We start from the raw sequence: 57,671 nt of genomic DNA, 5'->3' as shown, positions 1-57,671 counted from the left end.
GCAGATGGAGACGGACGGCGTCGCGTCGGGCGAACCGTCGGTGTCGGTGGCGGGCTGACGCGACGGGCGGGACCGGCGGGACGGCAGAGCGCCTTCGACGCCGGTCGGCTGCGTCCAGCCCGTCCGGCGTTTGAGGACGAGGCCCCTTCAGGGCCGACAGCGGGGGTCTGGGGGCGGCAGCCCCCGGGGGCACGGCATCCCAGGGCCACTTTTGAGCGAGCGGCAACCAGAACACCCGGCGACGCTGCCCAGCTTCCGCAGGTACAGTGCGGAGATCAGCAGAACCCCAGTGTGAGGCCCCGCCCGTGTTGACCCAGACGACCTCCCGGGTCCTCGAACCGAGCGACCTGGACGCCGCGCTCGCCGTCCTGGACCGCGAGCCGGTCGCGAACGCCTTCGTGACCTCCCGGGTCCAGGTGGCCGGCCTCGACCCATGGCGGCTCGGCGGCGAGATGTGGGGCTGGTACGAGGACGGCATGCTGACGTCCCTGTGCTACGCGGGCGCCAACCTGGTCCCGATCTGCGCCACCCCGCGTGCCGTCCGCGCCTTCGCCGACCGGGCGAGAAGGGCCGGCCGCCGCTGCTCCTCCATCGTCGGCCCCGCCGAACCCACCACCCAGCTCTGGCGGTTGCTGGAACCCAGCTGGGGTCCCGCCCGCGAGGTCCGCGCCCGCCAGCCCCTCATGGTCACCGACCGGATGCCGACCGACATCGCCCCGGATCCGCACGTCCGCCGCACACGCAAGGACGAGATGGAGACGATCATGCCGGCGTGCGTGGCCATGTTCACCGAGGAGGTCGGCGTCTCCCCGATGGCCGGCGACGGCGGCCTCCTCTACCAGGCCCGGGTCGCCGAACTCGTCGGCGCCGGCCGCTCCTTCTCCCGCCTCGACGAGAACGGCAAGGTCGCCTTCAAGGCGGAGATCGGCGCCGCGACGGACCGAGCGTGCCAGATCCAGGGCGTCTGGGTGGCCCCGGAGTACCGGGGGAGGGGCCTGGCGGCGCCCGGCATGGCCGCGGTCCTGCGCTACGCCCTGGCGGACGTGGCCCCGGTGGCGAGCCTGTACGTCAACGACTTCAACACGGCGGCGAGAAGGACGTACAGAAGGGTGGGATTCCAGGAGATCGGCGCGTTCACGAGCGTTCTCTTCTGACGGAGTCCGTCCTCTTCCGGCGGACCTCCACAGGTCACCCGCACTCGGCAGCCGACCGAAACCCCCCTGTAGGCTCCCCGCCATGGACCTCGTCATCGGCCCCCTGGACCTGTCCGCCCACGTCGATGAGGCCCTAGCCGTCCAAGCCATCGCTTTCGGCCTGGGCCCCGACGAGGTGGCCGTACGCCGTCAGATCGTCCTGCGCCACATGACCTATCCCGGCGCCCGCGCTTTCGGCGCCACCCAGGCCGGACGCCTCGTGGGCTTCGTGTACGGCATGCCGAACGACCGCGGCCACTGGTGGTCCACCGTCGTCGAGCCGTACCTCCGAGCGCGCGGCCACGACGACTGGCTCGACGACTCGTTCGTCATCACCGAGCTGCACGTCCACCCGCGCCATCAGAACCGCGGCATCGGCCGGTCCCTGATCACCACGATCACGGACACCGCCGACGAACCCCGCTCGATCCTCTCCGCGATCGACACCGACAGCCCCGCCCGCGGCCTGTACCGCTCCCTCGGCTACCAGGACCTGGCCCGCCAGGTCCTGTTCCCCAGCGCCCCGAAGCCGTACGCCGTGATGGGCGCCCCGCTCCCGCTCCGCCGCCGTTAACCGATTACCGCCGGGATGGACCCCCCGGTTAACCTCCTGCCATCACCCTTACGTTGCAGGAGTACGAGAACCATGGCGAACGCACCGGTCCAGCGCATGTCCCAGTTGATGGCGAAGACGCTGCGCGACGACCCGGCGGACGCCGAGGTCCTCAGCCACAAGCTGCTCGTCCGGGCCGGCTACGTCCGCCGCACCGCCGCGGGTCTGTGGAGCTGGCTGCCGCTCGGCAAGAAGGTCCTCGGCAACATCGAGCGCATCGTCCGCGAGGAGATGGACGCGATCGGCGCCCAGGAGGTGCTGCTCCCCGCGCTGCTCCCGCGTGAGCCCTACGACGCCACCGGCCGCTGGGACGAGTACGGCCCCGAACTGTTCCGCCTCCAGGACCGCAAGGGCGGCGACTACCTCCTCGGCCCCACCCACGAGGAGATCTTCACCCTGCTGGTGAAGGACCAGGCGTCCTCCTACAAGGACCTGCCGGTGATCCTCTACCAGATCCAGCACAAGTACCGTGACGAGGCCCGCCCCCGTGCCGGCATCCTGCGCGGCCGCGAGTTCCTGATGAAGGACTCCTACTCCTTCGACCTGGAGGACGAGGGCCTCGCCCACTCGTACGCCCTGCACCGCGAGGCCTACCAGAAGATCTTCGCGCGCCTCGGCCTCGACTACCGCATCTGCGCCGCCACGGCTGGTGCCATGGGCGGCTCCAAGTCGGAGGAGTTCCTCGCCCCGGCCGAGGCCGGCGAGGACACCTTCGCCGACTGCCCGAACTGCGACTTCGCGGCCAACACCGAGGCGATCACGTACGAGTTGAAGCCGGTGGACGCGGCCGGCGTGCCAGCCGCCGAGGAGATCCCGACCCCCGACACCCCCACCATCGAGACCCTCGCCGCCTCCCTCGGCGTCCCGGCGTCGGCGACCCTGAAGAACCTCCTCGTGAAGGTGGACGGCGAGATCGTCGCCGTCGGTGTGCCCGGCGACCGTGAGGTCGACCTGGACAAGGTCGAGGCGCACTTCGCCCCGGCGGTCGTCGAGATGGTCACCGAGGCGGACTTCGCGGGCCGCCCCGACCTGGTCCGCGGGTACGTCGGCCCGCAGGGACTGGAGAAGGTGACGTACATCGCCGACCCGCGGGTGGCCCCCGGCACCGCGTGGATCACGGGCGCCAACAAGGAGCACACGCACGCGAAGAACGTCGTCGCGGGCCGTGACTTCGAGGTCGGCCAGTACGTCGACGTCGTGGTCGTCCAGGAGGGCGACCCCTGCCCGAAGTGCGGCACCGGCCTCACGCTGGACCGGGCCATCGAGATCGGCCACATCTTCCAGCTGGGCCGCAAGTACGCCGACGCCCTCAAGCTCGACGTCCTCGGACAGCAGGGCAAGCCGGTCCGCGTGACCATGGGCTCGTACGGCGTCGGCGTCTCCCGTGCGGTGGCGGCCCTCGCCGAGCAGACCGCCGACGACAAGGGACTGTGCTGGCCCAAGGAGGTCGCCCCGGCCGACGTGCACGTCGTCGCCGCGGGCAAGGCCCTGCAGACCGAGCTGGCTCTCGACGTCTCCGGCAAGCTGGCGGCGGCCGGTGTCCGCGTGCTGGTGGACGACCGGGCCGGCGTTTCCCCGGGCGTGAAGTTCACCGACTCGGAACTGATCGGCGTACCGCAGATCCTGGTGGCCGGCCGGCGTGCCGCCGAGGGCGTCCTGGAGCTGAAGGACCGCCGCACCGGTGAGCGTGAGGAGCTGACGGTCGAGGAGGCGATCGCCCGCCTGACCGCCTGACCGCCTGACGGCTGACGCCTGACCGCTTCCGGCAGAGGAGTCAGAGCCAGCCCGCGAACTCCAGCAGCAGTTCGGCATCCTGCGGACGCCCGACCCGGCGCGCCCGCACGCCGGACTCCACCGCTCGGAACAGCGTCCAGCCCCGCAGCCGTTCCTGGTCCACGTCCAGGGACTCCGCGAGCCGCTTGATCCGCCGCCGGGTGGTCGCCGCGCCCGACGGTGAGGCGATCAGGTCCTCCACCCGGTCCCGCACCAGCCGCGCCAGATCGAAGGCGCACTCGCCGGCCACCGGGTCGGGTCCCACGGCCAGCCACGGCATCCGCTCACCGGCGAGCACCTTGCTCTGCCGGAACGTCCCGTGCAGCAGCCGCTGTTCGGGCGGCGCGGCCAACAGCTCCTCGCGGGCCGCGAGCGCGGCGTCCACCAGGGGCGCCACCTCGGCGTCGGCGGCTGCACGTGCCCGCATCGCCTCGGCCTGCCGCCCGGTCCGCTCGGCCACCGTCTCGAAGGGATGGTCCCCGGGCTCCACCCACAGCCGCCGCAGTGTCCCCGCCGCCTCCAGCAGCGCCTTCGCCTCCGACAGCGACCTCACCGAGACATCCGGATGCAGCCGCTCCAGCAGCAGCACCCCTTCGGTGGTCAGGGGTTCGATCAGCTGTACGGCACCCAGACCGGCCCAGCGGACCAGCGCGGCCCGCTCACTCTCCGGGCGCGCCCGGGGCGGGGCCAGCTTGAGCACCGCGGGCGTCCCGTCCGGCCGCCGCACCAGCACGACCAGACTGCTGCGGCCACCGGGCACCTGCACCCGCTCGACGGTCAACTCGCGCAGCGCGACGGCCTGCCGGGCCGCCTCGGGCAGCTTCTCCAGCCAGCCGTCGGCGTCCGGTGCCGTCTCACCGAGAGCTCTCACCAGACGCGGCGGCGGTTCGAAAGCCATACCCGAGCCGTTCCCTTCCGTCTGTGTCCAGCCGTACAGCCGTACGTCCTATGCGGTGGGCGTCCCCGACGCCGGTGCCGAAGCGGCCCGGTCCCGCTCGGCGAGCCCAGGGAAGGCTACGCTCTCGCCGCGCCAGCGCACCGCCCGCACCGCCGCCTCACGCAGCGCCGCGGTCGCCGTGCCCCGCAGCTCGCCCTCGGCCGACCGCACCAGATCCGAGTACACCCCGGCCACCCGGTCCTCCAACTCGGCGGCCAGCCGAACCGCCGCCGCCGAGTCCGGCACCGGAAAGGGCAGCGCGTACGCCGGCGCCGCGGCCACCGGTGTCCCGCCCAGGTCCCGCACCTCACGGACCAGCGCGTCCCGCCGGGCGCGATGGGCGTCGTACGCCGCCTTCGCCTCCGTGCGGCGGTCCGGGCGGATCCGTCCGCCGACGACGCCGTAGCCGTAGACCGCCGCGTGCTCGGCGGCCAGCGCCGTCTGGAGGGCGGTCAGCTCGCGGTCCTTCACTTCGCACCCTCCGTCAGCAGATACGCGTGTGCCGCGCCGGCGGCCGACACCGAGGCCAGCAGTCGTGCCAGCTCGCCGGGCAGTCCGAGCAGCGCCTTCGCCCGCCGGTCCGCGAGGGCCCGTTCGGCGGCGGCGAGATCGGCGAGGGCGTCCTTCTCGTTCCCCGGTACGGCGGCCGGCGGGGAAACGGAGGGCGACGGAGCGGGGGAGGTTCCGGACGGCTCGGCAGAGGCGGCCGGGGTGCCGCCGAAGGCCTCCGTGTGCCGGGCGACCTCCGCGCGCAGCGGCCCCAGCCGGTCGGCCAGCGCGGGGTGGGCGGCGAGGACGAGGTCGTACCGCTCGGCCAGGCCCCGGCTGTCCCGGGCCGCACGCGCGCGTGCCCGCGCGGCCACCGACGGAGTGCCGCCCGCGCTCTCCTCGGACTCCTCGGTCCCGGACGAGCAGCCCGCGAGCAGGGCGGCCCCTGCGGCCGAGACGAGCAGCGCTCTTCTTCGCGGCCCCAGGGGGGTGCGCGACGGTGGGGGGTACGGCACGGCAGACGTCCTCGGGGGGCTCGTACGAACATACGGGCGGGCAGGTCCGGCCCCGCCGATGATCACGGTACCCGCGCGCCCGCCCGCCGCCACTCATCGGCACCGCGCGAGCCCGCACCGGCGCCCGCCGGCGCCCCGGTGGACGGCAACACCCCCCGCGACCCGATACCCTTTCACCAGACACGCGACCAACCCACAACAGCACACGCGGCCGAGGAGTCACCCGGATGAGCACCACCCAGAGCGAGAGGCTGCGAGAACTTCTGGAACCGCTCGTCGGCTCCCAGGGCCTCGATCTCGAGGAGATCGCGGTGGACTCCGTCGGACGCAAGCGGGTGCTGCGCGTCGTCGTCGACTCCGACACCGGTGCGGATCTGGACCAGATCGCCGATGTGAGCCGCGCGCTCTCGGCGAAGCTCGACGAGACGGACGCGATGGGGCAGGGCGAGTACACCCTGGAGGTCGGAACCCCCGGCGCCGAGCGCCTCCTCAAGGAGCACCGGCACTACGTACGCGCTGTCGACCGGCTGGTGAAGTTCCAGCTGCACGAGGGCGACGAACTGGTCGCCCGGATCCTCCAGGTCGACGACGAGGGCCTGGACGTGGAGATCCCCGGTGTGAAGGGCCGTAAGGCCACCACCCGCAGAATCGCCTTCGCGGACATCGACAGGGCACGTGTGCAGGTCGAGTTCAACCGCAAGGACAAGCACGACAAGCACGAACAGCACGACAAACAGGACGCGAACGACATGATGGAAGAGGAGGAGGCGTAGCCGTGGACATCGACATGAGTGCCCTGAGGGGCTTGGTGCGGGAGAAGGAGATCTCCTTCGACCTGCTGGTCGAGGCGATCGAGTCGGCCCTCCTCATCGCCTACCACCGCACCGAGGGAAGCCGCCGGCACGCGCGCGTGGAGCTCAACCGGGAGACCGGGCATGTGACCGTGTGGGCGAAGGAGGACCCCGACGACCTCGAGGAGGGCCAGGAGGCCCGCGAGTTCGACGACACCCCGTCCGGCTTCGGCCGTATCGCCGCCACCACCGCCAAGCAGGTCATCCTGCAGCGGCTGCGCGACGCCGAGGACGACGCGACGCTCGGCGAGTACGCGGGCCGTGAGGGCGACATCGTCACCGGTGTGGTCCAGCAGGGCCGCGACCCGAAGAACGTGCTGGTGGACATCGGCAAGCTGGAGGCCATCCTGCCGGTGCAGGAGCAGGTCCCCGGCGAGACGTACCAGCACGGGATGCGGCTTCGGTCGTATGTCGTCCGGGTGGCCAAGGGGGTGCGCGGTCCGTCCGTGACCCTGTCCCGTACACATCCCAATCTGGTGAAGAAACTCTTCGCGCTGGAGGTGCCGGAGATCGCCGACGGGTCCGTCGAGATCGCCGCCATCGCCCGCGAGGCGGGTCACCGTACGAAGATCGCCGTCCGGTCCACCCGTTCCGGGCTGAACGCCAAGGGCGCCTGCATCGGCCCGATGGGCGGGCGGGTGCGCAATGTCATGGGCGAGCTGAACGGTGAGAAGATCGACATCGTCGACTGGTCGGACGACCCGGCCGAGATGGTGGCGAACGCGCTGTCACCCGCCCGGGTGTCCAAGGTCGAGGTCGTTGACATGGCCGCCCGCTCCGCGCGGGTGACCGTCCCCGACTACCAGCTGTCGCTGGCAATCGGCAAGGAAGGGCAGAACGCCCGCCTCGCGGCCCGGCTGACCGGCTGGCGGATCGACATCCGTCCGGACACCGAACAGCCCGGCGAGTAGGGCGGGCGGGCGGCTGGGGGAATAGATCCAAGCCGCAGGTCGCTGAGATCACGACAACAACCGTTCGATTCCTGCCCCAAAGGGGTGAGGTCGTTACGGGGAGGTAGACTTAAGAGTGTCTGGCCGGACGCGGACCGGAGCATGCCCTGAACGCACCTGTGTGGGGTGCCGGGAGCGAGCGGCCAGGACCGAACTGCTGCGGACCGTGGCGATCAAGGACGCATGCGTCCCCGATCCACGCGGTACGCTGCCCGGCCGGGGTGCGTATGTACACCCCGTCTCGGTCTGTCTCGACCAGGCGGTACGCCGCCGGGCGTTCCCGAGGGCGCTGCGCGTCCCGGGCCCGCTCGACGTAATGGCGTTGCGCCGGTACGTCGAGCAGACAGAAGGTTGCTGAGCAGCTCTCGCTGTGCAGGCAACACCGCAAGGAGTGTCGTACGGAACCCCGTGCGGCCCTGGTACCCCGCGAGTTGGAAGTAGGTCGAGATTGCGATGAGCACTCGATGAGCACGCGATGAGTACGCCCATGAAGTAGCGACGGTCCGGACGCAACCCGGACCTAAAAGGAGCGAAGTGGCTAAGGTCCGGGTATACGAACTCGCCAAGGAGTTCGGGGTGGAGAGCAAGGTCGTCATGGCCAAGCTCCAGGAACTCGGTGAATTCGTCCGTTCGGCGTCCTCGACGATCGAGGCGCCCGTTGTACGCAAACTGACTGACGCCCTCCAGCAGGGCAACGGAGGCGGCAAGTCCGCCCCCGCACGCAAGGCTGCCCCGGCCAGGCCGGGTGCCCCCTCTCCCGCGCAGGCCGCCCGTCCGGCCGCCCCGCGCCCGCCGGCCCCCAAGCCGGCCGCCGCCGAGACGCCCGCGGCTCCCGCCGCGCCGGCTGCTCCCGGCCCCCGTCCCACCCCGGGCCCGAAGCCCGCGCCGCGGCCCGCCCCGGCGTCCCCGGCTCCGACCACGCCCGAGTTCACGGCACCGCCGGCGGCTCCCGCCGCACCGGCCGCCTCCTCCGGCTCCGGCGCTGGTACCGGCACCGGCTCCGGCCCCCGTCCGGGCGCTCCGCGTCCGGCAGGCCAGGCGCCGCGTCCGGGTGCCCGTCCGGGTGGTCCCGGTCAGGGCGGCCAGGGCCGCGGTGACCGTGGTGACCGTCCCGGCGCTCCGCGCCAGGGTGGCCAGGCGCCGCGTCCCGGTGCCCGTCCGGCCGGTCCGCGTCCGGGCAACAACCCCTTCACCTCTGGTGGCTCCACCGGCATGGCGCGTCCGCAGACGCCCCGTCCGGGCGGTGCCCCGCGGCCCGGCGGTCCTGGTGGCCCCGGTGCTCCCGGCGGCGCTCCGCGTCCGCAGGGCCAGGGCGGCGGTCCTCGTCCCCAGGGCGCTTCGGGCGGTCCCCGTCCGCAGTCTCCGGGCGGCGCGCGTCCCACCCCGGGCGGTATGCCCCGCCCGCAGGGCGGCGGTCCGCGTCCCGGCGGCGGCCCCGGCGGCCCCCGTCCCAACCCCGGCATGATGCCGCAGCGTCCGGCTGCCGGCCCCCGCCCCGGTGGCGGCGGTCCCGGCGGTCGCGGTCCCGGCGGCGGCGGTCGTCCGGGCGGTGGCGGCGGCGGTCGTCCCGGTGGCGGCGGCTTCGCCGGTCGTCCGGCCGGTCCCGGTGGCGGCGGCGGCTTCGCCGGTCGTCCCGGCGGTCCCGGTGGCGGTGGCGGCGGTTTCGCCGGTCGTCCGGGTGGTCCCGGTGGCGGTGGCGGCGGTCGTCCCGGCTTCGGCGGTCGTCCCGGTGGTCCGGGTGGCCGTGGTGGCACGCAGGGCGCCTTCGGCCGTCCCGGCGGTCCCGCGCGTCGCGGTCGTAAGTCGAAGCGGCAGAGGCGCCAGGAGTACGAGGCCATGCAGGCCCCGTCGGTCGGCGGCGTGATGCTGCCTCGCGGCAACGGCGAGTCCATTCGCCTGTCGCGCGGTGCCTCCCTCACCGACTTCGCGGAGAAGATCAACGCCAACCCGGCGTCGCTCGTCGCGGTCATGATGAACCTCGGCGAGATGGTCACGGCCACGCAGTCCGTCTCCGACGAGACGCTGCAGCTCCTCGCCGACGAGATGAACTACACGATTCAGATCGTCAGCCCGGAGGAGGAGGACCGCGAGCTTCTCGAGTCCTTCGACATCGAGTTCGGCGAGGACGAGGGCGACGAGGAGGACCTGGTGGTCCGCCCGCCGGTCGTCACCGTCATGGGTCACGTCGACCACGGAAAGACCCGGCTGCTCGACGCCATCCGCAAGACGAACGTCATCGCGGGCGAGGCCGGCGGCATCACCCAGCACATCGGTGCCTACCAGGTCGCGACCGAGGTCAACGAAGAAGAGCGCAAGATCACCTTCATCGACACCCCGGGTCACGAGGCGTTCACCGCCATGCGTGCCCGTGGTGCGCGGTCGACCGACATCGCGATCCTGGTCGTCGCGGCCAACGACGGCGTCATGCCGCAGACGGTCGAGGCGCTCAACCACGCGAAGGCGGCCGACGTGCCGATCGTCGTCGCGGTCAACAAGATCGACGTCGAGGGCGCGGACCCGACCAAGGTGCGCGGTCAGCTGACCGAGTACGGCCTCGTGGCCGAGGAGTACGGCGGCGACACCATGTTCGTCGACATCTCCGCCAAGCAGGGTCTGCACATCGACTCGCTGCTGGAGGCCGTGATCCTCACGGCCGACGCCTCGCTCGACCTGCGGGCCAACCCGAAGCAGGACGCGCAGGGCATCTCGATCGAGTCCCGTCTCGACCGCGGCCGTGGTGCCGTGTCGACGGTCCTCGTCCAGCGAGGCACGCTGCGGGTCGGCGACACGATGGTGGTGGGCGACGCCTACGGCCGTGTGCGCGCCATGCTCGACGACAACGGCAACAACGTCGCCGAGGCGGGTCCGTCGACTCCGGTCCAGGTGTTGGGTCTCACCAACGTCCCGGGCGCCGGCGACAACTTCCTGGTGGTCGACGAGGACCGTACGGCCCGTCAGATCGCCGAGAAGCGCGCCGCCCGCGAGCGCAACGCCGCGTTCGCCAAGCGCACGCGCCGCGTGTCGCTGGAGGACCTGGACAAGGTGCTCAAGGCCGGCGAGATCCAGCAGCTGAACCTGATCATCAAGGGTGACGCTTCTGGTTCCGTCGAGGCGCTCGAGTCCTCCCTGCTCCAGCTGGACGTCGGCGAAGAGGTCGACATCCGCGTCCTGCACCGCGGCGTCGGTGCGGTCACGGAGTCCGACATCGACCTGGCGATGGGCTCCGACGCCATCGTGATCGGCTTCAACGTGCGCGCCGCCGGGCGGGCACAGCAGATGGCCGAGCGCGAAGGCGTGGACGTCCGGTACTACTCGGTCATCTACCAGGCGATCGAGGAGATCGAGGCGGCCCTCAAGGGCATGCTCAAGCCGGAGTACGAAGAGGTCGAGCTCGGTACGGCGGAGATCCGCGAGGTCTTCCGCTCGTCCAAGCTGGGCAACATCGCGGGTGTGCTCATCCGCTCCGGCGAGGTCCGACGCAACACCAAGGCGCGCCTCATCCGCGACGGCAAGGTCATCGCGGAGAACCTCAACATCGAGGGTCTGCGTCGCTTCAAGGACGACGTCACCGAGATCCGCGAAGGCTTCGAGGGCGGTATCAACCTCGGAAACTTCAACGACATCAAGGTCGACGACGTCATCGCGACGTACGAGATGCGCGAGAAGCCGCGCGCGTAAGCGCTCGGGCTTCCGGGACGGTCCGGTCCGGGGCCGGTCGACGGAGAGTAATTTCCGTCGATCGGCCCCGGCCGTTCGTTGTACGGTTCTGATGTCCCTGCCACGTGGATGGCGGGGCCATCGATCCCGTACCGGCGGGTGAACCGGTTGCGCACATGTATGTGGGGACGCTGTCCTTCGACCTCCTCCTCGGCGACGTACGGTCGCTGAAGGAGAAGCGCTCCGTCGTCCGCCCCATCGTCGCCGAGCTCCAGCGCAAGTACGCGGTGAGCGCGGCCGAGGTGGATCACATGGACCTCCATCGCAGGACGGTCATCGGCCTGGCCATGGTGTCCGGCGACGCGGGGCACATCACCGACGTACTGGACCGGTGCGAGCGGCTGGTCGCCGGCCGCCCCGAGGTGGAACTGCTGTCCGTCAGACGGCGGTTCCACGGCGACGACGACTAGAGATCGGCGACCAGATGTCGGCGATGAGATTTCGTAGATCTCGGCGACGAGATTTTCTGAACGTGGAACAGGAAGAACGGGAGACGACCAGTGGCCGACAACGCGCGGGCTAAGAGGCTGGCGGACCTCATCCGAGAGGTGGTGGCCCAGAAGCTGCTGCGCGGGATCAAGGACCCGCGGCTCGGCTCGAACGTCACCATCACGGACACCCGGGTCACGGGTGACCTGCGGGAGGCGACCGTCTTCTACACGGTGTACGGGGACGACGAGGAGCGGGCGGCCGCGGCCGCCGGACTGGAGAGCGCCAAGGGCGTGCTCCGCAGCGCGGTCGGCGCGGCGGCGGGCGTGAAGTTCACGCCGACGCTGACCTTCGTGGCCGACGCGCTGCCCGACACCGCCAAGACCATCGACGACCTCCTCGACAAGGCACGCCAGTCCGACGAGAAGGTGCGCGAGGTCTCGGCCGGCGCCACCTACGCCGGCGACGCGGACCCGTACAGGAAGCCGGGCGAGGACGAGGACGACGCCGCCGAATGACCCAGAAGAACCGGACGCCCGACGGCCTTGTCATCGTCGACAAGCCGTCGGGCTTCACTTCGCACGACGTGGTCGCCAAGATGCGCGGAATCGCCCGGACCCGCCGCGTCGGCCACGCCGGAACCCTCGACCCCATGGCGACGGGCGTGCTCGTCCTCGGCGTCGAGAAGGCGACCAAGCTGCTCGGGCACCTCGCGCTGACCGAGAAGGAGTACCTGGGCACGATCCGCCTGGGCCAGACGACCCTGACCGACGACGCCGAGGGCGAGATCACGGGGTCGGCGGACGCCTCGAAGGTCACCCGCGACGCCATCGACGCGGGAGTCGCAGAGCTGTCCGGCGAGATCATGCAGGTGCCGTCCAAGGTGAGCGCCATCAAGATCGACGGCGTGCGCTCCTACAAGCGGGCACGGGAGGGCGAGGAGTTCGAGATCCCCGCCCGCCCGGTCACCGTCTCCTCCTTCGCGGTGTACGACATCCGGGACGCCGTCGCCGAGGACGGCACCCCGGTGCTCGACCTGGTGGTGTCGGTGACCTGCTCGTCCGGCACCTACATCCGCGCCCTGGCCCGCGACCTCGGCGCCGGCCTGGGCGTCGGCGGCCACCTCACGGCGCTGCGGCGCACCCGGGTCGGCCCCTACAAGCTGGACTCCGCGAGGACGCTGGACCAGCTCCAGCAGGACCTGACGGTGATGCCGATCGCCGAGGCGGCCGCGGCCGCGTTCCCCCGCTGGGACGTGGACGCCAGGCGCGCCCGGCTGCTGCTGAACGGCGTACGGCTCGACATGCCCGAGGAGTACACCGGCAAGGGCGCCGTGGCGGTCTTCGACCCCGACGGGGCTTTCCTGGCCCTCGTCGAGGAGCAGAAGGGCAAGGCGAAGAGCCTGGCAGTGTTCGGCTGAGGCCGGCACGAGCTCGTCAGGCATCCGCCCGTGGAGCGGCGTCACGGGGTCGTCACTGCCGCCGCTCCACGGTCCCCCCTCGGTTCCCCCACCCCTAGGGTGTATCCAACGTCCCCCGTCCATTCACCCGTCCGGGCAGGCGCTCGGAGTGAACCGGGGGAGCGGAAGGGGGCGCGTTCGCCGCGCGATCTTTCCCGCTGATCATCCCCCGCCTACCGTCGAGAACAGGCACGTGCGTGCGTAAGGGAGACGCGCACGTGCGTGCGGACGGGAGACGCGCACGTGCGTGCGGACGGGAGACGCGCACATGCATGCGGACGGCGGGGAGGTTCGACCATGGCGGGACAGGGCCGGCGGACCGGGGACGCCGATGAGGGCGCGGGGGCGGCGCGGGGAGGCGGCACCGCGTGGCCGCCTCGGCCGGGACAGAGCCCCGGGCGTGAGGAAGCCCTCGTCCGCATCCATGACCTCGCCGGCCGCCCCCGGGGCACCGGTTTCCTGGCCGACCACCACGGCACGCTCATCACCAGCCACGAGACCGTCGACGGCCTGCCGCGGCTCATCCTGTACGCAGCCGGGGGCCGCGGCTGCGTCGTGACCGCGGATGCGGTGACCCCGCTGCCCGGGCTGGACCTGGCCCTCGTACGCACGGAGGGTCTCGGTGTGGACCCGCTCCCCGTGACCGTGCGGGACCGCGTCGAGACCGGCACGTATGTCAGGATCCCGGCCGGATGCTGGCGTGAGGCACGGGTCCTGGGCTCGACCGGCGTGACGTACACCGCCACGACAGGCTTCCATCTCCTGGACGACGCGCTGGAGTTGGCGATCGGGACGGCGGGACGGGACGCGCTGCGGCTGGGCGGCGGGGCCGCCGGGGGACCGGTCCTCGACGCCGCGACCGGCGCGGTGATCGGCGTCCTCGGCACGGCACTGCACAACGGCCACCGAGACGTCGGCTTCGCCGTTCCCCTGCGCCCGGACCAGGACGGCTCCCTCGCCACCCTCCTCACCGAGAACGCGGCCACGGTCCCCGCCTATGGCGCCGACCTCAACCTGGCCGGCGTACTGGAACTGACGGCCACGTCGGTGGGGCAGGACGGGCCGGTGGCGGCCGCTGGTGTGGAGCCCGTCGAGCGTGGCGTCACCGCTGCCGAGTTCGGGGTGTTCGAGCGGGGGGCGGCTGCTGTGCTGGGGCTGGTCGGGGATCCGGGGAGCGGTCGTACGACCGAGCTCGCGGTGCTGGCCGGGCGGCGGCAGCGCAGAAGGGAACCGGCGCCCACGCTGTGGCTGCGAGGAGCCGATCTCGAGGACGGTGACCGCTCGGTCGCGGACGCGGCGCGCCGGGCGGTGGACCGGGCCGCGCGGATCGTCGCGGCCTCGCGGGGTGTGCCGCCGGCCGACCTCGGTGACCTCACCCCGGACCGGCTGGCCCGTGTCTCCCGCACTGCGGGCCGACCCCTCCTGCTCCTCCTGGACGGACCGGAGGAGATGCCTCCGGTCCTCGCCCACCGACTCACCGACTGGACCGACGGAACAGCGACGTGGCTGCGGGAAACCGGGGCCCGGCTGGTGGTGGCCTGCCGCGAGGAGTACTGGGAGGGAGCGGGGGCCCGTTTCCCGGCGGACCTGCTGCACGTCCCCGGAGAGCCGTTGAGCGAGGCTCCGGGGACGGCGGCCCTTGGGGACGGCGGGAGCGGCGGGGCCGGGACACCTTCGCCGTTCCCTCCCCGGGTGCACCTCGGCGACCTGGACGAGGACGAGGCTCGCCAGGCCCGCGCGCGCCACCGCATCCCGGAGCACACTCTCGCCGCCCCTGATGCCCGGCATCCCCTCACCCTCCGACTCCTCTCGGAGATCCGCGCCGCCTTCCCCGACGGCCCCCACGCCCGCGTCGAGGTCGGCAGAAACGTCGACAGAAGCGACGTCGACAGAGGCGACGTCGACAGAAACCAGGTCGACAGAAGGTTCGACAGGAACGACGTCTTCTCCGCGTACCTCGATCTGATCTGTCTCCGTATCGCCGTCCGCCTCGCCGCCGAACGCGGCCTGCGCGGCAGTGCCGTACGCCGCCTCGCCGCCAAGGTCTCCGGCCAGGTCCACGAGGCCGCCCGCCGCAGTCTCGGCCCCGGCCATGGAGAAGTGGACCGGGAGTCGTTCGAGGCGGTGTTCCCCTGGGGCACGGCCCCCGCGCGGCTCGGCGGCGGCACCGGCTGGGCGTCCGCGGTCCTCGCCGAGGGACTCCTCGTCCCGGCCGGTTCCGGCTACCGCTTCGCCCACGAGGAACTCGCCGACTGGATCCAGGGCATGCACCTCGACCTGGACGAGGCCCTGCGCACCCTGATCCACCGCCGCCGCGGTCACCCACCGGGCACCGCGCCCGCCGAGCCCCTCACACCCGTCCCCCAGCACCGCATCGGCCCTGTCCTCCAGGCCCTGCTGCTCCTGGCCCGCCAGCGCGGCACTCCTCAACTCGCCCTGAGACTGGAGGAGTTGGTGTACGCGCTCGATGCCGACCCGCACTCCTGGTGGGCCGCCCGCCTCCTCACCGGCGCCCTGAGACGCGTCCCCGACGCGACCCCGTACACCGCCGTCCTGTGCCTGCTCACCGACCGGATCGTGACCTGGCGGCAGCAGCGACGACCGGTGCCCGCGGAGCTCGGCCCCGACTTCTGGACGGCTCTGCCGCTCCCACAGGAGACCCGACTCGACCTCCTTCGGCGGCTCGTCCTCGCCGACGGCCCCCCGCACGAGGCCGGCCCACGGTTCCTGGACGCCGTGGGCCGGCTGTTCACGGCCGACCCCATCGCCGTACAACAGCAGCTCATCCGCTGGTTCGAGGACGAGCGGCCGTTGCCCGCGACCCCGGACGCGACCGTCGCGAAGGCCGCGCAGGCGCTGCTCCACACCCACCGGCACCGCGCCCCGGACGACCTCACGGAGGCGCTGGTGGCCGGTGCGCATCCGCGCGCGGACGAGTTGCTCGCCGTCCTCGCGGAGGACGAACCGCCGACGGTCTGCCGGGCCGTCGACCGGTGGGCGCACGACGAGCGGCCCGCGCGGCGGAGCGCGGCGGTCGCGTACGGGCTGCGTGCCGCCCCGCACGTACGCACCGAGGCCGACCGCGCACTGCTGCGCCACGCCGCCCTGGCCCTGCTCGCCCGCCCCGACGACGGCGCCCTGCACGGCGGCGCGCTCGCCCTGCTCGCCCGGGACCCGCACACCCGGGCCCGTCATCTCCCGCAGGCGCTCGGGCACTTCGTGGCCGGCGACCCGCAGCTCCCGCCGAGCGCGCTGGTCCCCGCCCTCACGACCCACCCCGAACAGGTCCTCGACGCCTTCCGTGCCCGGCTGTGCCGCTCGGAGCCCGGGGAGGCGCTGCGTACCCTCGCCGACGTCACCACGCCCGCCCTGGCCCGCCGGGTCGCCGCCCTGGTACGGGAGGCGGTGGAGCGCCGTCCGGAAGCCGCCGTGCACGTCGCCGCGTACGTCGACCGGCATCTGGAGCACGGCCCCACCACCCGCACGGTCCTCCTACCGCTGGTCAGCGGAGTGCTGGACGACGGCCCTGAGCAGGCGAGGGCGGCCCTCGCGGCCGTACTCGCCGCCCCCGGCACTGCCGCCTCCCGCCCGTTGCGCCACGAACTCCTCGAACTTCTCCTGGCCCGCGAACGAGACCCGTCCGTCCTGATCGCCGTACTGCACGCGGCGGCCTCCCGTGACGACGACCCCCTGGTCGCCCGCGGCCTGGTCCACCGCACCGGCCTCCTCCTCGTCCGCACCCCCGAGGGCGCGACCCTCTTCGACCGCGGCCTCGTCGACCTGGGACGACACATCCCCGGCTTCGCCGCGCGGGTGGCCGGGTGGCTGACCGAGACGCCTGAGGAGTGGGCGGCGGTGGTGGGGCCCAGCGCGCGGCGGACGATCGAGAACCTGGCGGGCGTCCGCGTGCCCGCCTGACGGGGCACGTGCGCCCCGCTCGTCCGACGGGGCACGTGCGCCCCGCCCGCGAGGCCGGGCACGTGCGCCGGGTCACAGCCCCCATGCCGATGCCGGGCCCGGGCACCCGGCATGGCACCCTTAGACCTGCGTAACAGGCAGAGCGACGGACACCGGTTCGGGTTCGGCGAGGATGCGACGAGGAGCGGTCACAGTGCAGCGCTGGCGTGGCTTGGAGGACATTCCCCAGGACTGGGGGCGCAGCGTCGTCACCATCGGGTCCTACGACGGAGTCCACCGCGGACACCAGCTGATCATCAGGCATGCCGTGGAACGGGCGCGTGAGCTGGGCGTTCCGTCCGTGGTCGTCACCTTCGACCCGCACCCCAGCGAGGTCGTCCGCCCAGGCAGCCACCCGCCGCTGCTGGCCCCGCACCACCGCCGCGCCGAGCTGATGGCTCAGCTGGGCGTGGACGCGGTCCTGATCCTCCCGTTCACCACCGAGTTCTCGAAGCTCTCGCCGGCCGACTTCGTCGTCAAGGTCCTCGTCGACAAGCTGCACGCCAAAGCGGTCGTCGAGGGCCCCAACTTCCGCTTCGGCCACAAGGCCGCGGGCAACGTGGGGTTCCTCGTCGAGCAGGGCCAGGTGTACGACTTCGAGGTGGAGGTCGTCGACCTGTACGTGCGCGGCGAGGCGGGCGGCGGCGAGCCGTTCTCCTCGACCCTGACCCGGCGCCTGGTCGCCGCGGGGGACGTCGAGGGCGCCGCCGAGATCCTGGGCCGCCCGCACCGGGTGGAGGGCGTGGTCGTCCGCGGCGCCCAGCGCGGGCGTGAACTCGGTTTCCCGACGGCCAACGTCGAGACCCTCCCGCACACCGCGATCCCCGCCGACGGCGTCTACGCGGGCTGGCTGCACGTGGAGGGCGAGGCGATGCCGGCGGCGATCTCCGTCGGCACGAACCCGCAGTTCGACGGCACCGAACGCACGGTGGAGGCGTACGCCATCGACCGGGTCGGCCTCGACCTGTACGGCCTGCATGTCGCCGTCGAATTCCTGGCCTTCGTGCGCGGACAGGCGAAGTTCGACACGTTGGACGCGCTGCTGGAGCAGATGGCTCAGGACGTGAAGCGGTGCCGGGAGCTCGTCGCGGGGGCAGCCGGGTAGTAGTCGGTCGCGGGGGTTGACGGGTAGTTCCCGGTCCCTTCGCCAAACGTCGAAGGGCGGCCGGTGCCAAGGGCACCGGCCGCCCTTCGTTCATGGCCGGGCAGTGCCGGGCGGCTACTGCGGCGGAGCCGGGGGCGGGGGCGGGTTCTGTCCGGGCTGCTGCGGATAGCCGTACGCCTGCCCCTGAGCGGGCTGGTCCGGCTGCGGCTGCTGCGGGTAGGGCTGGGGGGCGGCCTGCGGGTACGGCTGTCCCGGTCCGGGTTGCGCGGGCGGCTGTCCCGGGTGGCCCTGCTGGCCCGGGTGGCTGTGCTGACCCGGCTGTCCCGGCTGGGGGTAGGGCTGGCCGGGGGCGTACGGGCCCTGGCCGGACTGACCAGGCTGGCCGGGCTGCGGTTGCGGCTGCTGCGGCGGGTAGGGGCCAGGCCGGCCGGGGAACTGCCCTGGCACCGGCTGCTGCCCGGGAACGGGCTGCTCCGGGTAGGGCTGTCCCGGGTAGGGCTGTCCCTGCACCGGGTGGCCCGGCATGGGCGGGGCGGCCACCGGGGGCGGATTGCCGTCGCTCGTCCACAGGCCGTGCGCCTGCTGATGCCGTACCAAGTCCTCGGCGACCATCGCGGCGAGGTTGAAGTACGCCTCCCGCACCTTGGGCCGCATCATGTCGAGGTCGACTTCCGCACCGGCGGCCAGGTGCTCGTCGAACGGCACCACGATCACGCCGCGGCACCGCGTCTCGAAATGGCTGACGATGTCCTCGACCTTGATCATCTTGCCGGTCTCGCGGACACCGGAGATGACGGTGAGGGACCGGGAGACCAGGTCGGCGTAGCCGTGCGCGGAGAGCCAGTCCAGTGTCGTACTGGCGCTGCTCGCACCGTCCACCGACGGCGTCGAGATGATGATGAGCTGGTCGGCGAGGTCGAGCACGCCACGCATGGCGCTGTAGAGCAGACCGGTGCCGGAGTCGGTGAGGATGACCGGGTACTGGTTGCCCAATACCTCGATCGCGCGCCGGTAGTCCTCGTCGTTGAACGTGGTCGACACGGCCGGGTCCACGTCGTTGGCGATGATCTCCAGGCCGGAGGGAGCCTGGGAGGTGAACCGCCGGATGTCCATGTACGAGTTGAGGTACGGGATCGCCTGGACGAGGTCACGGATGGTGGCCCCGGTCTCCCGGCGCACCCGGCGGCCGAGCGTGCCGGCGTCCGGGTTGGCGTCGATCGCGAGGATCTTGTCCTGGCGCTCCGTGGCGAGGGTGGCGCCGAGGGCGGTGGTCGTCGTGGTCTTGCCGACACCGCCCTTGAGGCTGATCACGGCGATCCGGTAGCAGGACAGCACCGGCGTGCGGATCAGTTCCAACTTCCGCTGCCGCTCGGCCTCTTCCTTCTTCCCGCCCAGCTTGAACCGGCCTCCGCCGGCCGCCGGACGGCTGCTCTTCGCCTTCTGCTTCTTGCTGTTGAGCAGCCGGTCGGACGACAGCTCCACGGCCGCCGTGTACCCGAGGGGCGCGGCACCGGAATGGGTGGGCTGCCGCTGGTCGTGCTGGATGGGCTGCGGCCAGGCGGCACCGGTACGGGGGTCCACGGCCTGCGGGTGGGGCGACTGGGGCTGCGGCTGCGGCTGGGCCTGAGGCTGGGGCGATTGGGGGTGCTGGACTTGATGGGGCTGTTGGGGGAACGGTGGGTTCTGCGCGGTCTGCGGCGACTGAGGTGTCTGCGGACTGTGGGGAGCCTGGCCGTCGGGGTGCTGCGGCAGACCCGGGTTCCCCGGCCCGCCCTGCTGTGCCGGCGGCTGCGGGAAGCCGTAACCACCCGGCTGGGCGGGAACATTGGGGTCGCCGGGCTGGGCGTTCGGCGCCGGAGTGGCCGGGGTGGCCGGGGTGCCGGGCTGGGGGAAGCCGTATCCGCCCTGGGCGTTGGGTGCGGGAGGTTGCGGGAAGCCGTAACCGCCCTGGGCGTTGGGTGCGGGAGGTTGCGGGAAGCCGTAACCGCCCTGCGCGTTGGGCGCCGGAGGCTGGGGGAAGCCGTATCCGCCCGGTGCGGCGGGCGGCTGCTGGGACGGAGCGCCGGGGGGCGGGAAGCCGTAGCCGGGCTGGGACGGGGCCGGAGGGGAGTCCTGGCCAGGCGGCGTCGGCGGGGCGGGCGGGTTCCAGCCGGTCGGCGCGGGCTGCGGAGCCTGCGGCTGGAAGTGCGGCTGCTGGCCGGGCGCGGACGGCCGGCCCTGCGCGGGTTCCCTGGGGTCCGCCGGCTGCGGCTGCACGGGCCACTGCGGCGCGGCCGCCGGAGCGGCGGGCTGGTACGACGGCGGCAGCGGCGGCACCCCGCCCTGCGGCGCGGGCGGGGGAGTCCAGGCGGACGGGGCGCCCTGCGCAGTGGCAGCCGCATCGGCAGCCGCGGCGGAAGGCGCGGTCCCAGCCGTGTCGACGCGCGCAGCGCCGGGGGCGGACTCGGCGGCAGTGTCGCCGTCCTGTGCGGAGGCGTTCTCGGCTTCGCCGTCCGTGGTGCCCTCGGTGGACTCGCCGTCCTCGGACAGGGCAGCCGGAGCCTCTTCGTCGTCCCCGCTGTCCACGGCTTCGGGCAAGGCGCCGCCGGAGGCGGTCTCGCCGTCATCGGTACCGGCCGGGTCCACGGCCGTTCCCTCGGAGTCACCGTCACGGCCGCCGTCGCCGGACGGCACCGACGTGTCGCCGGCCGAAGCCTCTTCCACGGGACGACCGCCGGCCGTGGCCTCGCCCTCGCCTTCATGGGCAGGCTGTTGTGCTGCCCCCGCGTCAGGGGCGGACTGCGCCGCGGCGGTGCCGGCCAGCTCCGCGATCTCCCTCTTCAACGAGGCGGCGGAGAACCGCATGGTGGCGCCGCTCTCCCGGTGGCCGGTGCCGGACTCCTCCTCCTCACCGAACGCCGGGAAGGGAGAGGCGGTGGAGGAGGACGGGCCAGGCGGCGGGGGAGAGACGGGCTGAGCAGGCGGCGCCGGCGGCGCGACGGGAGCCTCGGGCGCGGCCTGCGCCCACTGCTGCCCCTGAGCCTGGACCTGACCGTGTCCCTCAGGGTGCCCGAGTCCCTGTCCCTGACCGTGCCCCTGCTGAGGCTCGAAGCCGCCGCTCGCGGCAGGCCCGGGCGGCGGAGGCGCGGCCGGAGGCGGAACCGGAGCCGTCGGCGGGGTCGGAGCCGGGGCCGGGGCCGCCGACGGAAACGCAGGATCCGGCGGCGGCACGGCCGCGGGCGCTCCCGAGGCACCGCTGCCCGAGTTCTGCGTGTACCAGGCAGGCGGCGCGTAGTCGATGGTGAACTCGCCCGTCATCTCAATGGCGGACTCCGCGTCGGTCTGGTCATCGCCGGGTGTGTCCCAGCCCCCGCGGATCCCGTCCCGATCGCTGCTCACAGTTCCTCCTGGTGTGGTCGAGCACCCTCATGCCGTGCCGGACATGCCGTGCCGGGGCGACCGTTACTTGTCGTCCTGAGTCGTTCGAGGTCGTCCGATCCACCGGCTCTCCCCCTGGGCCGGGACGCCCGGTCCACGGGTTCTGGCGTCGCGCCCGGTACCAGCCTAATCACCACGCACCCCACCTCGGCAGGCCCGTCCACTCCTCACGGCCTGCCCATGGCGTCACATCCGGCCCGAAAGCGTCGTCCATGACACCGCTCTTCGGTGAACAAACCGGCCGATAGCAGGCGCCAGAGTGGGGCGAAAACCGGAACAACCGCCCCTGAGTACCCTCTTGGTGACGCTGGACGTCCCCGGCCGCACCTTTCCCGTCAGGCGGCGGCTGATTCAGTCCATCCTTCGTGGCATACCCAACAATCCGATCTCGGCGTCCGTCGGATGGGTCATCACATACTGCCGGTCGCGGTCGCTGCACCACAGCGTGAGTCCGTCGGAGAGCCCTGGCAGAGCGTCCATCTCCGCCCGGGGCAGCGCCATCGTCCGGCCCAGTTCCGCGGCTTCGTCCGGCGAGACGCGCTGGACGCCGACGAGCCGGGCCTGTCTGACGAGGCGCGGCGCGACCGGGCTGAGGTACGGCAGCAGGGTCAGTACCGCCTGCCAGGGCCCGGAGGTGACCCGGCCGCGCGGCGGGCGCATGCCGCAGTCCCGCACCACCAGCACCGGCGTACCGGCCGAGGTGCCCTGCGGGGGGACCCGCCCGACGTCGTACACCGCCAGGCCGTTCTGGCCGCCGCCCATGGCGTGCACCATCTGCATCCAGGCCTGCGGACGTCCCGTCTCCACGGCGACCCGTGCCCCCGTGGCCGCCGCCCTGAGCGCGATGACCTGGACGGTCCACAGACCGCCGATGAGGACGACGTCATAGGGGGTGGGCCGGTTGAGCCCCAGCACTGCGGGACCGCCCTCCGCGTTCACCCCGATGACGACGCCGTCGTCCCCGATGGGCAGCGCGAGCCCGTCCAGTTGGTCGGCGGACACGGAGTGCCGGCTGTGCCGCGGGCCGATCAGCCCGAAGCCGTTGCGCAGCAGTTGCCGCGCCCGTGCGGGAGCGGAGGGCCCGCTCTCGCCGTGGCCGGCGGCCGGCTGTCCCGGGCGGGTGGTCATCGCTGTCACCGGGCACCTCCGAGGGGCAGGGTGGCGAGCATGCCGGGCACCTGTTCGCGGTCGAGGCGGGCCAGACCCGTGCCCGTGTGCCGGGCCGCTGACTGCACGGCGCGCCGGGCCGCGACGAGTTCGTCGTCGCTGCGCCCGGTCACCCGCAGATGTCCGCACACGGAGACCTCCTGCCGCTCCCCGCGCGTGAGCGTGAGGCTGAAGGTGGTGGCGAGGGCGGGGACGGCCGTGACCAGAGCCACGAGCTGGGGCAGTGACGGGGCCCTCTCGCCGCCCAGCGAGGGCCAGCGGCGGATCCAGTAGGTGGTGTGTCTGCGGTTGTCGCAGCGCCAGCTCCGGCCGGACTCCTCGGTACGCCGCTCCCGGGTGTCCGTCCGCCCCGCCTCCGCCGTCACGAGCGGGTTGGCGCAGGCCGAGGTGGCGACGGCGGTGGTCAGCTCCTCCTCGTCGAGGAGGGTCGCCCGGAATCCGGCACCGGTCAGCCGGCTGGCGAGCTGGTCGGCGGCCCGTACGACACACTTCTGGGCGCCGACGAGACCACCGCCGCGCACCGCCACGGCCTCCGGGCACAACTCCGGGTCGAGCTTCAGCGCGATCCAGGTGATGCGCACGGCCGGCGCACCCGTCTGCTCCTGCAGCGGCGCGTAGTTGGCGACGGCCACGGACTGCTGGGGCAGGTGGAGCGCGGGTGCGGGCTGGGTGTGCAGCACGACCTGCGCCGACTCCAGCCGGATCCCGTCCACCTCCAGGGCGTCGTACACCAGGGACAGCGGCAGGGGGTGCTGGTTGCGCTCGGCCCGCAGCGCGGTGGCGTCGGCCTCCACCTGCAGAACGGCGGTGACGAACGTGCCGTCCCCGATGATGCCGACCGGGCGCCGGTCGCGGCCGCTGTACGTGTACGTCCGCAGGCTCGGGTCGCACTCCACGGCCGGCGCGAGTCCCGGCTCGGTGCCCTCCGGTATCGGCGTGTTCGCGGCCTGCCGCTGTCGGGCCCGCAACGCCCTTGCGGTGGCGAGCCATTCGGGCAGGGAGCGGCCGCGGCGGCGAACGAAGGACAGCAGCACCAGGCCGACGGCGATCACGGCGGCCACCACGAGTGCCATGGGGCCGATCACCCAGCCGACCAGCAGGGCGGCCGCGGCCAGTTCCAGCAGGACGACGCGTTGCAACCGGGATGTCCCGGCCTGGCCGGAACGGGCTCTGAGATGGAGTGTGCCCGCCGCCGCGGGCCGCTGCCGCGACGGCTGTCGAGGCGCTGCGGCGCTCTGCGTCCGCGCTGGGCCGCGGGACCGCGCGCGCGTTCCGGTAGCCATCACACCATCCCCCCGTTTTGCTCACAACTCGCTGTATTCCAGCACCACACAGGCCCCTTGAGGGTCCGGGTACCCTACCCGCTCCGGCAGTGCCTCCGGATACCAGGCATAGTAGGGGGCCGGTCTGACATCGGCGGCGGGAACTGCGTCGCGCCCGCCCGAGCGGCCCAGGTGACACACGGGGAGAGACAGGCACAGATGGCATCTCGGCGGGACCAGCTCAATGCCTACACCTTCGCGAAGCGCCGTATGCTCGCGGCCTTCCTGCAGTCGTCCTCCGACGGCTCCGAGGAGGGGGCACCCCGGCCGCTTCGCGCGATCCTTCCCGGCACCATCGTGGGCGTGGTCATCCTGGCCGTGTTCGGTGCGATCGGCATGTTCAAGCCCACCGCGCCGAAAGGCTGGAACACGCCGAACGCGAAGGTGATCATCGCCAGCGACTCGACCACGCGTTACGTGGTCCTGAAGACCGACGGACAGGTCCAGTTGCACCCGGTGCTCAACATGGCGTCCGCGAAGCTGCTGCTCAACGCGAACCAGGGCGAGGTCGTGACCGTCGCCGAGTCCGTGCTGGACAGCGGCAAGATCCCGCACGGCGTCACCATCGGCATCCCGTACGCGCCCGACCGTCTCCCCTCGGCGTCGGAGGCGGGCAGTGCCAAGCGCTGGGCGGTGTGCGAACGTCCCAGCGCCGGCGGCGAGTCCATCCAGAAGGCCGCCCTGGTCCTGGCCTCCCGCGACATGGACGCGACCGAGGGCAAGGGACAGAAGCTGACCGGCGGTCAACTGCTCTACGTCCAGGGACCGGACGGGAAGCGCTATGTCGTGGACGCGACCGGCAGGGCGTACCCCGTCGACAAGAGCGACGAACTGCTGCTGCGCGCCGTGGTCGGCTCCGGCCGCGAGCCCCAGAAGGTGTCCAGGGAGTGGCTGGCGACCCTGCACGAGGGCGACCCGATCTCCTTCCCGCAGATTCCCGGCCAGGTCGGCGCCGCGGCCGGCGCCCCCGGTCAGCTGGACGAGGCGACCGACAAGGTCGGCATGGTGCTCAAGGCCTCCGACCTCAACTCGGACCAGTACTACGTGGTGCTGCCCGGCCGGGTCGCCCCCATCTCCGCGTTCGTCGCCCAACTCCTGATGTTCAGCGAGGACCTGGCCCCGCTCGGCCAGGCCGGTCGGGCCAAGGAGCTGAGCCCCGGCGCGATCGTCCCGGGCAAGCCGTTCGGCACCGAGCACCGCTGGCCCAGCGAGGATCCCGAGCCCGTCAACGAGACCTCCGGGGCGGCCGGCAGCCGCAGCACCGTCTGCAACGTCCTGCGTGGCGTGAACGGCGACTCGGGCGCCACGACCCTGAGCACCTGGGCGGGCACGGACTTCCCGGCCAAGCTCCCCACCGGCTCCTCCAGCGCCTACGTCACGCCCGGCTCCGGCCAGCTCTACCGCCAGTTCCAGGGCAAGGAGACCAAGGTCGGCCCCGTCTTCCTGGTCACCGACACGGGCCTGCGGTACGTCCTGCAGTCCAACGCCGACAGCGCCACCGATGACGCGGGCATCGGCACCACGGCCAAGGAACGCGAACAGGCCCAGCAGGAGGCTCAGCAGGCCCAGAGCCGCCTGGGCTACGCCGATGTGGACCCGACCCCGATCCCCGCCCCCTGGTCGGAGTTCCTGCCCACGGGTCCCCGCCTGTCCACGACCGCGGCCCGCCAGCCGCAGGGCTCCTGAGGAGAGTCGGACATGGCATCGACGTCCTTCCCCCGCCTGCGCCTGCGCCGTATCACGACGGCGGCGGCGACCCTGCTCGTGACGGTGACGGCCCCGGCCGCCCTCGCACCGCCCGCGGCGGCGGCCGACCTCCCCTACTCGGACCAGTGCGCGTTCCCCAACGGCAAGTACCCCGGCCGCCCTTGGTCCCTGCAGCGGGTGCTCCTGGACGAGCTGTGGAGCCAGTCCAAGGGCAAGGGCGTACGCGTCGCGGTGATCGACACCGGCGTGGACGTGAAGAACCCACAGCTCGCCGACGCGGTCGACGTGAAGAGCGGCCGCAACTTCCTGGACAAGAACCTCAAGGACGACCAGGGCAACCCCATCGAGCGGGGCAACGAGAACGGCACCACGGACACCGTCGGCCACGGCACCAAGGTCGCCGGCATCATCGCGGCCCGCCCCGCCGCGGGCACCGGTTTCGTGGGCCTCGCCCCCGAGGCGACGATCATCCCGATCCAGCAGAACGACGCGGAGGGCCACGGCACCACCGACACCCTGGCCAACGCGATCCTCTACGCCATCCAGGCCAGGGCCGGCGTCATCAACATCTCCCAGGACACCTCGAACGCGGTGAGGCCGACCCCCCTGCTGGAGCAGGCGATCGACACGGCGCTGGCCCAGGGCATCGTGGTCGTGGCCTCCGCGGGCAACGACGGCCTCGGCGGCAACGTCAAGAAGACCTACCCCGCGTCCTTCAAGGGCGTCCTCGCGGTCGCGGCCTCGGACCGCAACAACGAGCGCGCCGCCTTCTCCCAGTCCGGCGATTTCGTCGGCGTGGCGGCTCCGGGCGTCGACATGATCTCCACGGTTCCCAAGGGCGGTCACTGCTCCGACAACGGTACGAGTTTCTCGGCGCCGTACGTCGCGGGCGTCGCCGCGCTGATCAAGGCGAAGCACCGGAACTGGACCGCACGGGAGGTCGTCGCCCAGATCGAGCAGACCGCCGAGCGCACGATCGCCGGCCACGACCGGCTGGTCGGCTGGGGCGTGGTGGACCCCGTACGCGCCCTGACGGAGGACGACAAGCCGCTGGAGTCCCCCGACCCCCGGGACGGCCTCGCCCGGCAGGAAGCTCCCGCCCCCGCCACCTTCCAGTTCGGCGAAACCCCCGCCGAACGCAACGCACGGCTGGCGACGTACGTCGTGGTCGGCGGTCTCGTCCTGGTGGCCGGCCTGGGCGGGACGGCGGTGGCCATACGGGACGCGCGGCGCAAGCGGGGGCGCCGGCCGGACGGCGCACCGTGGACGCGCTGACGAAGCCGGACGGGCTGAACGTGCTGGGCCTTCGCCTGTCCGCGGGCTGCTGGCCATGGCCTGCGTCAAGGCGGACCGTGTACGGGCCTCGCGCGCGCCCGCATCGATCCGTCGGCCGAGGCATTGCGGCCGGTTGCGAAGCACAGGTTGGGAGCCGCCGGTTGAGCTGCGGCGGTTGAGGAGTGCCGGTTGAGGAGTGCCACTTGAGGACTGCCAGTTGAGGAGCGCCGGTTGAGAAGTGGCGGTTGAGAAGCGTCGGTCGGGAAGAGGCCGCACTCGGCGGGCACTCCGGTCATCCCACGGTCAAGCGCCGGCCTGGTCGTGGCCAAACCGACGTATGGGTTCCGCATGCTCGTATCGCGCCAACCTGAAATAACGGGAATTGCCCGATTGCTCGCTGGCTACGGTGGTGCCGCCACATCATCCACGGGGAAGAGGAACCGGCGGTGGGCATACCGATCCGTTCGCGCCTTCTCGACTACGCCGAGGCGGAGCCGTCCGCAGATCCGCCCCCAGCCGCTCCATCGGCCGGGAAGCCCCAGAGATCACGCCTTCTCGATTACATCGACTACGGCGACCCCATAGACCACGCAGATCACGCAGATCACGCAGATCACGCAGACCGCGGAGACCACGCAGACCGCGGAGACCACGCAGAGGTGACGCCCGCCGCGGAGGATCGGCCAGGCCCGAAGCCCGGCGTTCCGGCCTACCACACCCCCGTGTTCGTACCGGCGCACCCCCGCTACGTCGACACCACGGACCCGTCCGGTGCCCTCACCAGCGTCCCGTTCATCGAGTACGAACTCTTCGACCACCCCATTGACGGAACCGTGGCCCTCGCCTTCACCACCCTCGACCGGCTCGTGGCCGCGCTCGGCGAGGCCCAGCCGTGGGTCGCCACCTCGATCGGCCCGTTGGCGGAGGGCGTGAGCGAACACGGTGTCATTGTCCGCCTCGACCCGCGCCTCGCGCCGGGACCGCCGAACTGGCAACCGGCCGACCTGGCCGCCTACGCCCGGGCGGTGCGCTGATGCCGGCCGACTTCAAGGCGATCCTGAGCGACCTCAGCTCGATGGCGAAGACCTTCCACGACGAGGCAGTCAACTACCGCAAGTTGCACGCCGACGTGGCCCCGCCCGTGGCCGACGGCGGCGACGCCGGCCTTGACCACGCCCTCAAGGAGGTCGCCGACCTGATCGTCGCCCTGCACATCGGCTTCGCCGACCGCCTGGACGACCACGGCGACAAGGTGACGTACGCCCACGACTCCTTCCAACGGCACGACATCGACGTACACGGCCTGTTCGAGGACCTGATGGTGGGTGACGGCTGATGGCCGACAGCTGGGTCGGCGGCGACATCGGCGGACTGCGCACGATGGCCGAGACGTACAAGAACGCCAAGGCGAAGCTGGACGGGGTGGTCCAGCCGCTGAGCCGTGCCGTCGAGGGGCTGGCGGGCGACGCCGACTGGAAGGGCGAGGCCGCCGAGACCTTCCGCGCCACCTGGAGCGAGGACGCGCTGGCGGCCGGCGCCTTCGCGAGCCTCGTCCACAGCGCGGGCGACATCCTCTCCACCCTCGTCGACGCACTCTCCGCCTGCGAGACGGCCCTCCAGAACGCCGAGCACGTCGCCACCCGCAAGGGCGTACCGATGGGCGACAAGGGCACCCCGCTGGCCATCGCCACCGCGAATCCGCCCAGCGCGGAGGACCAGAAGACGATCTCTGCGATGGGCGAGTACGGCAAGGTGCGCGAGGAGATCCTGCACACCGCCCAGCACGCACGGCTGGTGGCCGCGGGTCAACTGCGGGGGCTCTACGCGCAGGTGACGGCACCGGTGTCGACGGGGGACAAGGTCACCATCGCCGACGCGCTGCGTGGCTTGTACGCCTACGACGCCGAAGACGCCAGGGCCGGCGGCAAGGAGGCCCGGAAGCTGATCGACGGAGCCAAGGCCGAGGAGCAGGCGGCCAAGAAGGAACTCCGCGCGGAGCGCAAGGCGTTCCAGAAGGCGGGCCGCGCCCTGCCCAAGGATCTTCCGGCCAAGGGCGCCTACGCTGATGCGACCACCAAGGTCGACTCGCTGGAAGAGGCCATCGCCCGCGCCGACCGGGGCAGCACGGCGCTGCCGTACGACCGGGCGCTGAACGTCAAGCTGGCTGACGCGGCGGACGCGTTGCGCCTCGGCAAGGGCCTGGCTGAACTGCCGGAGTTCCTCAGGGAAATCCCGGTCCTGGACGTGGCGGCTGCCGCCGCCTGTGGGCTGGTCGAGGCGAAGGACGACCACGACAAGGGCTGGTCCTGGCAGCACTCCGTCGTCGTGGACGGCGGCGCTGCCCTGGGCGGTGTGGCCGTCGGAGCGGCGGCCACGGCCCTGCTGCCCGTCGAAGGCGCGGTCGCGGTCGCGGCGGTCGGAGTCGGTGCGGCGGTCCTGGCCACCGACGTCCTTGACCATTCCTTCCACGAACACTGGAGCGAAGACATCCACGACCACGGGGTTGTGGGCGGTGTGCTGCACGGCACCGGCAACGTCCTCTCCGAGACCGGGGACGACGTCGTACGACTGAAGGATGACGTCTGGCATGGCATCAAGAGCATCTTCTGACGTTCCCGCTTCCGAAGCCCCCGTCCAGATCCCGAAACTGCCCGGACTCGGCACGAGTTGGTACGACCGAGGGGCGGGCTACTGGACACGTCGGGTCCGCACGGCGGTCATCATGCTGCTTCTCCTGGCCTTCTTCTGCTACATCGCGCTCAGGCTCTACTTGGGCGTCCCCCGCAGCGACCTCTCGCCGGCTGTGCGCACCGTGTGGGACTGGGCGCAGGCCGCCGCGTCCGTCGTAGCTCTCGTGTGGGGGTGGGTGAAGCAGCGGCGGGACCACCACAAGAGGCTCCTCGACCCTCCGAACCCCAAGCAGATGTGGGAGTCCCGACGCGGCCAGACCTCGCGCGCTCCCGGACTCGCCCGTGCCGGATTTATCCCCCTGCTCATCGCGGCCCCTGTCCTGCCGGCAGTCGCCGCGTGGTGCGTTGGCTGGTCGGCAGGCATGCTCACCGTGCGCGAATACCCGAGCGAGGTGGGGGCCCGACGGTGGCTGCGGGAGCAATCGTCCAGACCTGACGACTAGTCATATCCTGGACACCCACCCATCCACCTGCCCGCCGGAGCGTCCCGAGCCCAGCCGAGCCCAGACCTGCCGGGTCTCGGAGCAGTGCGCCCTCATGTCCAAGTTTCAGCTGCCTCCAGGGACTTTGTCCACGTCAGCTGACGGCGTCTCGACAACTCCGTAACTAGGCCAACACAAAGTTCAGTTGGCCGCGATTTGCACAATGACTACAGTGGTCACCGCGTGTGTCGATCAGGATCCAACCTGTACAGCACGCGTATGCATGACAACGGGGAACGGGGAAGGAAGGCATCGTGCCTGCTGCGCAGGGCCGGGCTCTCAAAGCCAGTCTCGAGTCACTCGAAGACTTCAAGAAGCGCGTGGACGCCGCACTCGCCAAGTTCGAGGACTCGCCGGGCAGCGCGCAGAAGGTCGGAGCACACCGGCTCTCCGAAGCGTCGTTCAGCGGCGCGGGAGGCTTCGGCGAGGCGAAGGGGCTGCACCGGCAGTACGAACGCGTCCACGAGCGCTTGACCGCGCTCTCCAAGAACCTGGGCCTGCAGATAGAGGCGCTTCAGATCGCCGTCAACGGTGCGCGGGGCGACTTCACCAATCTGGAGGAGGAGCAGCGGCGGCGGTTCTGGGAGATCCAGACCGGCATCGAGCGCCAGTGGCGGGAAGCGCGGTGGGAGAAGGCCACAGAGGAAGCGGCGAAGAGCACTCCGTCTCGCTCTGAGCGGCGCTCCGACGACAAGCAGGTGACCACGGAGAAGGGGGGCCAGTACCAGTGAGCGGCGAGCAGAAGCAGCAGGATCCGCACGCGGCGGAACAGGAAAAGGTCACCCTGCAGGCCGGTGTCATCGACGCGGCCAATTTCCTGACGGAGATGACCGGAGGCGTCCTCGGCGGCAACACGCGCTTCCTCAGCAAGACGGACTTCGAGGGTCATGACCTGAACGACATGATCGACCTGGTCGAGTCCGCGAATCCGGAGCACCTGGAGAGCGCTGGGCGGGCGCTCTGGAACGCCCAGGCCGCCATCCACGAGGCTGCTACGGAACTCAAGGACCACATCACCACCGTCGAGTGGGAGGGCGAAGCCGCTGCCGCCTTCCACACCTGGGGTGGCAATCTTGTTCAGCACGCTCTCGACCTCGCGGCGTTCGCGGACACCGCCGGCACCCAGATCATGACCGCCGCAACGGGCCTCGCGTCCGTCAAGAAGGCCATGCCGCCTCGCGACACCCGGCTTGACCCCAAGACGGTCGACGAGATCCCGACGCCCATGCAGGTCGAGGGCAACAAGGATTACGCGGCTGCGGTCAAGGCCGAGAAGGACCGCCAAGAAGCGATCAATCAGATGAACCGTCTGGCGTCCTTCTACGCGGTGTCGGAGGAGACACTGGCGAAGCAGGAGCCGCCGACGTTCGAGGCCATGCCGGATGTGGGGGTGCCCAAGCCGGACGGTGCTGTGGAGCGTTGGAGTCCCCGTGCCAGCAGGACGCACGACTCCGGGTCGGCCACGAGTGCCTCGGGCGGTGTCGACCATGGCTCGGTGGACGCAGCAGTAGAGCGGTCACGTCCGCATGAAGTCCCGCTGCCACCCACGCACCCGGACGAATCCATCGCACCGCCCGAGCCTCACGTGGGTACGACGATCGACAGCGTCGGCACCCTGCCGCCGCAGGAGACGGCGAAGCCCGTGACGTTGACACCGCCGTCCCCAACAGGGCCGGGCGGACCCGCTACCGGGCCAGTTCCTCCCTTTGCCACCGGTACGGTGCCACCCGGCCGCGGTGGGCAGACCGGCCGCAACTCCGGATACGGCGGAGCGACCGGCAACAGGACTCCCGTCTCGGCCCAGGGGCGAGCGGGCGCTATCAACGGCGGCACAGGCGGACGCGGTGCCACGGGCCCGATCGGCCGTGCCTCGGCCACCGGACAGTCGGGTGCCGGAGGCGGCGGCTCGGCCACAGGCAGGTCTCCCATGGGCCGAGGCGTATCCGGCGGTACGCCTCGCCCTCTCGGGGGACAAGCGAGCGGCCGTACAGGCGGAGTGGGCCCCACGGGGGCGGCGCGCGGCAATGGCGTCATCGGTGGAAAGCCGGCCAGCCCTGCCACCCAGGGATCCACCGGTTCCAGGGTGCCCCGAGGCACGGTCGTCGGCGCCGAGGGCAACACCGGATCCCGTGCACCTGCCGGCAACATCGGACAACGGGGTGTCATCGGAGCGCCGAATTCCACTCCTGGCGCCCGCCCAGGAGCAGCGGCCCGGCCTGCCGCGGGCAATCCCGACGGCGTCGTCGGTACCCCTAATGGGCGAAATTCCGCAGGGTCGAGCGGCGGATCCGCCGGTGGTCGTGCCGGAGCCCCGCACGGCCGGACCGGGAACCGACGCGACAAGAATCGCGACGACCGCGAAGGTGCGCGTCAGGCCGAGACAAAGCGGCGCAACCCACCGCCGGCGACTGACTGAAGACGAGCGAGGATCTACAGAAGCATGACAGGAACCAGCCCAGGCGGCACATTGACTGCGTTTTTCGCAGGGCGTGCAGGGAGACGGATCTCCACCGGATGCGCCGCGCTCGGTGCTTTTGCCATCGTTTCTTCGGGACTGGCTTCGAGCGCGGTTGCCGCCGACGTTCAGTCGCAGCAGTGGTACTTGGACGCGATGGACGCCACGGGTCTGTGGAAGGTGAGTACCGGTAAGGGCGTAAAGGTCGCCGTCATCGATTCAGGGGTCAATCCCGAGACCTCCTCCCTCAAGGGACAGGTACTCGGCGACGAAGTACCGAAGTCAGTCGCGTACCACGCCACCAAGGATTTCAACGGCCATGGAACCAGCATCGCGGAACTGATCGTCGGCACAGGAGCAGGTGGCGGCCTCAAGGGAGTTGCTCCAGGGGCGAAGGTTGTGCCCTATCGGATCCGCCTCGACGGTCTCAAGGACAAGGCGGAGACAAAGAAGACGCCGGATGCGGCTGAGGCCATCAAGGCTGCCGCCGACACCGACGCCGAGATCATCAACATGTCCTTTGGCTCGCCCTACCTGTATGCCGATGAAGAGGCGGCGATCAAGTATGCCCAGTCCAAAGGCAAGCTGATGTTCGCCAGTGTCGGAAACGAGGCGGAGAAGAAGAACGACATCGGGTACCCCGCCGCCTACCCCTACGTCGTTGGGGTGGCTGCCGCCGACGAGAACGGAAGGGTCGGAAACTTCTCGGAGCACGGCAGGTACGTCGACCTGGCGGCTCCCGGCCTCAAAGTACCCGCGTGGTGCGACGCAACATTCCGCGCGTACTGCGATGAAGCCGGTACGAGCTTTGCTTCCGCCATTGCTTCCGCCTCCGCCGCCCTCATCTGGTCCGCCCACCCCAACTGGACGGCCAACCAGGTTCTCCGCAGTCTGATCGACACCGCGGGCAGGGACTGGCCGAAGGATCGGCCGAGCAACTACCTCGGTTACGGCCTGATCCGGCCCAAGAGGGTGCTCACGAACAGCAATATCAATCCGGGCCCGCCCAATACTGATCCCCTCAGTTTGGAGAACGGCCCGGGCGCCCTGGTCTCGTCCCCCTCCCCTTCCGCCCCTGCCTCGTCACAAGCGCGGAAAAACCCTTCCGGCGGGACCAACGCGGCGGCAACATCAACCTCGAACTCCTCCGACGACAACACCCAGTTGTACGTCATCCTCGGCGCAGTCCTCGTCGTAGCCATCGGCGGCGGAACTCTCGCCGTGGTACGCAAGAGACGAACTGCCTGACCGCTTCCCGTATCAGCGCGTCACCTCAGTGACGCGCAACTCAGCAAGCGGCTCGTAACCACCTTGTAAGCGACAGCGAACTCCATGAAGGGAAGTCCGGCAAATGGCAGATGGGCAGAAGCTCAGCGACGGCGAAGTAATCAAGCTCGAACAGGAAATGGTTCAGCGGTACGAGTCGATCCGTGGCCAGCTCACGCGCCTCCAGGGAACCCTGGACACGATGGAGGCGAACTGGCGCGGCATCGGCGCCAACGCCTTCAACAGCAAGCAGGTCGAGATCAACGAGCGCGTCAAGCACATCGGCGGGCTGCTCACGTGGTTCCTGGACAACCTGAACGAGACCCGCAAGATCAAGAACAAGAACGAGGACGCCGTGCGCTCCACCATGCAGGGCATCGATGTCCAGTACGGCGGCTCTCAGTCGGCCCTCAACAGCTACTGAACGGTCCGCGGACCCACGCATTGCATGCGCCCCGGGCCGTCGAGGCCCGCGACGAACCCATGAAGAGATGAGGAACCATGGTCAACGTGCACAATGACGAACTCGCTGTGAAGTACGGCGGTCTCGACGCGATCACCACCGAACTCGGTAACCAGGCCAAAAAGCTCGAAGAGGACATCCAGGCCCTGAAGTCCGCGGTAGTCCGCGCCGCCGCCGGCTTCGAGGGTGAGGCTGCGAACGCGTTCGGCCAGAAGATGAAGGAATGGGACACCGACGCCGCCGCCATCCACACGGCGCTGGTCAGCATCGGCCAGAAGGTCACCCTGGCCAGCGGCGACTACCGAGGCGGCGACCTCAAGGCGGCCAGCTACTTCCAGTGAGCTGCTGAGGAACACACGACACCAGGGGTGGGCGCGCACGGGAGGTGCCCACCCCTGGTGTTCTTTCATGGCTGCACCGCGCCAGGGAGAAGCGGCGAGTCAGCCTGTGGATGGCTGCCCGGCTGCACGGGCGACGCCAATCAGGGCATGGCAGTCAGCGGCACTCGTTGGAGTCCTCAAGTGCCTTGGTATAAGCAGCAATGAGTTTCTTCATCGCGTCGGAGTCGGATCGGCCAGGGGCGAATACCTGGACCACGGCGTACAGGCTCTGATCCGGGCGATCCGAGGACTTGCAAGATGTTGCGGTCTTTCCCACGGCGCCAGTGCCGGAGTAGAGAAAGCGACCATCATCGGTTACTCGACTATCGTCCATCTTGTCGTACGCAGCGGCCACATTGGACGCGCTCTCTCCACCGCTCCACCAAGTCTGGATTTGCCGGACGGCTAGATCGCCATCAACGATCACGTCACACCGCTTGGTCCCACCGTTGGGCGATAATGGCTTCGAGGTGGCGGAATCGCCGCCCGGCAGGAAAGCGGTCAGCAGGTCAGAGTCCTGCGGAATTCCAAACAACGCGTTGGGGACTGTGTACTTCTTTTCCTCACCCCGCCTCCGCTCGAGCAGGCAGACACAGCGAGCGCTCCGGCCAGGAGGACGGCGGCGGAAGCCGAAACTCTGGACCCTCGCCCAGATCGGCCGAGTTGGGGGCGGAACATACAGTGTCCCTCTCACGTGATGTCAGATCTGGGTCTGGCGCACCAGAAGGGCGGCTATGGGCGGCGACGGCTTTGTTCATAGCAAAGGACGCAATCATTACGTTATCCGTCAAGCTTGGGCGACATATCGCACTTCGCCTTGACGTGGGCGTACGAGGCGGCATTCCTTGCCAGCTTGATCAACTCATCGCGCGCTGCGGCATTGGCGGAGTCCCTGCCTGCTTCAACTCTCTAGAAACGCTGAGATTGTGTTGTCCGCCTGGAGCCTCTCCAGCGGAGTTGCACGGTACGAAGATGGCCGCGAAACTACGAGATGCGACCGCTGTATCGCCGGGCATTGAATGGCGTGAGTGATTGGGGGAGGCTTTGTTCGCAGCGATGAGGTTTCATCGCTGTCTCTGGCCCAGATTCTCATCAGCCCGCCGGCGGGAATTTCTTGAGTGTACCCAGCGCCTCCGGGATGCGGCTCTCGCTGAAGCAGTCCAACTCCTTCGCCAGCTTGACCGCGACTGTATGCGCAATGTGCGTGAGGAGTTCCGGAGACTTTTCGGCTTGATTGGTTGTCATGGAGTTCAAGGAACCCAGTATCTCCACAGCGAGTACAGTCGCCTCGTTGCTGCCGGGCCCCACAGGGCACCGGAAATCGAATCCTGCGAATTTTTTCCCCGCGTATGCGTACGGCAGTTTCACATCTTTATCTCCGGTGCCGGAGATGTCGAAGGTTGTGATGTCATCACTACTCTGCCAGCTGTAATCCTTAGAGGTAGTCCGAAGCCATTGAGCTGAAATGGCCAGATTATTAGCGGCAGATTCACCTGTAGCGTTCGGCAAGCAGAGGTTGATCTTCTTGCTACGTCTTTCGAAAGATGCCGTGGCGCGGAGTTTAGTCGCCGCTTGAGGCAGTTTGTTCACTTGTTGGTCGCCAGTCCCACGTGTTTCCGTGAAGTACTGGGAATCGGTAATTTCCTCCAGGGCTGCCCCGCCCTCAGTGTCGAGGAGATCATTGCAGAGTTGTGTGGCTCGCATTCCCTGCTGCGAGGGGCTTAGGTCCGCTTTCGGGGTGGAATCCGACGAGCATCCGCTAACCATCAAGGCCAGGAGGAAAGCTGATGATGAAAGTGTGGGCTTCCTGGAGATAAACGTCATGGTTTCGGCCTTAGGGGGTAGGGAGTTGACCAACGTTCTCTTGGGTCTGACTTCCGGATGTGTAACCCTGAGAGTAAGCACTCGTCAGGGCCTCGCTGAGTCTCTGGTATTCACCGCGACCCCAGGAGGGATCCCTGTCGACCCTCTCCAGAACCGAATGTCCTGGCTGCCAGGACGCCTTGTAGCCATTCTCGAATACGTGATTTCCGTCAGCGTGGTACTGCTCGGAGTTGTCCCTGTGTTGCGCTTCCGCATACTCGTCCAGATTCTTCTCGATGAGCCCGTCGACGACGCCGTTGGTCTGGTCGCTCACGATCGGAACCACGGTCGCCGCCAGCCCGCTGCCAGGCTCGGGAACGAGGGAGAACAGGCCACCAGTGACGGCGCCGGCGATCATCTTCTGGCGCGCAACACTGTCGTCGATCGCCTTGTTGTAGGCCTCGTCCAGGGCCTGCCCGTGAGCCTTGATCTCTTCGACGCGCGACTTGTCGAGGATGCCCTGAACCTCCGCCCCGTGCCTGATCGCAGTCTCGGCCTGGAACGAGTTCAGATCGCCGTCGGCCCCCATCGTCGGCGGGTATTTGTCGACCAAGGACGTCGTGTACGCCTGCTGCGCGGCCCCCAACTCCGCATAGGCTGCTGGGTCCTGTCCGAGGGTGCTGATGAACTTGCCGACGCCGAGCCCTTCGGTATCGAAGTGCGCCCGCTCGCCGAGGGAAGTGCGCTCTCCGTTGTTCATGGCGTAGAGCGACTTGCCGGCATTGCCGTCCATCGCCCAGTTCATGTCGTCGATGTACGCCGATCCGATCTTGCCGAGGCTGTCCCCGATGCCTTTCTGCTTGTCCATGAGCTGAGCGCCACTGAGGCCGGTCTGCTTGTCGTCCTTGTACTCGGCGTCGCGTCCGTACAGCTCGACGACCTTCTCGGCGACCTTGGCGGTCTCCCCGTCACGATGCAGTGCGGGCGGGTCGGAGTCGTACGCAGCCCCGGTCGTCGCGGATTCGAGTGCGTGCCCGAGCGAGTCGTAGCCCGCGGTCGTCTTCGCGCCACTGTCGGCGAAGTCGTGGGGCCACTCTCGGTCGTCAGCGAGGTATGTGAAGTTGTCGCCCTCGTTGAAGAAGTCCGTGGAGGCGTCGGAGTTGTGCCCGAGCGCCTCCATGAACCCGGTCATCGGGTCCCGCCCCGCATCATTCGCATCGCCGTAATGGAGCTGTTCGTAACGGCCGGAGTGGTCCCACGGGAGCACGTTCTCGCGTGTGACGTTGCGCTGAAGCCCCCCGTACTCGTCGGACGTGTGCTTCTTCTCGTAGTCGATCAGGTGGTTGCCGTAGTCGTGCAGGAAGTCCGTTTCGTACGAGCCGTTGCGCATGAGGTTGCTCATGACCTGGAAGCCGTAGACGGGGTTCTCCCCGTTAGGCCGCACGTTCGTACCGCCGAGCTGGATGACGTCAGTCTTCCATTGGCGCATGTCGTCGCTGTTCGAATGGCTGGCGGTCGCGAGCGTTGTGCCGAGCTGCTTCTCAAGGCCCTCGACCAGCTTCACACGCTCCTTCTGCTCGTCGGAGAGGCCTTGGCGGGACCGTGGGTTGACATAGAACTGGGCGTCGTCGACGACGCTCGCGTAGAACTCGAGGGTGCGCTTGGGACCCGCATCGGTGGCTAGTTTCTCGGCGAACAACGGGTCGTTCCGGTACTTGGCCAGAGTGGTGTTCAGCGAGTTCAGTTCGGTGTTGCTGAGCTCTCCGGGATCCTTCTTGAGGATCTTGGCCGCCTCCTCCGCGGCCTTCAGGGCCCCGGCAGCGGAGTCCCGGTCCTTGTAGTTGGCGTCGGAGAAGCCGTTCTTGGCTTGGTCGACGAGAAGCTTGAGGACCTTCGCGGCTGTGTCCTCACTCTCGGTGGCCTTGCTGAGGATGCCTTCGATCTCGGCGCGAAAGGCGTCGACTTCCTTTTGATCGACTGCGCCGGTTTCACCACTTGGATCGGACGCCCAGTCGGGGCGGGTGTTCCCAGAAACAACGAACGTGCCTTCGCCTGTGTCCGCCACGGTCAGGTGTTTCGCGTGGCACCGCTCGATGGCGTCGTTGAGTTGAGTGCGGTAGCCGACGAGTTCTCCGCGGGTGTCCTTGAGGATCTTCGCGATGGAGTTCGCCTGGGTATGCGCGTCGCCGAACTCGTTCGCTGTCTTGTCGACGAACTCGCGGGTCACCGTGGCGTTGACACCGGCCCAACGAGCCTTGTCGGCTTTGGCCTTGAGATTGCGCTCAGCGTCATTCTTGAGCGTGGCCAGGTCCTTGACCATCTGTTCCCAGTCGGTGATGGCCTCGCCGAGCTGAGAGAAGTCACCGAACCGAAGCGTGTCGAGATCCATCAGTGCGTTCCTGCCCTGTGGTCGAAGCCTTCGTCCAGCGTGGAGATGCTGCTGATGGTGCCAGCGATATAGACCTCGTCGCCGGCATGCGCACCCTTGGTGTAGTCGAGGTGATTTGAGATGTGGGCCGTAGCATCGAGGAGGGATCGGACCTGGTCGATCCAGCGTTCCGCCACATGATCCAGGGCGCCCCCAAGGGTCTTGAAGCCCTGCTTCTTCATGCCTTCGGCCGCCTTTTGGGATGCAACGCGAGCATGGTCGCTGTAGCGCTCGAAGTCACGATGCAGTTCATAGGCAGCGTTGCCGACCGCCGCGAGGTCGCTCTGGTTGACGCGAAGGTCCCCTTGTTGGCCACCGCCCTGGTCCGTCGGAAGCTGGTTGAGCTGCATGTGGGCTGAACTCTGTTGACGCTCCAGTGCCTCACCCTTGAGCTGCTCCCATTCATCCCATGCCATGCGTGCGCCCTCTCCCCGTGTCCCCGTGAAGCCCGCCCTTCAGGCGGAACTCCGTCAAAGTACTAACCGGCCGACCCGTTTACGCGTTTCGAGTGACCTCACTACCATGTTGACGTGGCGGATCGGATCAGCTCGGTTCCATAACCGCCCCCGCATCCGCGCAGCGAATGAAACGTCCACACGGCCCACACAGAAATGTCTCAGTACCCCCCCTCCTCCACCACCCCCACCTGCACCAACGGCTTCCCCCGCCGTCGGGACACAAAGACCCCCCGCCCCGCAGGCATCGCCCGCGGCCGGACCCCGCCGAGCAGGTCGCCCTCGCTGGGGTCGCCGGCGAGGACCACGCCCTGGGCGCCGAGTTCCTTCATGCGCTGCATGAACGGCTCGTAGGAGGCGCGGCCCGCGCCCGCGGTGGAGCGGGCGATGATGAAGCGGACGCCCACGTCCCGGGCGAACGGGAGGAGTTCCGTGAGACCGGCCAGCGGGTTGCCGCTGGACGTGGAGACGAGGTCGTAGTCGTCGACGACGACGTACACCGTCGGGCCACGCCACCAGCTGCGGTCCCGAAGCTGCTGTGCTGTCACGTCGGCTGTCGGTGTCCGCCGTTGCATCAGGTCGGCCAGGGCGGCCATGTGGTGGTCCATGGAGTTGGACATCGGGATGTACTCGGCGAGGTGGGACGCGGGTGTCGCGTCCAGCAGCGAGCGCCGGTTGTCGATGACGAACAGCTTGGCCTCGTTGCCCGAATAGCGTTCCGTCAGCTGCTTGACCAGCAACCGCAGCAAGTTCGACTTGCCGGACTCGCTTTCGCCGAAGACGAGGAAGAACGGGTCCTGCTCGAAGTCGACGAAGACCGGTTCGAGGTTGTCCTCGTCGAGCGCGAAGGCGACACCGCGGCGCGGGAAGCGGTCGCCCGGAGGCAGCTCGTGTGCCGGGAACTCGCGCGGCAGGAGCCGGACCTCGGGGGCCGGGGGTGCCTGCCAGTGGCGGGACACCTCGGTGGACAGGGCCTGCGTGGCGTCGGAGAGGTCGGTGTCGGAGGTGAGGCCGTCGATGCGCGGTACGGCGCCCATGAAGTGCAGCTTCTGCGGGGACTGGCCTCGGCCGGGCACCCCCGTGGGGACGTTCGCGGCGACCTTGCGGTCCAGCTCGGAGTCCATGGTGTCGCCGAGCCGCAGCTCCAGGCGGTTCATCAGGTGGTCCTTGAGGCTGGAGCGGACCTCCATCGACCGCGACGCGGTGAGGATCACGTGGATGCCGTAACCCAGGCCGCGCGCGGCGATGTCGAGGACGACCGGGTCCAGTGACTCGTACTCCGTGCGGAAGTTGCCCCAGCCGTCGATGACGAGGAAGACGTCACCCCAGGGCTGGTCGGTGACCGAGATGTCGCCGCGCGCCCTGCGGGTGCGGAAGTCCGCGATCGACGGGATGCCGGCCGAGCGGAAGTACTCCTCGCGGCGGGTGAGCACGCCGTACACCTCGGCGACCGTGCGCCGCACCCTCTCCGGATCGAGTCGCGACGCCACCCCGCCCACGTGCGGCAGCCCGGCGACCGCCGACATGCCGCCACCGCCGAAGTCGAGGCCGTAGAACTGGACCTCGTACGGCGTGTGGGTGAGCGCGAACGACGAGATGATCGTGCGCAGCAGCGTCGACTTGCCGGACTGCGGGCCGCCGACGATCTGCATGTGGCCGGCGGCGCCGGAGAAGTCGAGCCAGAGGGGGTCGCGGCGCTGCTCGTACGGCTTGTCCACCAGGCCGATGGGTACGACCAGACGGCCGGCGCCCTCGTAACCGGGCTGGGTGAGGCCGCGGCCCTGCACGGCGGCCAGGCCGGGCAGGAGGCTGTCCAGTGAGGGCGGGCTGTCCAGCGGCGGCAGCCACACCTGGTGTGCCGACGGGCCCTGTGCCTCCAGGCGCCGCACGATCACGTCCAGCACGGTGTCCGCGAGCGCCTCGTCGACCTCGGGTTCCGCCGCGGAACGCTGCTGCGGCACCGGCACGTACTGCACGGGGACCTCGGCCGCCGTGAACAGCACCGGCCGCCGGTCCACGGGCAGCGGTCCGTCGCCCGTCACCCCCCGCTGCGTACCCGAGCGGTACACACCGGAGACGTACGCCGCCTTGAACCGCACCATCTCGTCCGTGCCGAACTTCAGGATTCCGGAACCGGGCACGTTCGGCAGCTCGTAGGCGTCGGGCACGCCCAGCGCGGCACGCGACTCGGCGGCCGAGAACGTCCGCAGACCGATCCGGTACGACAGGTACGTCTCCAGTCCGCGCAGGCGGCCCTCCTCCAGCCGCTGCGAGGCCAGCAGCAGGTGCACACCGAGCGAGCGGCCGATGCGGCCGATCTGCACGAACATCTCGATGAAGTCCGGCTTCGCGGTGAGCAGTTCGCTGAACTCGTCGATCACCAGGACCAGGGTCGGGATCGGCTGCAGCGGGGCACCGGCGGCGCGCGCCTTCTCGTAGTCGTGGATATTGGCGTAGTTGCCCGCGTCGCGCAGCATCTCCTGGCGGCGGTTGAGCTCGCCGCGGATGGAGTCGCCCATGCGGTCGACGAGGGTGAGGTCGTCGGCGAGGTTGGTGATGACGGCCGCCACGTGCGGCATCTGCGCCATGCCCGCGAAGGTCGCGCCGCCCTTGAAGTCCGCCAGGACGAAGTTCAGCGTCTCCGAGGAGTGCGTCACCGCCAGACCCAGCACCAGCGTGCGCAGCAGCTCCGACTTGCCGGAACCGGTGGCGCCCACGCACAGCCCGTGCGGGCCCATGCCCTCCTGTGCGGCCTCCTTGAGGTCCAGCATCACGGGCCGGCCGTCCTCACCGAGACCGATCGGCACCCGCAGCCGCTCGGCGAGCGACCGGGGCCGCCAGGTGCGCTTGGTGTCCACGGACGCCGCGTCACCGAGGTTCAGCAGATCGGTGAAGTCCAGGTTGGCGAGGAGCGGTTCGCCGTCGTCCCCGCCCGAGGCCATCCGCAGCGGGGCCAGCTGCCGGGCGAGGGCCTCCGCGGACTCGTAGGAAAGGGTGTCGGGTGTCCCCTCGTAGACGACGCCGTGCCCCGACTCCAGGTGCAGCGCGTCCGGTTGGACGACGATGGAGAGTTCGCCGCCTCCCGCGGTCAGCTCGCCGGGAACGACCTCCAGAACGGTGACGCCCTGCAGCCCTTCCGGATTGGCCAGCACCGAGTCCGGTGGCAGGGAGAGACCGTCGAGTACGACGACGATGTGCGGTTCCTCCGGCAGGGGCGCCGCGTTCGGATGGAAGCGCGGGCGGCCGGTCAGCCGGGACGCGAGCAGGTTCTCCAGCTCCCGGGTGTCGCTGTCGATCAGCCGGCGACTGCCCGCGCCGTCCACGGCACCGGGCGTCTGGACGTGCGGCAGCCACTTGGCCCATTCCCAGTGGGGCAGCGCCTCACGGCCCGCGGCGATCACCAGGACCAGGTCCTCGGGGGAGTGCAGGGCGGCGAGCGAGCCGGTCACCGCCCGGGCGGAGGACCGTACGGACTGCGGGTCGCCGCTGATCGTGACGTGATAGAAGGCGCGCAGCGAGATAGCCATCGGCAGGTCGTCCAGGGTGCCGTGGACGGCGAGGAAACGCTGCATCGCGCCCGCCGTCAGCGGCTCCAGCTGCTCCACCGGGGCGGTCTCCGGAGCGAGGACCGCGGTGGCGAGCGCCTGCGCGCCCAGGCCGATGCGGACCTGTGCGAAGTCCTCGTCGCCGGTACGCCGTTCCCACACCCGGCTGCCCTCGGCGACCAGCGCCCACAGCTGCTCGGGGGAGGGATGGAGGAAGTACTGGGCGTCCCGCTGTGCCTTCGCCGTGTCGACGGCCGCCCGCCGGGTCTGCGCCAGGTAACTCAGGTAATCGCGGCGCATGTCCGCCAACTGCCCCTGGGAGCCGCGGCGGAAGCGGACCACCATCGCGATGGACATGGCGATCGTCGATGCGATCATCACCATGCCCATGATCCTCATGAACGGCTGTCCGCTCGTGAAGAAGAAGACGACCGAGCCACCCATGCCGAGCGTCGGCAGGAGTTGCATCAGCACGCTCTCCTGGTGTCCGCGCGGCAGTTCGGGCGGAGGCTGCAGGACGATCTCCTGCGTGGGCACCTCGGACGGCAGCGCCCGAGGCGGGCGCTTCACGACGATGTGGCTCACTGCTCACCCATTCTCTTGGCCGGCCCGTGAGTCCCGTCCGCCGCCCCGTGTCAGGCGGACGCAGGCCGCCGCGCGATCCTACTGACTTCCCCGCGGACGAGGGGGCGATAGGGTGCCGGATGTTCGCGTGAGCACACGCGAGTTGGGCCGGACGATCAGGGCATTCCGCGCCATCTGGCGAGGTGCGGAGTCCCGTTGACGGTACGACGGCGCCCTCCCCGCGCCCGCTCGGCAGTGCCGGTCGCGGACGACGGGGAAAGCGGCGCAGGATTTTCACACCGCAGACGCGGGATCATCACTGAGGGGGAGCAGCAGGTGAGCATGACGGCCTCCGCGGCAGCCACCGGAGGAGCGCCCGGGACGGGGTCTCCTTCGGGTGCGGGCACGGGACTCGGTTTCTGCCGCGTCACGATCGTCGCACCCGACAGCCGGATCGACGTGGCGCTGCCCGACGACATCCCGGTCGCCGACGTCTATCCGGAGATCCTCAGGCTCTCCCAGCAGAGCCCCGCCGAGGGCGCCCCCGTCGGCTACCACCTGGTACGCAGGGACGGCACCGTCCTCGACAGCTCCCGCTCGTTCGCCGCCCAGCGCATCCTCGACGGCGAACTCCTCACGCTGCGGCCCTTCTCCGAGTCGCTGCCGCCCGCCGTGTTCGACGACGTCTCCGAAGCGGTCGCCGCGGCCGTGACGAGCGAACGCACTTTGTGGAGCGGCGAGTTGACGCGCGCCGCGGGCCTCGTCGGGGGCGGCGTCCTGCCGGTCCTGCTGGCCTTCGTGGCGTGGATGGGCGACCCGCGCCACGACATGAACAGCCTGCCCGGCATCCTCGCCGCGGTCGCCGGCGTCCTCCTCGTCGTCCTCGCGTGCGTACGGGCCCGTATCTACGACGACCGGGCCTCGGCCATCGCCCTGGGCCTGGGCGCGCTGCCCAACATCGGGGTAGCCGGCTCCGGGCTGCTTCCGCTCACCGACGGACAGGGCATCGGCAAACTCCAGTTCCTCCTCGCCTGCGCGGCGGTGCTGCTGGCCGCGGTTCTGCTCGCCCTGTGCGCACCGAGCGGGGACGGGCCGTTCGTCGCCTTCGTCGTCGCCTCCGCCATCGGCCTGCTGGCGGTGTTCGTGGGAATCCTCGTCGACTGGACGCCGTCCGAGATCGGCGCCCTGTGCGCCCCGATCGCCGTCGGTGGCCTGGCCTTCCTGCCGGGCCTGTCGATGCGCTTCGCCCGGCTCCCGATCGGTTTCGACGCCCCGGACACCGCCCCGCGCAGCGCGTACGCCACCGATCCCACGCCCCACGAGCCGGTCGACGCCGAACGCGTCGCCGCCAAGGCCCGCCGCGGCCACGAACTCCTGGTCGGCCTGGTCGGCGGCTGCGCCCTGATCGCGGTCGGCGCCTCGGCGGTCCTCGGGTTCTCCTCCGACGTCTGGGCCCAGCTGCTCGCCCTCGCGACCGGCGTGGCCCTGCTGATGCGCGCCCACCTCTTCCGCTACACCGCCCAGGTGGCCCCCGTGCTGGCCGCCGGCCTCGCCTCTCTCGTACTCCTCGGCCTCGGGCTGGCACTCGACCCGCCGCGCACGCTGATCCATGAGGCCCTCCAGGGCGACAGCACCGGCCTCGACATCCGGACCGTCTGGCTCGTCGCGGCGATCGCGGTGGCGGCCGCGCTCGTCACCGCCATCGGGCTGACCCTCTCCCGCGGCGGCCTCACCCCGTTCTGGGGCCGCTTCCTGGAGATCGCCGAGGGCTTCGTGCTGCTCACCCTCGTGCCGCTCGCCCTGGCCGTCTTCGACGTGTACGCGACAGCCCGCGCGATGACGAGCTGACCGGGTGGCAGCGGCAGCGGCGCATGTCCCCGGTGGCCCCGGCAGCGAGGGGACGCCACCGGCACTGACGGAAGGGATCTTCGCGCGTGAGCTGCGGCCCGCCTCCTTCCGTGTACACCCAGTCCACACTGGCGGCGGACCAGCAGCGCGGGAAGCGCCGTAGGACGCTGTCAGCCGCGCCGGCCGCCGCCCCCGGGCCCGTCGCCCGTGGTGCGGCGCTTCGGCGCCAAGGAGGCGGTCTGCCCCTCCATGAAGGACGGCAAGCCCTGGATCTGGCTGGCCCCGGGCATCGAGAGCGCCGCGGAGCGGACGGCGTTCGCGGGGCGGTAACGGCGTTCGCGGGGCGCTACGGCGACGGACTCACTGAGGGTCGACAGAGGCGGGCGGGGCGGCAAACCCACCGGTTCCCCGCCCCGCCCGCACGTCACTCCGCCACGCGCTCCCCGGTGTCCGCCGGCTCAGGCGCCGGCTCCAGATCGAACTCCCCGTCCCGGGCCCCCAGCACGAACGCCCGCCACTCCGCCTCCGTGTACCGAAGCACGGTGTCCGGGTCGAGTGAGGAGCGCATGGCCACGGCTCCACCGGGGAGGTACGCGATCTCGACCCGCTCCTCGTGCTCCTCGGTTCCCGGCGCGCTCTGCCACTCGACGCCGGAGATGTCGAGGGCGTACAGCTCGTCCCTCTCCCGCTCCTTGCGCGCCTTGATCTCCTCTGCCGTCTCCGCCATGCCGCAGCGACCCCTTTCCGACGTCCGTACCATCGACTCCGACGGTTCAGCCTAGTGGCGCCGTCCGCCCTGCCCAGGGGCTTCGGCGACCTGGGCGAAGGGGCCCACCCGTGGCTGGTACCCTGATGACGGCCGTTTGTGTACGCACCCCCGGAGCCCCGCTCTGGAGGACGCGCCCAGCGGATCCCCGCCTCCCGAGTAACGGAAGCTCCCCCGCGATGTGGACCGGGGGCACTCGGTGGCACTCACAGACTACGAGGAGTACGCGTGTCGCTCGACGCCGCTACGAAGAAGCAGATCATGTCCGACTTCGGTACCAAGGAGGGCGACACCGGCTCCCCCGAGGTCCAGGTCGCTCTGCTGTCCCGTCGGATCTCCGACCTGACGGAGCACCTCAAGACCCACAAGCACGACCACCACTCCCGTCGTGGTCTGCTGATCCTGGTCGGCCAGCGCCGCCGGCTGCTGCAGTACCTCGCCAAGAAGGACATCCAGCGCTTCCGTGCGCTGGTCGACCGCCTCGGCATCCGCCGCGGTGCGGCGGGCGCCAAGTAAGACGCCGTGAGGGGAGCGGTTCCCGAAACGATCGGGGGCCGCTCCCTTTGCCGTACGTGCGCAACGTGCGGAGTGTCACTCACGCTTTGTAGTGTGTTAGGACAACGCAAACCGCACGACGTACGACTCAGTACGACGTACACCTCCGTACGACAGGGAACTCCGTAGGACACGGAGCCTCCGTCGGACACGGAAGTCCGCACGAGACAGCACGAGACAGAACGAGGAGAAGCGCACCTCGCCGCCGCCGGTCCTCGGTAGTGGCCCCCGGGCGAACTGAGCCCCGAGGGCTTCGATCGAAGACCGGCCCGCACCAGACGGAGCGCTTCTCCGCAACCGTCCCCCTGCCACACGGGCAGGAGGGGCGAAAGACGACAAGTATCGGAGAAAACGCTAGTGGAGAACGAGACCCACTACGCCGAGGCCGTGATCGACAACGGTTCCTTCGGCACCCGCACCATCCGCTTCGAGACCGGCCGCCTGGCCAAGCAGGCCGCCGGCTCCGCCGTGGCGTACCTGGACGACGACACCATGGTGCTGTCGGCCACCACCGCCTCCAAGAACCCCAAGGACCAGCTCGACTTCTTCCCCCTCACGGTGGACGTCGAGGAGCGGATGTACGCCGCCGGCAAGATCCCCGGCAGCTTCTTCCGCCGTGAGGGCCGTCCCTCCGAGGACGCGATCCTCACCTGCCGCCTGATCGACCGCCCGCTGCGCCCGTCCTTCAAGAAGGGCCTGCGCAACGAGATCCAGGTCGTCGCCACGATCATGGCGCTCAACCCCGACCACCTGTACGACGTCGTGGCGATCAACGCCGCCTCCGCGTCCACGCAGCTGGCCGGTCTGCCCTTCTCCGGCCCGATCGGCGGCGTCCGCGTCGCGCTGATCAACGGCCAGTGGGTCGCGTTCCCGACGCACACCGAGCTCGAGGACGCCGTCTTCGACATGGTCGTCGCGGGCCGCACCCTGGAGGACGGCGACGTCGCGATCATGATGGTCGAGGCCGAGGCCACCGAGAAGACCATCCAGCTGGTCAAGGGCGGCGCCGAGGCGCCGACCGAGGAGGTCGTCGCCGCCGGTCTGGAAGCCGCGAAGCCCTTCATCAAGGTGCTCTGCAAGGCCCAGGCCGACCTCGCGTCGAAGGCCGCCAAGCCCACCGGCGAGTTCCCGATCTTCCTCGACTACCAGGACGACGTCCTGGAGGCGCTCTCCGCCGCCGTCCGCCCGGAGCTCGCCTCCGCGCTGACCATCGCGGGCAAGCAGGAGCGCGAGGCCGAGCTGGACCGCGTCAAGGCGCTCGCCGCCGAGAAGCTCCTGCCGGAGTTCGAGGGCCGCGAGAAGGAGATCTCCGCCGCGTACCGCTCGCTCACCAAGCAGCTGGTCCGCGAGCGCGTGATCAAGGAGAAGAAGCGCATCGACGGCCGTGGCGTGACGGACATCCGTACGCTCGCCGCCGAGGTCGAGGCCATCCCGCGCGTCCACGGCTCGGCCGTGTTCGAGCGTGGCGAGACCCAGATCCTGGGCGTCACCACCCTGAACATGCTCCGCATGGAGCAGCAGCTGGACACCCTCTCCCCGGTGACCCGCAAGCGCTACATGCACAATTACAACTTCCCGCCGTACTCCACCGGCGAGACCGGCCGCGTCGGCTCCCCGAAGCGCCGCGAGATCGGCCACGGCGCTCTCGCCGAGCGCGCCCTGGTGCCGGTCCTGCCGACCCGCGAGGAGTTCCCCTACGCGATCCGTCAGGTGTCCGAGGCGCTCAGCTCGAACGGCTCGACCTCCATGGGCTCGGTCTGCGCCTCCACCATGTCGCTGCTGAACGCCGGTGTGCCGCTCAAGGCCCCCGTCGCCGGTATCGCCATGGGCCTGATCTCCCAGGAGATCGAGGGCGAGACGCACTACGTCACCCTCACCGACATCCTCGGTGCGGAGGACGCCTTCGGCGACATGGACTTCAAGGTCGCGGGCACCAAGGAGTTCGTCACCGCCCTCCAGCTCGACACCAAGCTGGACGGCATCCCGGCCTCCGTCCTGGCCGCCGCCCTCAAGCAGGCCCGTGACGCCCGCCTCCACATCCTCGACGTGATGATGGAAGCGATCGACACGCCGGACGAGATGTCCCCCAACGCCCCGCGGATCATCACCGTCAAGATCCCCGTGGACAAGATCGGCGAGGTCATCGGCCCCAAGGGCAAGATGATCAACCAGATCCAGGAGGACACCGGCGCGGACATCACCATCGAAGACGACGGCACCATCTACATCGGCGCCGTCGACGGTCCCTCCGCCGAGGCCGCCCGTACGACGATCAACGGCATCGCCAACCCGACGATGCCGGAGGTCGGCGAGCGCTACCTGGGCACGGTCGTGAAGACGACCACCTTCGGCGCGTTCGTGTCGCTGCTCCCGGGCAAGGACGGTCTGCTGCACATCTCGCAGATCCGCAAGCTCGCCGGCGGCAAGCGCGTGGAGAACGTCGAGGACGTGCTCGGTGTGGGCTCCAAGGTCCAGGTCGAGATCGCCGAGATCGACTCCCGCGGCAAGCTCTCCCTGATCCCCGTGATCGAGGGCGAAGGCGACGATGAGAAGAAGGACGACACCGACCAGTGACGTCGAACAGCTCCACGGCGACGGCCCGCACCTCCTCGGAGGCGCGGGCCGTCGCCCGTACCCAAACCCTGATCAAGGGCACCAACGGCATCGGCGTCGTCCGCAAGACCACTCTCCCCGGCGGCCTGCGCATCGTCACCGAAACCCTGCCGTCGGTCCGCTCGGCGACCTTCGGCATCTGGGCCCACGTAGGCTCGCGTGACGAGACGCCGGCCCTGAACGGCGCCACCCACTACCTGGAGCACCTGCTCTTCAAGGGCACCGCGAAGCGCAGCGCCCTGGACATCTCCTCCGCCCTCGACGCGGTCGGCGGCGAGATGAACGCGTTCACGGCGAAGGAGTACACGTGCTACTACGCGCGCGTGCTCGACACCGACCTGCCGCTGGCCATCGACGTCGTCTGCGACATGCTGACGGGCTCCCTGATCCTCGAAGAGGACGTCAACGTCGAGCGGGGCGCGATCCTCGAAGAGATCGCCATGACCGAGGACGACCCGGGCGACTGCGTGCACGACCTGTTCGCGCACACCATGTTCGGCGACAACCCCCTCGGCCGCCCCGTCCTCGGCACGGTCGACACCGTCAACGCCCTCACCGCCGACCGCATCCGCCGCTTCTACAAGAAGCACTACGACCCGACCCACCTCGTGGTCGCGGCCGCCGGCAACATCGACCACAACAAGGTCGTACGACAGGTCCGCGCCGCCTTCGAGAAGGCGGGCGCCCTCAAGAACCTCGACGCCACGCCCATCGCCCCCCGCGACGGACGCCGCGCCCTGCGCACCGCCGGCCGCGTCGAGCTGATCAGCCGCAAGACCGAACAGGCGCATGTCGTCCTCGGCATGCCGGGCCTGCCCCGCACGGACGAGCGCCGCTGGGCGCTGGGCGTGCTCAACACGGCCCTCGGCGGCGGAATGTCGTCGAGGCTGTTCCAGGAGGTCCGCGAGAAGCGCGGACTGGCCTACAGCGTGTACTCGTACACCTCCGGCTTCGCCGACTGCGGCCTCTTCGGCGTGTACGCGGGCTGCCGCCCGAGCCAGGTGCACGACGTGCTGAAGATCTGCCGCGACGAACTCGACCAGGTCGCGGCGCACGGCCTCTCGGACGACGAGATCGGCCGCGCCATCGGCCAGCTCCAGGGCTCGACGGTCCTCGGCCTGGAGGACACCGGCGCGCTGATGAACCGTATCGGCAAGAGCGAGCTGTGCTGGGGCGACCAGATGTCGGTCGACGACATGCTGGCCCGGATAGCCTCGGTCACCCCGGACGACGTCCGCTCGGTCGCCGACGAGATTCTGGGACGGCGGCCCTCGCTGTCCGTCATCGGCCCGCTGAAGGACAAGCAGGCGGCCCGTCTGCACGAGGCCGTCGCCTAACCCCCTCGGTAAGGAAGCAAGAAGATGAGCAAGCTGCGCGTGGCGGTCCTCGGTGCCGGGGGCCGCATCGGTTCCGAGGCGGTACGGGCGGTCCAGGCCGCCGAGGACATGGAACTGGTCGCCGCCCTGGGCAGGGGCGACAAGCTGGAGACGCTGGCCGAGACCGGCGCCCAGGTCGCAGTCGAGCTGACCACGCCGGCCTCGGTGATGGACAACCTCGACTTCTGCGTGCGGCACGGCATCCACGCGGTCGTCGGCACGACGGGCTGGACCGACGAACGCCTCGCACAGCTGAGGAACTGGCTCGCCCGGTCCCCTCAGACGGGCGTGCTCATCGCGCCCAACTTCTCCATCGGGGCGGTCCTGACCATGAGGTTCGCGCAGATCGCCGCGCCGTACTTCGAGTCCGTCGAGGTCGTCGAGCTGCACCACCCGAACAAGGTGGACGCCCCGTCCGGCACCGCCACCCGCACCGCCCAGCTCATCGCCGAGGCCCGCCGCACAGCCGGCTCCGCACCGGCGCCGGACGCCACGGTCACCGCTCTGGACGGCGCGCGGGGAGCCAGCGTGGACGGCGTCCCCGTGCACGCCATCCGCCTGCGCGGCCTGCTCGCCCACCAGGAAGTCCTGCTGGGCGGCGAGGGCGAGACCCTCACCGTCCGCCACGACTCCCTGCACCACAGCAGCTTCATGCCGGGCATCCTGCTCGGCGCCCGCCGCGTGGTGACCACCCCGGGCCTCACCTTCGGCCTGGAACACTTCCTGGATCTCGGCTGATGCGAGCCAAGCTCTCCTACGGCGTCACGGCCGTCGTCCTGGTCTTCTACTTCCTGCTGGTGGGCAGCCGCGGCGTCCTGCTCATCCAGGCGGGCACGCTCCTGACCGTCACCTTCGGGGTGGCGGTGCTGATCCTGCCGGTCATCGGCCTGTGGTTCCTCTGGAAGAACACCCAGTTCGCCCGCAAGGCGGGCCGGCTCGCCGCCGAACTCGACGCCGAGGGCGGCCTGCCCGTCGACGAGCTCAAGCGCACCCCCGGCGGCCGTATCGACCGCGACTCGGCCGACGAGGTCTTCGCCAAGCGCAAGGCCGAGACGGAGGCGGCCCCGGACGACTGGCGCAGCTGGTTCCGCCTCGCCGTCGCCTACCACGACGCCCGCGACACCCCGCGTGCCCGCAAGGCGATGCAACGAGCGATAGCCCTGCACGACGGCAAGCCGGTCCCGACCTGATCCCGCCCGCTCAGCCGCACCACGAAGGGGCCGACCCGCACGCAACTGCGGACCGACCCCTTCGCCGCTGCCGCTGCCGGGAGGGTCAGCCCCGCCGGTACTCGTCCGCCCAGGCCTCCACGGCGTCCGCGGCCCGGTCGAACGAACCGGGCCGCGCCAGGAAGTCCGCGCTGTGCGTAGTCAGCAGCGCAGGCGCGTCCTCCGCCCCACGATCCCGTCGTACGAGCGTCAGGGCCTGCCCCTGCACGGCGCGCGGCAACCCGAGCCAGCGCACCGGCTGCTGCACCGTCCGTACGGCGACGATCCGCTCCCACGCGACAGTGCGCGTGCGGAGAAAACCCACCTGGCGAATCCCCTGGGCGCTCACCCAGACCCCCACGCGCAGCAGCCGCAGCGCGCCGACGATCACGGCTGCGGCGATACCGAAGACGACCCCGGCCTCCGACACCGAGCCGGTCAGGGCGATGATGACCGCCGCGAACAGCACGTACGAGGCGAGCAGCAGCAGGATCGCGGCCGTGCCCACGCGCCACGGGCCGGGCCGGTAGGGGCGCCGCCAGCGGTCGCGGTCGTCGAAGGGCAGCGCGACGTCCTCCGCCGCCTCGAACGCGCGGTCGGCTGTCAGGAAGGGCAGGGGCACGGCTGGTCCTCACTCGATCCATGTGGGCTGTGCCCGGTGAGGTTATCCACCTGTGTCCCCGCTCACCACCTCCGGGGGTCCGGAAGGAGCCAGTCCCGGCTCAGTGCCCCTGGGATGCCTGGGACTGCTGCGTCTGCGCCGGCGAGTGGTTCTGGGACAGCGCCGGCATCCCGAGCACCAGGGAGCCCGCCAGCCCGGCGACGATCGTCAGCCCCAGGAGCCAGCGCCCGGCTATCTGCCCGGCGGAGACCCGCTCGCGGGGCGGGGGAGTGACATTGCTGCGGAACCTGTCGGATTCGGCGAGGAAGGCGAACGGTACGGGTTCGCGCCGACGGAACATCGGGTCGCTTCTCCCTTCTGGGATCGAACGGATCACTGTCGTCCATACAGACGATCGGGTGCCGCAAATGGTGCCCGCTTGCCCCGAATTCACAGAAGTTGTCGCGTCCCGGCACCGAACGCCCCGATGTCAGTGCCGGGCCGTAGAGTGGGCGCCGCCCGAGAGAAGTGATGGAAGGACCCTCCCCGCCGTGACCGACACCCCCGCCGACGACCTGAAGCCCAGCTTCCGCAGTGACGTCACCGTCGAGCTGGTCAAGCACACCGCTTCCGACGCCGACGTGCTCTTCGCCGCCCGGGTCTCCACCCTCGGCGAGCAGTCCCTGGACGAGCTGGGCAAGGACCCCGAGCGCTCCAAGGGCCTGATCAACTATCTGATGCGGGACCGGCACGGCAGTCCCTTCGAGCACAACTCGATGACCTTCTTCGTCAGCGCCCCGATCTTCGTCTTCCGCGAGTTCATGCGACACCGCGTGGGCTGGTGTCTGGCCGGCGACTCGGAGATCACGCTGGAGAGTGAGGCGGGCGGGCTGCGGCGCCGTTCGATCAAGGACCTCTACGAGCTGTGGCACCTGGGCGTGGAGGACCGGTTGCCGCATTCGGCAGGCGGGGTGACCTGGCATGCCCGCGCGCAGAGGTGGATGGCGCAGGTCCGCCAGGGGGAGACCAGCCATTACCTCGGGCTGTACGACAACCGTGAGGCGGCCGACTCCGCCGTCGCGGAATTCCGGGAGCAGCACCCCTCGACCAGGCTGCGCAAGCTGGAATCCGTCCGGCGCAACCACGTCCGCTGCTACGACGAGGAGACGCTGACGGCCCGGAGCGCCCAGATCCTCGACGTCGTCGAGTCGGGCGTCAAAGCGCTGATCAAGATCACCACTGCTGACGGCAAGGTCCTGCGCTGCACCGTCGATCATGCCGTGCTCACCCCGGAGGGCTGGCGAAAGGCCGGCGAGCTCGCGGTGGGGGACGCGGTGATGGCCGAGGGTTCGGCGCATCGCCCCGCGGAGGGGCCGGTTCCTCCGAGCCTTCGCCGCGGGATGGGCGTGTGGACCTCGATGCAGCGCGACCGCCTGATCGGCGAGACCGACACCTGCCACCTGTGCGGAGAGGCATTCCCCCGGGAACAGCTCGCGCTCGATCACGTGGTTCCCGTGGCAGAGGACCTCACCCGCGCGCTCGACGAGCGAAACCTGGCGCCCGCCTGTGAGCCCTGCCACGCATCCAGGAGCGCCCAGGAGCAGCAGCTCGCGCGCAGCGCCGGGAAGATCGCCATGGCCGTGCCGGACCCGATCGTGTCCATCGAGGAGGACGGTGAGGAGATGACGTACGACCTCACCGTGGAAGGCCCCTGGCACAACTTCCTGGCGAACGGCGTCGTCGTCCACAACTCCTACAACGAGGAGTCGGGCCGCTACCGGGAACTGCAGCCGGTCTTCTACGTCCCCGGAGAGGACCGCAAGCTCGTCCAGCAGGGACGCCCGGGCAAGTACGAGTTCGTGCCGGGCACCGAGGCGCAGCAGGCGATCGTGGAACGCTCGATGCAGGAGTCGTACATCCAGGCGTACGAGCGGTACCAGGAGATGCTCGCCGCCGGCGTCGCCCGCGAGGTCGCCCGCGCGGTGCTTCCGGTCGGCCTGTTCTCCTCGATGTACGCCACTTGCAACGCCCGCTCGCTGATGCACTTCCTCGGCCTGCGCACCCAGCACGAGCTGGCGAAGGTCCCGTCCTTCCCGCAGCGGGAGATCGAGATGGTCGGGGAGAAGATGGAGGCCGAGTGGGCCAAGCTCATGCCGCTCACGTACGCCGCCTTCAATGCGAACGGCCGAGTGGCGCCGTAACACGGCCCCTTTCCCCGGTATTTCCCCCGCAGAGCACAGATGTACGGGTCAGCCGAGCGAAGTGTCCGTATTGCGGCATTTAGGGAAGTTCATCTAGCCTGATCAAACGGACCCGGCACTGCCTGAACCCCCGAGCAGGCAGTGCCGGGCTCCGCATTTGTCACGACTTGCCGCCTCCCCCGAGGGCAGACCCCACCTTGAGCAACGAGTAGCGTGTTACCCATGGCTCCGACCTCCACTCCGCAGACCCCCTTCGGGCGGGTCCTCACCGCCATGGTCACGCCCTTCACGGCGGACGGCGCACTCGACCTCGACGGCGCACAGCGGCTCGCCACCCACCTGGTGGACGCAGGCAACGACGGCCTGATCATCAACGGCACCACCGGCGAGTCGCCCACCACGAGCGACGCGGAGAAATCGGATCTCGTACGGGCCGTCCTGGAGGCCGTCGGCGACCGCGCCCACGTCGTCGCCGGCGTCGGCACCAACGACACCCGCCACAGCATCGAGCTCGCCCGCGCGGCCGAGCAGGTGGGCGCACACGGACTCCTGCTCGTCACGCCGTACTACAACAAGCCCCCGCAGGACGGTCTGTACCGGCACTTCACCGCCATCGCCGACACCACCGAACTGCCGGTCATGCTCTACGACATCCCCGGCCGCAGCGGCGTCCCGATCAACACCGAGACGCTCGTCCGCCTCGCCGAGCACCCGCGTATCGTCGCCAACAAGGACGCCAAGGGCGACCTCGGCCGCGCCAGCTGGGCCATCGCACGCTCCGGCCTGGCCTGGTACTCCGGCGACGACATGCTGAACCTGCCCCTGCTCTCCGTGGGCGCGGTCGGCTTCGTCTCGGTCGTCGGCCACGTGGTCACCCCGGAACTGCGCGCGCTGGTCGAGGCGTACATGGCCGGCGACGTCCAGAAGGCAACCGAGATCCACCAGAAGCTGCTCCCCGTCTACACGGGCATGTTCCGCACCCAGGGCGTCATGACGACGAAGGCCGCGCTCGCCCTCCAGGGCCTGCCCGCCGGACCGCTGCGCGCCCCGATGGTGGAGCTCACGCCCGAAGAGATCGAGCAGCTCAAGATCGATCTTGCCGCCGGCGGGGTACAGCTCTGACACCAGACTTCGCGCGTTTCGACGCGTACGCGGACTCCACAACTGAATAGGCAGGCCACCGGTGCCTGCGTCCACACGACAACTGCTTCTGCACGAACGTCACGCGCGCCACGTGCCCCACCGGTACGTGGCGCGTGTGGTGAGGAGAGTCTTTTGAGTCATCCGCATCCTGAACTCGCGCCGCCCCCGCCGCTCCTCGAAGGGGGCCTACGGGTCACCCCGCTCGGCGGCCTCGGCGAGATCGGCCGAAACATGACGGTCTTCGAGTACGGAGGCCGCCTGCTGATCGTCGACTGCGGCGTGCTCTTCCCCGAGGAGGAGCAGCCCGGAATCGACCTGATCCTGCCGGACTTCTCGTCCATCCGGGACCGCCTCGACGACATCGAGGGCATCGTCCTCACCCATGGTCACGAAGACCACATCGGCGGCGTCCCCTACCTCCTGCGCGAGAAGCCGGACATCCCGCTGATCGGCTCCAAGCTGACCCTCGCCCTGATCGAGGCGAAGCTCCAGGAGCACCGGATCCGTCCGTACACCCTTGAGGTGGCGGAGGGGCACCGAGAGCGGATCGGCCCCTTCGACTGCGAGTTCGTCGCGGTCAACCACTCCATCCCGGACGCCCTGGCCGTCGCCATCCGTACGCCGGCCGGCATGGTCGTCCACACGGGCGACTTCAAGATGGACCAGCTCCCGCTGGACAACCGCCTGACGGACCTGCACGCGTTCGCACGTCTCAGCGAGGAGGGCATCGACCTCCTCCTGGCCGACTCGACGAACGCCGAGGTCCCGGGCTTCGTCCCGCCCGAGCGGGACATCTCCAACGTCCTGCGCACGGTCTTCGCCAACGCCCGCAAGCGGATCATCGTGGCGAGCTTCGCCAGCCACGTCCACCGCATCCAGCAGATCCTGGACGCGGCCCACGAGTACGGCCGTCGGGTCGCCTTCGTCGGCCGCTCGATGGTCCGCAACATGGGCATCGCCCGTGACCTGGGCTATCTGAAGGTCCCGCCGGGCCTGGTCGTCGACGTCAAGACCCTCGACGACCTCCCGGACCACGAGATCGTCCTGGTCTGCACGGGCTCCCAGGGCGAACCGATGGCGGCCCTGTCCCGCATGGCCAACCGCGACCACCAGATCCGCATCGTCAACGGCGACACGGTGATCCTCGCCTCGTCGCTGATCCCCGGCAACGAGAACGCGGTCTACCGCGTGATCAACGGCCTGACCCGCTGGGGCGCACACGTCGTCCACAAGGGCAACGCCAAGGTCCACGTCTCGGGCCACGCCTCGGCCGGCGAGCTGCTGTACTTCTACAACATCTGCCGCCCGAAGAACCTGATGCCGGTCCACGGCGAATGGCGCCACCTACGGGCCAACGCCGAATTGGGCGCCCTGACCGGCGTCCCGCACGACCGGATCGTCATCGCCGAGGACGGCGTGGTCGTCGACCTCGTCGAGGGCAAGGCGAAGATCTCCGGCAAGGTCCAGGCCGGTTACGTGTACGTCGACGGCCTCTCGGTCGGTGACGTGGGCGAGCCGGCGCTGAAGGACCGCAAGATCCTCGGCGACGAGGGCATCATCTCGGTCTTCATGGTCATCGACGCCTCGACCGGGAAGATCACGGGCGGACCGCACGTCCAGGCCCGCGGCTCCGGCATCGAGGACTCCGCCTTCGCGGACGTTCTCCCGAAGATCACCGAGGTGCTCGAGCGCTCGGCGCAGGACGGCGTGGTCGAACCCCACCAGCTCCAGCAGCTGGTGCGGCGGACCCTCGGAAAGTGGGTCTCGGACAAGTACCGACGCAGGCCGATGATCCTCCCGGTGGTCGTGGAGGTCTGACGGACCGTCGGACACACGTCCGCGTGAACCCCGAGCGGGGGGGGGGGGGGGGGGGGGGGGGGGGGGGGGGGGGGCGCGGGGGGGGGGGGGGGGCCGGGGGGGGGGGGCCCGCGCCGGGGGGGCGGGGGCGGGGGC

The 57,671-nt window shown here is 70.2% G+C and carries 48 protein-coding genes (1 of these 48 running past the window's edge); 34 read left to right on the top strand and 14 right to left on the bottom strand.

Features of this window, described 5'->3' with window-relative positions:
• The 4 genes from ispG to ACIBK3_RS30025 all read left to right on the top strand — a co-directional run.
• Window positions 1-58, top strand: partial view of a flavodoxin-dependent (E)-4-hydroxy-3-methylbut-2-enyl-diphosphate synthase gene (gene ispG / locus ACIBK3_RS30040; protein ID WP_398655485.1) — the end only. 1,100 nt of this gene lie to the left of the window's left edge; 58 of the gene's 1,158 nt are visible here — the last part of the coding sequence; its start codon lies off the left edge, out of view; its stop codon occupies window positions 56-58.
• Window positions 59-305: 247 nt separating this feature from the next.
• Complete coding sequence (locus ACIBK3_RS30035; RefSeq protein ID WP_399370552.1) at window positions 306-1,154, top strand: GNAT family N-acetyltransferase; 849 nt, start codon at window positions 306-308, stop codon at window positions 1,152-1,154.
• Between the two features lie 82 nt (window positions 1,155-1,236).
• Complete coding sequence (locus ACIBK3_RS30030; RefSeq protein WP_399370551.1) at window positions 1,237-1,767, top strand: GNAT family N-acetyltransferase; 531 nt, start codon at window positions 1,237-1,239, stop codon at window positions 1,765-1,767.
• Window positions 1,768-1,839: 72 nt separating this feature from the next.
• Window positions 1,840-3,540, top strand: a complete 1,701-nt coding sequence (locus ACIBK3_RS30025; protein WP_399370550.1) for a proline--tRNA ligase — start codon at window positions 1,840-1,842, stop codon at window positions 3,538-3,540.
• 40 nt (window positions 3,541-3,580) lie between these two features.
• Here the strand turns inward: ACIBK3_RS30025 and ACIBK3_RS30020 are convergent, their stop codons facing one another.
• From ACIBK3_RS30020 to ACIBK3_RS30010, 3 genes are read right to left on the bottom strand one after another with little or no spacing between them, the layout of a single operon-like run.
• Entirely contained in the window at window positions 3,581-4,477 is an 897-nt protein-coding gene (locus ACIBK3_RS30020; protein ID WP_399370549.1) for an aminoglycoside phosphotransferase family protein, read from the bottom strand.
• A 48-nt stretch (window positions 4,478-4,525) separates the two neighbouring features.
• Entirely contained in the window at window positions 4,526-4,987 is a 462-nt protein-coding gene (locus tag ACIBK3_RS30015; RefSeq protein ID WP_399370548.1) for a ferritin-like domain-containing protein, read from the bottom strand.
• The gene (locus tag ACIBK3_RS30010; protein ID WP_399370547.1) at window positions 4,984-5,520 is read right to left on the bottom strand and encodes a hypothetical protein; all 537 of its coding nucleotides are present in this window, start codon (window positions 5,518-5,520) and stop codon (window positions 4,984-4,986) included. Before ACIBK3_RS30010 ends, ACIBK3_RS30015 begins: the two co-directional genes overlap by 4 nt.
• Before the next feature lie 227 nt (window positions 5,521-5,747).
• Between ACIBK3_RS30010 and rimP the strand changes: the two genes are divergently transcribed.
• The 9 genes from rimP to ACIBK3_RS29965 all read left to right on the top strand — a co-directional run bounded on the left by rimP (window position 5,748) and on the right by ACIBK3_RS29965 (window position 17,988).
• The gene (gene rimP, locus ACIBK3_RS30005) at window positions 5,748-6,293 is read left to right on the top strand and encodes a ribosome maturation factor RimP (RefSeq protein WP_399370546.1); all 546 of its coding nucleotides are present in this window, start codon (window positions 5,748-5,750) and stop codon (window positions 6,291-6,293) included.
• A gap of 2 nt (window positions 6,294-6,295) precedes the next feature.
• Complete coding sequence (nusA, locus tag ACIBK3_RS30000; RefSeq protein ID WP_399370545.1) at window positions 6,296-7,282, top strand: transcription termination factor NusA; 987 nt, start codon at window positions 6,296-6,298, stop codon at window positions 7,280-7,282.
• Window positions 7,283-7,397: 115 nt separating this feature from the next.
• Window positions 7,398-7,679, top strand: coding sequence for a YlxR family RNase P modulator (locus tag ACIBK3_RS29995; RefSeq protein WP_078918801.1), 282 nt, complete (start codon window positions 7,398-7,400; stop codon window positions 7,677-7,679).
• Between the two features lie 176 nt (window positions 7,680-7,855).
• The gene (gene infB, locus ACIBK3_RS29990) at window positions 7,856-10,999 is read left to right on the top strand and encodes a translation initiation factor IF-2 (protein ID WP_399370544.1); all 3,144 of its coding nucleotides are present in this window, start codon (window positions 7,856-7,858) and stop codon (window positions 10,997-10,999) included.
• Between the two features lie 155 nt (window positions 11,000-11,154).
• Entirely contained in the window at window positions 11,155-11,448 is a 294-nt protein-coding gene (locus tag ACIBK3_RS29985) for a DUF503 domain-containing protein (RefSeq protein ID WP_399370543.1), read from the top strand.
• 90 nt (window positions 11,449-11,538) lie between these two features.
• Window positions 11,539-11,985: a 30S ribosome-binding factor RbfA gene (rbfA, locus tag ACIBK3_RS29980; RefSeq protein WP_030667099.1), complete on the top strand. Its 447-nt coding sequence runs from the start codon at window positions 11,539-11,541 to the stop codon at window positions 11,983-11,985.
• Window positions 11,982-12,887, top strand: a complete 906-nt coding sequence (gene truB / locus ACIBK3_RS29975; RefSeq protein WP_399370542.1) for a tRNA pseudouridine(55) synthase TruB — start codon at window positions 11,982-11,984, stop codon at window positions 12,885-12,887. The genes rbfA and truB overlap by 4 nt, the downstream gene beginning before the upstream one ends.
• Window positions 12,888-13,223: 336 nt before the next feature.
• A complete protein-coding gene (locus ACIBK3_RS29970) occupies window positions 13,224-16,844 on the top strand; it encodes a trypsin-like peptidase domain-containing protein (RefSeq protein WP_399370541.1) in 3,621 nt (1,206 codons plus the stop codon).
• A 193-nt stretch (window positions 16,845-17,037) separates the two neighbouring features.
• The gene (locus ACIBK3_RS29965) at window positions 17,038-17,988 is read left to right on the top strand and encodes a bifunctional riboflavin kinase/FAD synthetase (protein ID WP_399370540.1); all 951 of its coding nucleotides are present in this window, start codon (window positions 17,038-17,040) and stop codon (window positions 17,986-17,988) included.
• Between the two features lie 114 nt (window positions 17,989-18,102).
• Here the strand turns inward: ACIBK3_RS29965 and ACIBK3_RS29960 are convergent, their stop codons facing one another.
• The 3 genes from ACIBK3_RS29960 to eccE all read right to left on the bottom strand — a co-directional run bounded on the left by ACIBK3_RS29960 (window position 18,103) and on the right by eccE (window position 23,855).
• On the bottom strand, window positions 18,103-21,366 hold the full coding sequence (locus ACIBK3_RS29960; RefSeq protein WP_399370539.1) for an SCO5717 family growth-regulating ATPase: 3,264 nt from the start codon (window positions 21,364-21,366) through the stop codon (window positions 18,103-18,105).
• Between the two features lie 390 nt (window positions 21,367-21,756).
• The gene (locus ACIBK3_RS29955; protein ID WP_399370538.1) at window positions 21,757-22,533 is read right to left on the bottom strand and encodes a hypothetical protein; all 777 of its coding nucleotides are present in this window, start codon (window positions 22,531-22,533) and stop codon (window positions 21,757-21,759) included.
• Window positions 22,534-22,538: 5 nt separating this feature from the next.
• Window positions 22,539-23,855 (bottom strand): type VII secretion protein EccE, encoded by a 1,317-nt coding sequence (eccE, locus tag ACIBK3_RS29950; protein WP_399370537.1) that lies wholly within the window; start codon window positions 23,853-23,855, stop codon window positions 22,539-22,541.
• Between the two features lie 198 nt (window positions 23,856-24,053).
• Between eccE and eccB the strand changes: the two genes are divergently transcribed.
• From eccB to ACIBK3_RS29895, 11 genes are all read left to right on the top strand, one after another.
• The gene (gene eccB / locus ACIBK3_RS29945) at window positions 24,054-25,580 is read left to right on the top strand and encodes a type VII secretion protein EccB (protein ID WP_399370536.1); all 1,527 of its coding nucleotides are present in this window, start codon (window positions 24,054-24,056) and stop codon (window positions 25,578-25,580) included.
• Window positions 25,581-25,592: 12 nt separating this feature from the next.
• A complete protein-coding gene (gene mycP / locus ACIBK3_RS29940) occupies window positions 25,593-26,876 on the top strand; it encodes a type VII secretion-associated serine protease mycosin (RefSeq protein WP_399370535.1) in 1,284 nt (427 codons plus the stop codon).
• 722 nt (window positions 26,877-27,598) lie between these two features.
• Complete coding sequence (locus ACIBK3_RS29935) at window positions 27,599-27,910, top strand: SAV_915 family protein (protein WP_399370534.1); 312 nt, start codon at window positions 27,599-27,601, stop codon at window positions 27,908-27,910.
• The gene (locus tag ACIBK3_RS29930; protein WP_399370533.1) at window positions 27,910-28,212 is read left to right on the top strand and encodes a DUF6317 family protein; all 303 of its coding nucleotides are present in this window, start codon (window positions 27,910-27,912) and stop codon (window positions 28,210-28,212) included. Before ACIBK3_RS29935 ends, ACIBK3_RS29930 begins: the two co-directional genes overlap by 1 nt.
• Entirely contained in the window at window positions 28,212-29,486 is a 1,275-nt protein-coding gene (locus tag ACIBK3_RS29925; RefSeq protein ID WP_399370532.1) for a WXG100 family type VII secretion target, read from the top strand. Before ACIBK3_RS29930 ends, ACIBK3_RS29925 begins: the two co-directional genes overlap by 1 nt.
• Entirely contained in the window at window positions 29,464-30,009 is a 546-nt protein-coding gene (locus tag ACIBK3_RS29920) for a hypothetical protein (protein WP_399370531.1), read from the top strand. Before ACIBK3_RS29925 ends, ACIBK3_RS29920 begins: the two co-directional genes overlap by 23 nt.
• A 293-nt stretch (window positions 30,010-30,302) precedes the next feature.
• Window positions 30,303-30,779, top strand: a complete 477-nt coding sequence (locus ACIBK3_RS29915; RefSeq protein WP_399370530.1) for a hypothetical protein — start codon at window positions 30,303-30,305, stop codon at window positions 30,777-30,779.
• Entirely contained in the window at window positions 30,776-32,464 is a 1,689-nt protein-coding gene (locus ACIBK3_RS29910; RefSeq protein WP_399370529.1) for a hypothetical protein, read from the top strand. Before ACIBK3_RS29915 ends, ACIBK3_RS29910 begins: the two co-directional genes overlap by 4 nt.
• A 24-nt stretch (window positions 32,465-32,488) precedes the next feature.
• Complete coding sequence (locus ACIBK3_RS29905) at window positions 32,489-33,751, top strand: S8 family serine peptidase (RefSeq protein ID WP_399370528.1); 1,263 nt, start codon at window positions 32,489-32,491, stop codon at window positions 33,749-33,751.
• 103 nt (window positions 33,752-33,854) lie between these two features.
• Window positions 33,855-34,193, top strand: a complete 339-nt coding sequence (locus ACIBK3_RS29900) for a WXG100 family type VII secretion target (RefSeq protein WP_030943405.1) — start codon at window positions 33,855-33,857, stop codon at window positions 34,191-34,193.
• Window positions 34,194-34,270: 77 nt separating this feature from the next.
• A complete protein-coding gene (locus ACIBK3_RS29895; protein ID WP_398655458.1) occupies window positions 34,271-34,573 on the top strand; it encodes a WXG100 family type VII secretion target in 303 nt (100 codons plus the stop codon).
• 154 nt (window positions 34,574-34,727) lie between these two features.
• Here the strand turns inward: ACIBK3_RS29895 and ACIBK3_RS29890 are convergent, their stop codons facing one another.
• From ACIBK3_RS29890 to eccCa, 5 genes are all read right to left on the bottom strand, one after another.
• Window positions 34,728-35,147, bottom strand: coding sequence for a hypothetical protein (locus ACIBK3_RS29890; protein ID WP_399370527.1), 420 nt, complete (start codon window positions 35,145-35,147; stop codon window positions 34,728-34,730).
• A gap of 557 nt (window positions 35,148-35,704) precedes the next feature.
• Window positions 35,705-36,436 (bottom strand): hypothetical protein, encoded by a 732-nt coding sequence (locus ACIBK3_RS29885; RefSeq protein WP_399370526.1) that lies wholly within the window; start codon window positions 36,434-36,436, stop codon window positions 35,705-35,707.
• 10 nt (window positions 36,437-36,446) lie between these two features.
• The gene (locus tag ACIBK3_RS29880; RefSeq protein WP_399370525.1) at window positions 36,447-38,804 is read right to left on the bottom strand and encodes a hypothetical protein; all 2,358 of its coding nucleotides are present in this window, start codon (window positions 38,802-38,804) and stop codon (window positions 36,447-36,449) included.
• Window positions 38,804-39,259: a hypothetical protein gene (locus ACIBK3_RS29875; protein ID WP_399370524.1), complete on the bottom strand. Its 456-nt coding sequence runs from the start codon at window positions 39,257-39,259 to the stop codon at window positions 38,804-38,806. The genes ACIBK3_RS29880 and ACIBK3_RS29875 overlap by 1 nt, the downstream gene beginning before the upstream one ends.
• A gap of 200 nt (window positions 39,260-39,459) precedes the next feature.
• The gene (gene eccCa, locus ACIBK3_RS29870; RefSeq protein WP_399370523.1) at window positions 39,460-43,428 is read right to left on the bottom strand and encodes a type VII secretion protein EccCa; all 3,969 of its coding nucleotides are present in this window, start codon (window positions 43,426-43,428) and stop codon (window positions 39,460-39,462) included.
• A gap of 315 nt (window positions 43,429-43,743) precedes the next feature.
• On the opposite strand from eccCa, the gene eccD reads away from it, so the two are divergent.
• Window positions 43,744-45,255 (top strand): type VII secretion integral membrane protein EccD, encoded by a 1,512-nt coding sequence (gene eccD, locus ACIBK3_RS29865; RefSeq protein ID WP_399370521.1) that lies wholly within the window; start codon window positions 43,744-43,746, stop codon window positions 45,253-45,255.
• Window positions 45,256-45,462: 207 nt separating this feature from the next.
• Window positions 45,463-45,585, top strand: a complete 123-nt coding sequence (locus tag ACIBK3_RS29860) for a hypothetical protein (protein ID WP_399370520.1) — start codon at window positions 45,463-45,465, stop codon at window positions 45,583-45,585.
• A gap of 94 nt (window positions 45,586-45,679) precedes the next feature.
• On the opposite strand, the gene ACIBK3_RS29855 is transcribed toward ACIBK3_RS29860, so the two are convergent.
• The gene (locus ACIBK3_RS29855; protein ID WP_399370519.1) at window positions 45,680-45,982 is read right to left on the bottom strand and encodes a DUF397 domain-containing protein; all 303 of its coding nucleotides are present in this window, start codon (window positions 45,980-45,982) and stop codon (window positions 45,680-45,682) included.
• Window positions 45,983-46,249: 267 nt separating this feature from the next.
• Here ACIBK3_RS29855 and rpsO point away from each other — a divergent pair, with 267 nt between their 5' ends.
• The 5 genes from rpsO (at window position 46,250) to ACIBK3_RS29830 (ending at window position 51,755) form a co-directional block, all read left to right on the top strand.
• The gene (rpsO, locus tag ACIBK3_RS29850; RefSeq protein ID WP_399370518.1) at window positions 46,250-46,537 is read left to right on the top strand and encodes a 30S ribosomal protein S15; all 288 of its coding nucleotides are present in this window, start codon (window positions 46,250-46,252) and stop codon (window positions 46,535-46,537) included.
• Window positions 46,538-46,933: 396 nt separating this feature from the next.
• Complete coding sequence (locus tag ACIBK3_RS29845) at window positions 46,934-49,150, top strand: polyribonucleotide nucleotidyltransferase (RefSeq protein WP_399370517.1); 2,217 nt, start codon at window positions 46,934-46,936, stop codon at window positions 49,148-49,150.
• Window positions 49,147-50,526, top strand: a complete 1,380-nt coding sequence (locus ACIBK3_RS29840; RefSeq protein ID WP_399370516.1) for a M16 family metallopeptidase — start codon at window positions 49,147-49,149, stop codon at window positions 50,524-50,526. The genes ACIBK3_RS29845 and ACIBK3_RS29840 overlap by 4 nt, the downstream gene beginning before the upstream one ends.
• Before the next feature lie 24 nt (window positions 50,527-50,550).
• Window positions 50,551-51,303, top strand: coding sequence for a 4-hydroxy-tetrahydrodipicolinate reductase (gene dapB, locus ACIBK3_RS29835; RefSeq protein WP_399370515.1), 753 nt, complete (start codon window positions 50,551-50,553; stop codon window positions 51,301-51,303).
• Entirely contained in the window at window positions 51,303-51,755 is a 453-nt protein-coding gene (locus ACIBK3_RS29830) for a hypothetical protein (protein ID WP_399370514.1), read from the top strand. Before dapB ends, ACIBK3_RS29830 begins: the two co-directional genes overlap by 1 nt.
• A gap of 85 nt (window positions 51,756-51,840) precedes the next feature.
• Here ACIBK3_RS29830 and ACIBK3_RS29825 read toward each other — a convergent pair whose 3' ends face one another.
• Together ACIBK3_RS29825 and ACIBK3_RS29820 are read right to left on the bottom strand one after the other, a co-directional pair.
• On the bottom strand, window positions 51,841-52,395 hold the full coding sequence (locus ACIBK3_RS29825) for a hypothetical protein (protein WP_399370513.1): 555 nt from the start codon (window positions 52,393-52,395) through the stop codon (window positions 51,841-51,843).
• A 100-nt stretch (window positions 52,396-52,495) separates the two neighbouring features.
• Entirely contained in the window at window positions 52,496-52,735 is a 240-nt protein-coding gene (locus tag ACIBK3_RS29820) for a hypothetical protein (protein WP_399370512.1), read from the bottom strand.
• Between the two features lie 190 nt (window positions 52,736-52,925).
• On the opposite strand from ACIBK3_RS29820, the gene thyX reads away from it, so the two are divergent.
• The 3 genes from thyX to ACIBK3_RS29805 all read left to right on the top strand — a co-directional run bounded on the left by thyX (window position 52,926) and on the right by ACIBK3_RS29805 (window position 57,536).
• Complete coding sequence (gene thyX, locus ACIBK3_RS29815) at window positions 52,926-54,575, top strand: FAD-dependent thymidylate synthase (RefSeq protein WP_399370511.1); 1,650 nt, start codon at window positions 52,926-52,928, stop codon at window positions 54,573-54,575.
• Between the two features lie 222 nt (window positions 54,576-54,797).
• Window positions 54,798-55,697: a 4-hydroxy-tetrahydrodipicolinate synthase gene (dapA, locus tag ACIBK3_RS29810; RefSeq protein WP_399370510.1), complete on the top strand. Its 900-nt coding sequence runs from the start codon at window positions 54,798-54,800 to the stop codon at window positions 55,695-55,697.
• 153 nt (window positions 55,698-55,850) lie between these two features.
• Window positions 55,851-57,536 carry a ribonuclease J gene (locus ACIBK3_RS29805; protein WP_399370509.1) on the top strand — a complete coding sequence of 562 codons (1,686 nt, stop codon included), beginning with the start codon at window positions 55,851-55,853 and terminating at the stop codon, window positions 57,534-57,536.
• The last annotated feature ends 135 nt before the right edge of the window (window positions 57,537-57,671 follow it).

This window comes from Streptomyces sp. NPDC050287 (assembly GCF_044459385.1).
GTDB lineage: Bacteria > Actinomycetota > Actinomycetes > Streptomycetales > Streptomycetaceae > Streptomyces.
The sequence above is the reverse complement of the archived record's forward strand: the minus strand, read 5'-3'. Positions and strand labels throughout refer to the sequence as shown.

What these genes read in the sequence shown, in the direction of transcription:
- ACIBK3_RS30030 (WP_399370551.1), top strand. Translation starts at nt 1,237, where the DNA reads ATGGACCTCGTCATCGGCCCCCTGGACCTGTCCGCCCACGTCGATGAG.
- ACIBK3_RS30025 (WP_399370550.1), top strand. Translation starts at nt 1,840, where the DNA reads ATGGCGAACGCACCGGTCCAGCGCATGTCCCAGTTGATGGCGAAGACG.
- ACIBK3_RS30020 (WP_399370549.1), bottom strand. Translation starts at nt 4,477, where the DNA reads ATGGCTTTCGAACCGCCGCCGCGTCTGGTGAGAGCTCTCGGTGAGACG.
- rimP (WP_399370546.1), top strand. Translation starts at nt 5,748, where the DNA reads ATGAGCACCACCCAGAGCGAGAGGCTGCGAGAACTTCTGGAACCGCTC.
- ACIBK3_RS29985 (WP_399370543.1), top strand. Translation starts at nt 11,155, where the DNA reads ATGTATGTGGGGACGCTGTCCTTCGACCTCCTCCTCGGCGACGTACGG.
- truB (WP_399370542.1), top strand. Translation starts at nt 11,982, where the DNA reads ATGACCCAGAAGAACCGGACGCCCGACGGCCTTGTCATCGTCGACAAG.
- ACIBK3_RS29970 (WP_399370541.1), top strand. Translation starts at nt 13,224, where the DNA reads ATGGCGGGACAGGGCCGGCGGACCGGGGACGCCGATGAGGGCGCGGGG.
- ACIBK3_RS29955 (WP_399370538.1), bottom strand. Translation starts at nt 22,533, where the DNA reads ATGACCACCCGCCCGGGACAGCCGGCCGCCGGCCACGGCGAGAGCGGG.
- eccE (WP_399370537.1), bottom strand. Translation starts at nt 23,855, where the DNA reads ATGGCTACCGGAACGCGCGCGCGGTCCCGCGGCCCAGCGCGGACGCAG.
- eccB (WP_399370536.1), top strand. Translation starts at nt 24,054, where the DNA reads ATGGCATCTCGGCGGGACCAGCTCAATGCCTACACCTTCGCGAAGCGC.
- mycP (WP_399370535.1), top strand. Translation starts at nt 25,593, where the DNA reads ATGGCATCGACGTCCTTCCCCCGCCTGCGCCTGCGCCGTATCACGACG.
- ACIBK3_RS29930 (WP_399370533.1), top strand. Translation starts at nt 27,910, where the DNA reads ATGCCGGCCGACTTCAAGGCGATCCTGAGCGACCTCAGCTCGATGGCG.
- ACIBK3_RS29925 (WP_399370532.1), top strand. Translation starts at nt 28,212, where the DNA reads ATGGCCGACAGCTGGGTCGGCGGCGACATCGGCGGACTGCGCACGATG.
- ACIBK3_RS29920 (WP_399370531.1), top strand. Translation starts at nt 29,464, where the DNA reads ATGGCATCAAGAGCATCTTCTGACGTTCCCGCTTCCGAAGCCCCCGTC.
- ACIBK3_RS29905 (WP_399370528.1), top strand. Translation starts at nt 32,489, where the DNA reads ATGACAGGAACCAGCCCAGGCGGCACATTGACTGCGTTTTTCGCAGGG.
- ACIBK3_RS29900 (WP_030943405.1), top strand. Translation starts at nt 33,855, where the DNA reads ATGGCAGATGGGCAGAAGCTCAGCGACGGCGAAGTAATCAAGCTCGAA.
- ACIBK3_RS29895 (WP_398655458.1), top strand. Translation starts at nt 34,271, where the DNA reads ATGGTCAACGTGCACAATGACGAACTCGCTGTGAAGTACGGCGGTCTC.
- ACIBK3_RS29885 (WP_399370526.1), bottom strand. Translation starts at nt 36,436, where the DNA reads ATGACGTTTATCTCCAGGAAGCCCACACTTTCATCATCAGCTTTCCTC.
- ACIBK3_RS29880 (WP_399370525.1), bottom strand. Translation starts at nt 38,804, where the DNA reads ATGGATCTCGACACGCTTCGGTTCGGTGACTTCTCTCAGCTCGGCGAG.
- ACIBK3_RS29875 (WP_399370524.1), bottom strand. Translation starts at nt 39,259, where the DNA reads ATGGCATGGGATGAATGGGAGCAGCTCAAGGGTGAGGCACTGGAGCGT.
- ACIBK3_RS29855 (WP_399370519.1), bottom strand. Translation starts at nt 45,982, where the DNA reads ATGGCGGAGACGGCAGAGGAGATCAAGGCGCGCAAGGAGCGGGAGAGG.
- dapB (WP_399370515.1), top strand. Translation starts at nt 50,551, where the DNA reads ATGAGCAAGCTGCGCGTGGCGGTCCTCGGTGCCGGGGGCCGCATCGGT.
- ACIBK3_RS29830 (WP_399370514.1), top strand. Translation starts at nt 51,303, where the DNA reads ATGCGAGCCAAGCTCTCCTACGGCGTCACGGCCGTCGTCCTGGTCTTC.
- ACIBK3_RS29820 (WP_399370512.1), bottom strand. Translation starts at nt 52,735, where the DNA reads ATGTTCCGTCGGCGCGAACCCGTACCGTTCGCCTTCCTCGCCGAATCC.
- dapA (WP_399370510.1), top strand. Translation starts at nt 54,798, where the DNA reads ATGGCTCCGACCTCCACTCCGCAGACCCCCTTCGGGCGGGTCCTCACC.